Origin of the sequence: Mesorhizobium sp. M1169, from assembly GCF_040318345.1 — a bacterium.
GTDB lineage: Bacteria > Pseudomonadota > Alphaproteobacteria > Rhizobiales > Rhizobiaceae > Mesorhizobium.
In genome coordinates this window covers 279557-332434 of the sequence record NZ_JAMYME010000003.1, presented here as the reverse complement: position 1 = coordinate 332434, position 52878 = coordinate 279557, and the positions used below count along the sequence as shown (strand labels likewise).

Annotated in this window: 48 protein-coding genes (1 of these 48 running past the window's edge); 30 read left to right on the top strand and 18 right to left on the bottom strand. The window is 62.7% G+C overall.

The features are described from left to right. From NKH41_RS05185 to NKH41_RS05170, 4 genes are all read left to right on the top strand, one after another. Nucleotides 1-428: acyl-CoA dehydrogenase family protein (locus tag NKH41_RS05185; protein WP_352932207.1), on the top strand; the 428-nt coding region annotated here is incomplete at its 5' end. Nucleotides 429-461: 33 nt separating this feature from the next. Beyond that, nucleotides 462-1637 (top strand): FMNH2-dependent alkanesulfonate monooxygenase, encoded by a 1176-nt coding sequence (ssuD, locus tag NKH41_RS05180; protein WP_352452602.1) that lies wholly within the window; start codon nucleotides 462-464, stop codon nucleotides 1635-1637. Then, entirely contained in the window at nucleotides 1634-3052 is a 1419-nt protein-coding gene (locus tag NKH41_RS05175; RefSeq protein WP_352772554.1) for an FAD/NAD(P)-binding protein, read from the top strand. Before ssuD ends, NKH41_RS05175 begins: the two co-directional genes overlap by 4 nt. A gap of 27 nt (nucleotides 3053-3079) precedes the next feature. Continuing rightward, complete coding sequence (locus NKH41_RS05170; RefSeq protein WP_352772551.1) at nucleotides 3080-3598, top strand: flavin reductase family protein; 519 nt, start codon at nucleotides 3080-3082, stop codon at nucleotides 3596-3598. Nucleotides 3599-3931: 333 nt separating this feature from the next. On the opposite strand, the gene NKH41_RS05165 is transcribed toward NKH41_RS05170, so the two are convergent. Continuing rightward, nucleotides 3932-4549: a cupin domain-containing protein gene (locus tag NKH41_RS05165; protein WP_352453637.1), complete on the bottom strand. Its 618-nt coding sequence runs from the start codon at nucleotides 4547-4549 to the stop codon at nucleotides 3932-3934. A 508-nt stretch (nucleotides 4550-5057) separates the two neighbouring features. On the opposite strand from NKH41_RS05165, the gene NKH41_RS05160 reads away from it, so the two are divergent. Beyond that, nucleotides 5058-5381: a hypothetical protein gene (locus NKH41_RS05160; RefSeq protein ID WP_352453636.1), complete on the top strand. Its 324-nt coding sequence runs from the start codon at nucleotides 5058-5060 to the stop codon at nucleotides 5379-5381. 665 nt (nucleotides 5382-6046) lie between these two features. Then, nucleotides 6047-6592, top strand: coding sequence for a group I truncated hemoglobin (locus tag NKH41_RS05155; protein WP_352768066.1), 546 nt, complete (start codon nucleotides 6047-6049; stop codon nucleotides 6590-6592). Nucleotides 6593-6691: 99 nt separating this feature from the next. Here the strand turns inward: NKH41_RS05155 and NKH41_RS05150 are convergent, their stop codons facing one another. Both NKH41_RS05150 and NKH41_RS05145 read right to left on the bottom strand, forming a co-directional pair. Continuing rightward, nucleotides 6692-7285, bottom strand: coding sequence for an SOS response-associated peptidase (locus tag NKH41_RS05150; RefSeq protein ID WP_352768069.1), 594 nt, complete (start codon nucleotides 7283-7285; stop codon nucleotides 6692-6694). An 84-nt stretch (nucleotides 7286-7369) separates the two neighbouring features. Next, nucleotides 7370-7627, bottom strand: coding sequence for a hypothetical protein (locus tag NKH41_RS05145; protein WP_352589232.1), 258 nt, complete (start codon nucleotides 7625-7627; stop codon nucleotides 7370-7372). A gap of 364 nt (nucleotides 7628-7991) precedes the next feature. Here NKH41_RS05145 and NKH41_RS05140 point away from each other — a divergent pair, with 364 nt between their 5' ends. Further along, nucleotides 7992-8573 carry a hypothetical protein gene (locus NKH41_RS05140; RefSeq protein ID WP_352768071.1) on the top strand — a complete coding sequence of 194 codons (582 nt, stop codon included), beginning with the start codon at nucleotides 7992-7994 and terminating at the stop codon, nucleotides 8571-8573. Between the two features lie 370 nt (nucleotides 8574-8943). On the opposite strand, the gene NKH41_RS05135 is transcribed toward NKH41_RS05140, so the two are convergent. Continuing rightward, nucleotides 8944-9144 (bottom strand): CsbD family protein, encoded by a 201-nt coding sequence (locus tag NKH41_RS05135; protein ID WP_023719429.1) that lies wholly within the window; start codon nucleotides 9142-9144, stop codon nucleotides 8944-8946. 192 nt (nucleotides 9145-9336) lie between these two features. After that, nucleotides 9337-10620 (bottom strand): ROK family transcriptional regulator, encoded by a 1284-nt coding sequence (locus NKH41_RS05130; protein WP_023677417.1) that lies wholly within the window; start codon nucleotides 10618-10620, stop codon nucleotides 9337-9339. Between the two features lie 196 nt (nucleotides 10621-10816). Between NKH41_RS05130 and NKH41_RS05125 the strand changes: the two genes are divergently transcribed. From NKH41_RS05125 to NKH41_RS05110, 4 genes are all read left to right on the top strand, one after another. Then, the gene (locus tag NKH41_RS05125) at nucleotides 10817-13372 is read left to right on the top strand and encodes an ATP-binding cassette domain-containing protein (protein WP_352768073.1); all 2556 of its coding nucleotides are present in this window, start codon (nucleotides 10817-10819) and stop codon (nucleotides 13370-13372) included. Beyond that, nucleotides 13369-14358: an ABC transporter permease gene (locus tag NKH41_RS05120; RefSeq protein WP_352768076.1), complete on the top strand. Its 990-nt coding sequence runs from the start codon at nucleotides 13369-13371 to the stop codon at nucleotides 14356-14358. Before NKH41_RS05125 ends, NKH41_RS05120 begins: the two co-directional genes overlap by 4 nt. 46 nt (nucleotides 14359-14404) lie before the next feature. Continuing rightward, complete coding sequence (locus tag NKH41_RS05115; protein ID WP_352686514.1) at nucleotides 14405-15406, top strand: rhamnose ABC transporter substrate-binding protein; 1002 nt, start codon at nucleotides 14405-14407, stop codon at nucleotides 15404-15406. A gap of 85 nt (nucleotides 15407-15491) precedes the next feature. After that, the gene (locus NKH41_RS05110; protein WP_352768079.1) at nucleotides 15492-16253 is read left to right on the top strand and encodes a glutamine amidotransferase; all 762 of its coding nucleotides are present in this window, start codon (nucleotides 15492-15494) and stop codon (nucleotides 16251-16253) included. 112 nt (nucleotides 16254-16365) lie between these two features. Here NKH41_RS05110 and NKH41_RS05105 read toward each other — a convergent pair whose 3' ends face one another. Then, entirely contained in the window at nucleotides 16366-17247 is an 882-nt protein-coding gene (locus NKH41_RS05105) for a YihY/virulence factor BrkB family protein (RefSeq protein WP_352768081.1), read from the bottom strand. Between the two features lie 135 nt (nucleotides 17248-17382). Here NKH41_RS05105 and NKH41_RS05100 point away from each other — a divergent pair, with 135 nt between their 5' ends. From NKH41_RS05100 to NKH41_RS05090, 3 genes are all read left to right on the top strand, one after another. Then, nucleotides 17383-21333: a caspase family protein gene (locus tag NKH41_RS05100; RefSeq protein ID WP_352932199.1), complete on the top strand. Its 3951-nt coding sequence runs from the start codon at nucleotides 17383-17385 to the stop codon at nucleotides 21331-21333. Between the two features lie 156 nt (nucleotides 21334-21489). Continuing rightward, the gene (locus NKH41_RS05095; protein WP_352768086.1) at nucleotides 21490-22815 is read left to right on the top strand and encodes an NAD(P)H-dependent oxidoreductase; all 1326 of its coding nucleotides are present in this window, start codon (nucleotides 21490-21492) and stop codon (nucleotides 22813-22815) included. After that, nucleotides 22808-22966: a hypothetical protein gene (locus NKH41_RS05090; RefSeq protein WP_352686524.1), complete on the top strand. Its 159-nt coding sequence runs from the start codon at nucleotides 22808-22810 to the stop codon at nucleotides 22964-22966. The genes NKH41_RS05095 and NKH41_RS05090 overlap by 8 nt, the downstream gene beginning before the upstream one ends. Before the next feature lie 146 nt (nucleotides 22967-23112). Here NKH41_RS05090 and proC read toward each other — a convergent pair whose 3' ends face one another. Beyond that, the gene (gene proC / locus NKH41_RS05085) at nucleotides 23113-23928 is read right to left on the bottom strand and encodes a pyrroline-5-carboxylate reductase (RefSeq protein ID WP_352686527.1); all 816 of its coding nucleotides are present in this window, start codon (nucleotides 23926-23928) and stop codon (nucleotides 23113-23115) included. Between the two features lie 226 nt (nucleotides 23929-24154). Between proC and NKH41_RS05080 the strand changes: the two genes are divergently transcribed. The 5 genes from NKH41_RS05080 to NKH41_RS05060 all read left to right on the top strand — a co-directional run bounded on the left by NKH41_RS05080 (nucleotide 24155) and on the right by NKH41_RS05060 (nucleotide 28792). Continuing rightward, nucleotides 24155-24892 carry a hypothetical protein gene (locus NKH41_RS05080; protein ID WP_352768089.1) on the top strand — a complete coding sequence of 246 codons (738 nt, stop codon included), beginning with the start codon at nucleotides 24155-24157 and terminating at the stop codon, nucleotides 24890-24892. A 36-nt stretch (nucleotides 24893-24928) separates the two neighbouring features. Then, the gene (locus NKH41_RS05075; protein ID WP_352768092.1) at nucleotides 24929-25063 is read left to right on the top strand and encodes a hypothetical protein; all 135 of its coding nucleotides are present in this window, start codon (nucleotides 24929-24931) and stop codon (nucleotides 25061-25063) included. Nucleotides 25064-25100: 37 nt separating this feature from the next. After that, nucleotides 25101-26000 (top strand): bifunctional methylenetetrahydrofolate dehydrogenase/methenyltetrahydrofolate cyclohydrolase FolD, encoded by a 900-nt coding sequence (gene folD / locus NKH41_RS05070; RefSeq protein ID WP_352686532.1) that lies wholly within the window; start codon nucleotides 25101-25103, stop codon nucleotides 25998-26000. A gap of 16 nt (nucleotides 26001-26016) precedes the next feature. Further along, complete coding sequence (locus NKH41_RS05065; protein ID WP_254820541.1) at nucleotides 26017-27015, top strand: GlxA family transcriptional regulator; 999 nt, start codon at nucleotides 26017-26019, stop codon at nucleotides 27013-27015. Nucleotides 27016-27124: 109 nt separating this feature from the next. Next, a complete protein-coding gene (locus tag NKH41_RS05060) occupies nucleotides 27125-28792 on the top strand; it encodes a vWA domain-containing protein (protein ID WP_352768095.1) in 1668 nt (555 codons plus the stop codon). Nucleotides 28793-28840: 48 nt separating this feature from the next. Here the strand turns inward: NKH41_RS05060 and edd are convergent, their stop codons facing one another. The 3 genes from edd to zwf form a co-directional block, all read right to left on the bottom strand. Then, entirely contained in the window at nucleotides 28841-30664 is a 1824-nt protein-coding gene (edd, locus tag NKH41_RS05055) for a phosphogluconate dehydratase (protein ID WP_352768098.1), read from the bottom strand. Between the two features lie 73 nt (nucleotides 30665-30737). Further along, nucleotides 30738-31451 carry a 6-phosphogluconolactonase gene (pgl, locus tag NKH41_RS05050; protein ID WP_352768101.1) on the bottom strand — a complete coding sequence of 238 codons (714 nt, stop codon included), beginning with the start codon at nucleotides 31449-31451 and terminating at the stop codon, nucleotides 30738-30740. Continuing rightward, entirely contained in the window at nucleotides 31433-32902 is a 1470-nt protein-coding gene (gene zwf, locus NKH41_RS05045) for a glucose-6-phosphate dehydrogenase (RefSeq protein WP_352472717.1), read from the bottom strand. Before zwf ends, pgl begins: the two co-directional genes overlap by 19 nt. A 272-nt stretch (nucleotides 32903-33174) precedes the next feature. Here zwf and NKH41_RS05040 point away from each other — a divergent pair, with 272 nt between their 5' ends. Next, nucleotides 33175-33921 (top strand): SDR family oxidoreductase, encoded by a 747-nt coding sequence (locus NKH41_RS05040; RefSeq protein WP_352541756.1) that lies wholly within the window; start codon nucleotides 33175-33177, stop codon nucleotides 33919-33921. Nucleotides 33922-33984: 63 nt separating this feature from the next. Here NKH41_RS05040 and NKH41_RS05035 read toward each other — a convergent pair whose 3' ends face one another. The 4 genes from NKH41_RS05035 to NKH41_RS05020 form a co-directional block, all read right to left on the bottom strand. Further along, complete coding sequence (locus NKH41_RS05035; protein WP_352472716.1) at nucleotides 33985-34785, bottom strand: SH3 domain-containing protein; 801 nt, start codon at nucleotides 34783-34785, stop codon at nucleotides 33985-33987. A gap of 259 nt (nucleotides 34786-35044) precedes the next feature. Further along, nucleotides 35045-36331 carry an NAD(P)/FAD-dependent oxidoreductase gene (locus NKH41_RS05030; protein ID WP_352768104.1) on the bottom strand — a complete coding sequence of 429 codons (1287 nt, stop codon included), beginning with the start codon at nucleotides 36329-36331 and terminating at the stop codon, nucleotides 35045-35047. Nucleotides 36332-36420: 89 nt separating this feature from the next. Further along, complete coding sequence (locus tag NKH41_RS05025) at nucleotides 36421-36789, bottom strand: four helix bundle protein (protein ID WP_352502066.1); 369 nt, start codon at nucleotides 36787-36789, stop codon at nucleotides 36421-36423. A gap of 82 nt (nucleotides 36790-36871) precedes the next feature. Further along, nucleotides 36872-38305 (bottom strand): glutamine synthetase family protein, encoded by a 1434-nt coding sequence (locus tag NKH41_RS05020; RefSeq protein ID WP_023677442.1) that lies wholly within the window; start codon nucleotides 38303-38305, stop codon nucleotides 36872-36874. 169 nt (nucleotides 38306-38474) lie between these two features. Here NKH41_RS05020 and NKH41_RS05015 point away from each other — a divergent pair, with 169 nt between their 5' ends. Continuing rightward, nucleotides 38475-39191, top strand: coding sequence for an HAD family hydrolase (locus NKH41_RS05015; protein ID WP_352932192.1), 717 nt, complete (start codon nucleotides 38475-38477; stop codon nucleotides 39189-39191). A gap of 32 nt (nucleotides 39192-39223) precedes the next feature. On the opposite strand, the gene NKH41_RS05010 is transcribed toward NKH41_RS05015, so the two are convergent. Beyond that, nucleotides 39224-39613, bottom strand: a complete 390-nt coding sequence (locus NKH41_RS05010) for an ANTAR domain-containing protein (protein ID WP_352577535.1) — start codon at nucleotides 39611-39613, stop codon at nucleotides 39224-39226. 425 nt (nucleotides 39614-40038) lie between these two features. Here NKH41_RS05010 and NKH41_RS05005 point away from each other — a divergent pair, with 425 nt between their 5' ends. Beyond that, on the top strand, nucleotides 40039-40506 hold the full coding sequence (locus NKH41_RS05005; protein WP_352932190.1) for a RidA family protein: 468 nt from the start codon (nucleotides 40039-40041) through the stop codon (nucleotides 40504-40506). A gap of 65 nt (nucleotides 40507-40571) precedes the next feature. Here the strand turns inward: NKH41_RS05005 and NKH41_RS05000 are convergent, their stop codons facing one another. Continuing rightward, complete coding sequence (locus NKH41_RS05000; RefSeq protein WP_023719402.1) at nucleotides 40572-40814, bottom strand: SMc00767 family acetate metabolism repressor; 243 nt, start codon at nucleotides 40812-40814, stop codon at nucleotides 40572-40574. A gap of 78 nt (nucleotides 40815-40892) precedes the next feature. Next, complete coding sequence (aceA, locus tag NKH41_RS04995) at nucleotides 40893-42182, bottom strand: isocitrate lyase (protein WP_352680808.1); 1290 nt, start codon at nucleotides 42180-42182, stop codon at nucleotides 40893-40895. Between the two features lie 238 nt (nucleotides 42183-42420). Between aceA and NKH41_RS04990 the strand changes: the two genes are divergently transcribed. The 7 genes from NKH41_RS04990 to NKH41_RS04960 all read left to right on the top strand — a co-directional run bounded on the left by NKH41_RS04990 (nucleotide 42421) and on the right by NKH41_RS04960 (nucleotide 50560). Beyond that, nucleotides 42421-43872, top strand: a complete 1452-nt coding sequence (locus NKH41_RS04990) for a helix-turn-helix domain-containing protein (RefSeq protein WP_352768109.1) — start codon at nucleotides 42421-42423, stop codon at nucleotides 43870-43872. A 196-nt stretch (nucleotides 43873-44068) separates the two neighbouring features. Then, entirely contained in the window at nucleotides 44069-44968 is a 900-nt protein-coding gene (locus tag NKH41_RS04985) for a DUF2167 domain-containing protein (protein WP_352932186.1), read from the top strand. 182 nt (nucleotides 44969-45150) lie between these two features. Further along, nucleotides 45151-46104: a DMT family transporter gene (locus NKH41_RS04980; protein WP_352680813.1), complete on the top strand. Its 954-nt coding sequence runs from the start codon at nucleotides 45151-45153 to the stop codon at nucleotides 46102-46104. Nucleotides 46105-46456: 352 nt separating this feature from the next. Beyond that, nucleotides 46457-47554 carry a polyamine ABC transporter substrate-binding protein gene (locus NKH41_RS04975; protein WP_352472707.1) on the top strand — a complete coding sequence of 366 codons (1098 nt, stop codon included), beginning with the start codon at nucleotides 46457-46459 and terminating at the stop codon, nucleotides 47552-47554. 73 nt (nucleotides 47555-47627) lie between these two features. Then, complete coding sequence (locus NKH41_RS04970) at nucleotides 47628-48767, top strand: ABC transporter ATP-binding protein (protein WP_352768115.1); 1140 nt, start codon at nucleotides 47628-47630, stop codon at nucleotides 48765-48767. 9 nt (nucleotides 48768-48776) lie between these two features. Then, on the top strand, nucleotides 48777-49745 hold the full coding sequence (locus tag NKH41_RS04965; RefSeq protein ID WP_352768117.1) for an ABC transporter permease subunit: 969 nt from the start codon (nucleotides 48777-48779) through the stop codon (nucleotides 49743-49745). Continuing rightward, the gene (locus tag NKH41_RS04960; protein ID WP_352768119.1) at nucleotides 49742-50560 is read left to right on the top strand and encodes an ABC transporter permease; all 819 of its coding nucleotides are present in this window, start codon (nucleotides 49742-49744) and stop codon (nucleotides 50558-50560) included. Before NKH41_RS04965 ends, NKH41_RS04960 begins: the two co-directional genes overlap by 4 nt. Before the next feature lie 9 nt (nucleotides 50561-50569). On the opposite strand, the gene NKH41_RS04955 is transcribed toward NKH41_RS04960, so the two are convergent. After that, complete coding sequence (locus tag NKH41_RS04955; protein WP_352768122.1) at nucleotides 50570-52420, bottom strand: AsmA family protein; 1851 nt, start codon at nucleotides 52418-52420, stop codon at nucleotides 50570-50572. 182 nt (nucleotides 52421-52602) lie between these two features. Here NKH41_RS04955 and NKH41_RS04950 point away from each other — a divergent pair, with 182 nt between their 5' ends. Beyond that, nucleotides 52603-52878: the start of an acetoacetate--CoA ligase gene (locus NKH41_RS04950; RefSeq protein WP_352768124.1), read on the top strand. Its footprint extends 1683 nt past the window's final position; 276 of the gene's 1959 nt are visible here — the first part of the coding sequence; the start codon lies at nucleotides 52603-52605; its stop codon lies off the right edge, out of view.

Below are 52878 nucleotides of genomic sequence, written 5' to 3'. Positions count from 1 at the left end.
CCGTCAGCTTCGTGCGCACCAAGTCGCGCGCGTGGATCGACAGCGGCGTCGATCATGCCTGGCAGGATCCCTACACGATCCAGGCCGTCGGTGACCTTCGCCTGCGGGCCAATGCGGCGCAGGCCGTTCTGGACAAGGCAGGGCTGGCGGTCGACCGCGCCGTGGCCGATCCGAACGATAAGACCGTCGCGGAAGCGCAGATCGCGGTTGCCGAATCCAAGATCCTCACCACCGAGATCGCCATCAACGCCACCAACAAACTGTTCGAACTCGCCGGCACGCGATCCACACTGGCCGAGCACAATCTCGACCGGCACTGGCGCAACGCCCGAACCCACACGCTGCACGATCCGGTGCGCTGGAAATACGCGATCCTCGGCAACTATTACCTGAACGACGTCAATCCGCCGCTACACGCCTGGAGCTGAGCGAGAACGCCGTAAAGTCATAGAGGACTGTTCATGAGCACTGCCATCCCCGACAGGATCAAGGTCCTGTGGTTTCTTCCGACCCATGGCGACAGCCGCTATCTCGGCACCTCCGAGGGGGGCAGGGCGGTCGACCTGCCCTATCTGACCCAGGTCGCCAAGGCCGCCGACGCCATCGGCTATTACGGCGCGCTGCTGCCGACCGGCCGAAGTTGCGAGGACAGCTGGGTCGTGGCGTCGGCGCTGGCGCCGTTGACGCAGCGGCTCCGCTTCCTCGTTGCCGTCCGTCCCGGGCTGCAGTCGCCGACGCTCGCGGCGCGGATGACCTCGACGCTCGACCGCATTTCGGGCGGGCGCCTGCTCATCAACGTCGTCACCGGCGGCGACCCGGTCGAGAACAAGGGCGACGGCATCTTCCTCAGCCATGACGAGCGCTATGAGGTGACGCGGGAATTCCTCGATATCTACAAGGCCGTGCTCAGCGGCGAGACCATTGCCTTCGAAGGCAAGCACTTCCGCATCGAGGACGGAAGGCTGCTGTTCCCGCCTGTGCAGACGCCGCATCCGCCGCTCTATTTCGGTGGTTCGTCGGAGGCGGCGAATGCAGTCGCCGCCGAGCAGATCGACAAATATCTGACCTGGGGCGAACCACCGGTCGATGTCGCCGCAAAGGTCGACCATGTGCGCGGCCTTGCCGAGAAGGCGGGACGCGCGGTGAGCTTTGGCATCCGATTGCATGTCATCGTCCGTGAAACCAATGACGAAGCCTGGGCCGATGCCGATCGGCTGATCAGCCGTCTGGACGACAAGACGATCGCCGAGGCGCAGAAGGTGTTCGCGCGCATGGACTCGGTTGGCCAGTCGCGTATGAGCCGGTTGCATGGCGGCCGCCGCGACAAGCTGGAAATCAGCCCGAACCTGTGGGCTGGCGTCGGCCTGGTGCGCGGCGGTGCGGGCACCGCACTGGTCGGCGATGCGGCTACGGTGGCGGCACGGATCGATGAATACCGGCGCATAGGCATCGATACATTCATCCTGTCCGGTTACCCGCATCTGGAGGAAGCCTATCGCTTCGGCGAACTTGTGTTGCCGCAGTTGCCACTCGATCACGAGATCTCAACGCGGCCGACGGCCGTCAACATGGGCCCCTTCGGCGAAACCGTGGCCGGCGACCATCGCCCGTCGGCGCTGCGCGCGAGCCAGTCTTGAGCGCCAGCGCACCGATCATAGCGATTGTCGGCGGCGGCTTTTCAGGTGCGGCGACTGCGTTTCATCTGGCGCGACTGCTCCCGGCCGGTGCATCCGATATCGTGGTCGTCGAGCCCCGCGAGGGGCTCGGCTATGGTCTGGCTTATTCCACGGCCGATCCGGCACATCGCATCAATGTGCCGGCGTCGAGAATGACGCTGATCTCCGGGCAGGACAGCCACTTTGCCGACTGGCTGGAGCAGACCAGAGCCATTGTAGACGATGCCGAGGCTATTGCCGCCTACGGAGCACTCTACCCGCAGCGTCGCGTTTTCGGGCGCTATGTGGGATCTCATCTCCGGCCCTTCCTTCTCAGCAAAACGATCCGCCATGTCAGGTCCGCCGTCGCATCGGTCGAGCGCACCGGCGAGGGCTACCGTCTGATCCTCGCTGATGGCGGGACGCTCGCTGCCGACGCCGTGGTGATTGCGACGACGCATCCGCCGCCGGCCTTGCCGATGCCCCTGAAGTCCGTGGCTGGCACAGCCGGGCTGGTGGCCAATCCCTATGATCTCGAGAGGCTGGAAGCGATCGGCCGCGACGACCGTGTCCTGGTCGTGGGCACCGGACTGACGTCGGCGGACGTGATTGCAACGCTCGACCGCAAGGGGCATCGTGGCCACATCGTCGCGCTGTCACGCCACGGCTATCGCTCGCGCGGCCAAGCCGCGATGCTGGCCGATCCAATTGGCGATTTCACGACCCTTCCTTCACGCAGCGCAACGGCACTATTCAGGCGCATCCGGGTAACGATCCTTGATGCCAAGCGTCGGGGCGAAGACTGGCATCCGGTGCTCGATGCCGTCCGACGTCAGGGACAAACCATCTGGCAGGCCTTGCCGCTGGCCGAGCAGCGACGTGTGGCACGCCATCTTCGTGCGCTCTGGGACGTGCATCGCTTCCGCCTCGCGCCGCAAGTTGCGGACGTGCTCGATCGATGCGTCGCCGAGGGTAAGCTTGCCTATCGCGCCGCAACGATTGTCGGCGCCGAACAGGTCGACGGACGCATTCGCGTCAGGCAGCGGCTGCGTGGCCAACGCAGCCTCGTTGTCGAGGCTTTCGACAGTGTGGTCGTGACGACCGGACCGGCGCACGCCGATATCTTGCGGACCAACACGGCGATTGCGGCGCTCGAGCGGATGGGATTGGTCCGGCTCGACCCGATTGGTCTTGGTTTGGAGACCGACAGCCAAGGCCGTGCGGTCGGCACATCCGGGCGCCCGACCGACAGCGTTTTCGTCAGCGGGCCATTGGCGCGAGGCAGCGTCGGCGAACTGATGGGAATTCCCGAAGTCACCGCACATGCCGAGCGCATCGCCGCCGAAATTCACCAATGGTTGGGATACCAAACGGCGTTGCGTCGCAAGGCGTCGTGAAGCTGCAAACACGATGAGGCTATCCAGATGACACTGACCGAACGCGTTCCCCTAGTGGAAACCTTAGTGGAAACCCGGGTTCCCCTGAAATTTGCGATGCGACACCTGGCCGGAGCTGTCTCCGTGGTCACCGCAGGTGTTGGCGACGAACGGACGGGCGCAACCGTTACCACCGCCCATTCCCTATCGGTCGAACCAGAGGTGATGGTTGTCAGCATCAATCTGAACTCGTCTACCTGGGCAGCCATCAGCCGGCATCGGCATTTCTGCGTGAATGTGCTGCGTGCCGACCAGATCGCGATTGCCGACCGCTTTGCCGGGCGCGGTGGCCTGAAGGGGTGGGCGCGCTACGAGGGCGCTCGCTGGTCCAGCCTTGCAAGCGGCGCACTGGCACTCGACGAGGCGCTTGCCGCGGTCGACTGCGCGGTTGAGGATACTATTATTCGCCACAGCCACGCGCTGATCCTCGGCAGCGTCCGGCATGTGGTGAGCGGAGAGCCGGGCCCGGCGCTGATCTATCATCACGGCGCATACGGATCGTCGTAAACGTATTTCGGTTCCTGGTGCTTGGCGGCGCGGTGAAGGTCCAGGCATTCAAATGAAGGCTTGATCTAGAATGCCTTGGAGAGAAAACAGTAAAGGGGAGGCGGGTCTTTTGGCGTCCAGCCAGAACCGCAGGCTAGAAGTGATTCCCAGCCATTTTGTCGCCCGTCACAATGTTACAAAACTCATCGTAAGTAGTTGATTTTATTATAGGTACCTAGAGTTCAATCCTCTCTCGCAGCACCATCGAATTCAGCATGCACCTGTTAGCGTCAACTGGTCGCCGACTGTCTGCAACAGGTGGAGAGCGGAAGTATCATCCCGGGAAATGTCGCCTCAATCGAGGCTGGCCGGCGACGAGAACGGCTGATTGGCGTCGACCACGAAGATGGCCAGCTCATCGAGATCGGTTGTGCCGGCGCTGAACACCTCCATCGGCGTGTTGGCCCCGTGTCCGATCATTGCCGTGCCAGCTTCAGCATAGGTCACTCCGTGGGGCGTTCTCTGGCCGAGCTTGCCGGCCAGCACATAGAAGGCCTCCGGTCCCGGATGCGTATGGATCTTCGTCTTGACGCCGGGCGCTCCACCGGCGCGGTTGACACGCAGCAAATACTCGCTTGCGCTGATCGGAGGGATCGGTCCGATCTCGACGACCTTGGTTCCGCCGGTCGTAGAGCCATCCTTCGGTCCAAGCGTGAACAGCCAGACCTTGCCTGCGACCTCGGCCGCAAGCGAGGTCGGGCCCGCAACGCTTTGGGCTTGCGCCAGCGTTGGCAGATTATCCAGCCGCCAGTACAACGGTCCGGAGGGCAGTTCCTTCACCTTTTTCTCAACCACCGGCTCGACGGCGAATTTGCTGTCTGCGGGCATTGAGGCTGACGTCATCAGCCCGAAAGCACACACCGAGAATATAAGCAGGCCAATACGACGGGCGCTGAGGGAATGCGGCTTCATGGTTGGTCCTCCCTTTCATGGTCGTCCCCTTCGACCCAATATTAGCTATAGCATATGTACCGACTTACGGCACGGACCAAGTTTCGAGCGAGCTAAAGCGCCTGCCGCCAAAGAAGACTGTTCATGATGCCAAACCCTCTAGGGAGAGTTTTCAAGCGTTGGAACTAGGTGTCGCGGTGGCATTGGCTGCGATGACGAGTGCCAGCAGCGCAAGGCGTGGCTCCTCCGCGTCGTCAAATGGGTAGCCGACGGCCCCCGTTTAGAGTTCGAAGCAGTCTTGCCCCCAGGCTACTGTGTCTGACGTGAGTCCAACGGTCCAGCCGTCCAAGATCGGCCCGCGCATGGCGGCCAGCCCCGTTCGGGCGGGCGCCCGAAAATGCCTGAGGTGCCAAGCATCTCGCCATGCTAGGAAAATGCCAAGGTCGAGGCACAGCTCCGCTCGCACGCGCCATGATGCGCGCGGGGAAGGCGTTCCAGTCTGCCCTGCTGCAGGCGGCTTAACCAAAGCTTGCAGCCGGGAACAACCACTCAACGACTCGCGTTTCTTGCCAAGGCCCGCTTCTTTTGCAACGGGGCGGCGGGCGTCGAAGGCTCGCAAATGTCGCGCCGGCGTTTCAATCGCACTCGCCTCAGCCCTCACGATTTGGCTATTTGTGAACGCGTGTTTGATCAGGTTTGCGCAGATGAGCACATTGACCCTCTAAGCCTGGATGCCGAAGCCTTGGCGGTGATGATTGTCGCAATCTTCCGAAACGTGACTACCAATGAGCGCGAACTGCTGGAGGAAGTTAGGTCTCTTCGTCGCTCAAAAGGCGCAGAGAAGGCGCACTAGCTAGGCGGCGTTCCGAGGCGAATTGTTCTAGTCCCGCATTGGCACAATCGGATTGGCATCTGAATTGCTCATGGAGAATCGCCAGAGTGTAGCCACCGAGCTTGCGAAGGGGACGGAAATGGGCTTAGCCGAAGACTTATCGGATGTCGCGCTCACATTCGAATGTCCGGATTGCTTGCATCCGGCGGTAAGAAAGGGCTCTGCACTAAGAACAATCGCGCACTTCAGATGCGACGGGTGCAACGCCAAGGTGCGGATGACCTATCCGCAGAAGCTCGCGATCTTCGAAAAGCACAGGCTATTGGCCGCAAGCAGCCGGCAAAGCCGCGGGAAGCGATTGTACGCCCCCTACCGGGGCTGATTGCCGCCGACAACACGACACAGAAGGAAAATGCCCAAGGTCAGGGGCACAGATGCGGCCGAAGTGGCTTCGCGACCTCTGCCGCGTGCAGCGACGCGTGCTTAACACTTCCTCATCCGCGCGGCCTTCGCCCCTTTTGACGCATGTTGACCACGGCAATGCCGCCCAATCGGAATAATTCGGGCGAAGGGCTCGTTAGTTCTTTAGGCGGTGCTAAAATACGGCAAAGTGTCCGAATGTCATTTCATGAAGCCCGCCAGACAGGCTGCGGCTCGCTCTGGCCTAACCTCGAAGGGAACCAGGGATGAAAATTTCGACTTCTCTCACAAGACGAAGTGTTGTCGCCGCGCTGGCGCTGGCCGCCGCATCGACGTCGGTATTGCCTGTCGACAAAGCGCTCGCGCAGACGAAGAAAACCACATCCGAGAAAAGTCTGTATGAGCGGCTGGGCGGCGTGTTTGCCATCGCAGCGGTGATCGATCATTTCAGCGACGCCGTCGTGAGGAACCCGATCGTCGGCCAAAGGTCCAAGAATCCGCAGCTGCGCAAATGGCACACCAAGAACCTGGAAAGGTTGCCCGGCCTTAAGTTCATGCGCACGCTGTGGGTCTGCGACGTTTCTGGCGGGCCCTTCAAGTTCGTCGCCACCAAGCCCGGCACGACGCCGCTCGGTCTCGAGGAGGCGCATCGCGACCTGCGGATTTCCCCCGCGGAATTCGATGAGGTCGCAGCCGAACTCGGGCGGACGTTGGATCATTTCAAAATTCCGAAGCCTGAGAAAACCGAAGTCCTGGAAGCTTTCGCGGCCCACAAAGACGAGGTCACCGCCGGCTACGTCAAGCCGGGCTGAAGCGCTTATATCGCGCGGGCATTCGTTCTGAGCATGGCGCGCATCGCCGTGACGATGCGGCGCGGCCGTAGCTCAGCGCGCGCAGTCTTCCGATGGATCCTACTCGGAACCTGCGCGAACTGTTTCCGCGCTGAGCGACCCTTCCGGCAGTGGCAGCATGAGTTCAGCCTCGGACTTCGTCAGATGGATCCATGCCGCCCAGTCCGATGGCCGCAGCACAACCACTTGCCGATTGTGATATGGCGCGACATCCGGCCCCGGATCGGTCGTCAGCATCGTGAACGTCGGCGGCTTGTTGCCGACACCCTCGCGCCACAGCCCGGCAATCGCCATGAACGAATGGCCATTCAGCGTCAACCTGTGCTTGGTTTTTGGATATTTCGCTCCCGTGAATTCGAAGAATGCCGACGCCGGAACGAGACAGCGCTTGCTGTTGCTGAACTGCCGGCCCTCCGAGCGAAAGTTGAATACAGGTCCGCCTTTTGGCCCGGCCGGGGGAAAGCCGAACGTCATCGACGCCAGTTCGATTGCGTCGCCGGCGGCGCGCATTACCGGCGCGGGGTCGTTGATGTGGATGTCATCCGCCTGCGGCAGATCCAATTCGGTTTGATGGCTGGGGATTTTGAGCGCCAGCGATTCCATCATCCGGCAGTATTCGGCCCAGGCGATGTGCTGCTCGTAGTCATTGCACATGGAAAGGCTCCGTACGCTCGACCGAGATCAGTTCAACATAGCGTTTATCGGTTGGCGCCGATTGCTGGCGGATTTGATATAAGCCTATTTGGGCCGGCGTGCGGCAGCGATGGCCTGCAACAGATTGATGCTGTTCACGTCGGGTTCGCTGGATGCGGCAACGGCAAGTGCGGCGGCTTCGGCGATTTTCGCGACGTCGTCGCTGCTGATCGTTCCGCGCTTTTCCAGCAGATTTACAAGTTCGACAACGAGAAGAAAGGCGTTCACGCCATATCGTTCGGCTTTGAGCTCGAACTCGCCTCGAGCCAATTTCTCCGCGTCTCCTTCAGCCCGTTTGTCCACGTTGGCGTCCTCTCCTATGGCTACACGCTATCAACGCTTAGCACGAATGGTTTAATCCTTCGAACTGGCCACAACCTTCGCCAATTGCCCGGCATAGTGTCGCCGGTGGCAGGGGCATGGGTTCAGCCAAGGATGAGACCAACCAACAGAACGGTAATAATAAAGGACAACACGACGGCAAGTAGCCCGCATGCTTCCAAAGTGTTGGTTTGCCAAGCTTTCGTCGGGCGCCTCCGGTTTGAATTGCCGTTTCGCGAAACAAACTTCATCGGGCACCAGATCGGACGCGGAGCCGGCTTGAACTTGGCAAAGCGCTCCTCTTCATCGGCCCGGAAGGCATCTCCGCGAAACTCCGGAGCACCGTATGCGCGGCGCCGGCCTGCCTTTCATCGACGCGGGCCATCACCAGTACGACACCCTCAGCGATCTTCGGCTTGCGCGGCTTCTGGGCAAAATTGGCGAAAGTTCCGAGAAGCACGCCGGCAAAGCCGCCCCACGCCGCACCGACCAGGGCCATGCCGGTCATCCCCGCAGGATCAACGTCTTGAGCTCCAAAAGCGCTGAAGCCGGCCAACAGACCAGCGGTGGCGCCAAGTGCGGCACCAGCAACGGCACCCCGCCAGAGAGCGCTCATCTCATCGTCGTAATATCCAGCAACGCTGATCGGTTCATCATTGTCGTTGTAAGATCCGACGACGCTGATTTGCCGGCGACGAATCCCGGCAGCCTGAAGCCTGGCAACGGCACGTGCTGCCTGGGCATGGGAATTGAACAGCCTGCTGATCGTTTGCATTTACGTCCAGGCCCGCCGCCCGTTCGGAGCGTCGGGGCCTCTCCTCCCTGGCTTGAACTCATCCGCCCGGACGCATCTTCGTCGCGCCAAAGCTCACCACAACGTGAGCCAGCCGGCTACGTTCCTCAGCCGGGGCTTCGGTCCAATCCTTGAGTATCTTGCTTGGGACCTAAGTCTGACCTGCTTGAATGCAACGGGCAGTGAGGCCACGCCGAGAGGGAGCCGTTGCCGAATCGAAGAGGTCGAGGAGAGGGCTAAGGCCTATCGCAGACCCAAAAAGCTCAAAATGGCGATTACGATCACGATGGCGCCGACCAGCCAGATAATGTTGTTCATGATTACGCTCCTTCGCCTCCGGGCGGGGCGCACGCCGGGCGAAGCCCGCCACGCAAGTAGAATATTAGATACGGCTAAAGGTTCCTCGCGGGGCCTCGCTGTCGAAAGAGCCCACCGCACCAGTCGGCACGGCGGGCGACGCAGAGTTTCACCCCGGTGGGGGCAGAAGACGGAGTTGCGTCCAGGCTCAGCTGATGCTCCTGGACCAGTTATCAACCTGACGCTCTGCCTCTTCCTTGGCGATGCCATATCGCTCCTGGATACGCCCCAAGAGCTGGTCCCGGTTGCCCTCGATCCGATCAAGATCGTCGTCGGTGAGGTCACCCCACTGCTCCTTCGCCTTGCCTTTGAACTGCGTCCATTTTCCCTTGATTTGATCCCAGTTCATATGTTCCTCCTTGCTTCCTGGGCCCGCACTGAAGCGGAGCGCGGACCGATCGGCATTTCAATGTTGGTGACGAATGAAGATTAGCAGCCGCTAAAAGTTCCAGTGCCGGCGCAAAAAGCCCGTCGTGCCCGTGCCGGACTGCGAGCTGATGTTGATGATGCCTGGAGCTTGATGCTCTTTCGCGGCACTGTCTTATGCCGTTGAAGGCGCTGAGCTTCTTGCTGGTTGGCCTTGGCTGGCAAGCCTCGAAAGGCTGCCCGGCAGCATTGTTCTGTCCTTGCCGATCATGAGCACGCCGCTGTCGGGCGCCAACAGCGCCGAGAACGGCAGCATCGCCGCGCCGATCGGCGAGGCCTCGGGGCCGAATTGTCCCGAGACGATTTCCGGCGCCACGATGCCGATGGCGCTGATCCTGTTGAACTGGGTCTGCACCTTTGCCAGCAGCTCGAGATGGATCGGCCGCGGCAGGATGCTGTCGAGAACGATCGCCTCGATGTCGATGACGGAGGTGATGGCGATGATCGCCTCGACCAGCGCATTGGCACAATCGTCGATCCATTCGGACAGCGGCTCGCGCGCCCCCGGCGGCAAGGGATCGAGTTCGCGCACACGGTTGATCTCGATGCCGCGCGATTTGAGATGATTGACCAGCACATAGATCGAAGCGCGATGCAGCAGGCTCTGGTAGCGCGCCGGCTTGGCCGCCACCGAATCGAGGCTTGAAGGCGAGACCGGCAAAGGACCGAGCGCGGCGCTGTTGCCGTGCGGCCCGGTATGGACCTTGCCGCCTTGCACCAGTCCGCCGCCGACAAAGGTGTCGATCGAGATATGCATGAAGTCGCGGAACCGCGCGCCGGTCCCCTGGATGAGTTCGGCGAGTGCGGCCGATGATGCGTCGTTTTCCACGAAGACCGGGGTCTTCGGCTTTGTGGCGAAGAACGTCGTCAGATCAATTGCTTCCCAGCGGCTGCCGAGATCGTCGGGAAAGCCGAGCTCTTCGCTCCAGCCGCCGAGGAAATATGGCGAGGCGATGCCGACGCCGACGATGCTGGCATCGCCAAGCCCCTCGACCAGCTTGTCGAAATTGGCCAGCGACATGTTGCCTGCCTTGAGCACCATGTCGGGATCCGGAAAGCGATATTCGTGCGACTCGCGCGAGCGGACCTCGCCGGCAAAGTCGACGAGCACGGCTTCCAGCGCGCGCCGGCCGATCTTGATGCCGACGCTGTAGATACGCTCAGGTGCAAGTCGGTAGAGAGTGGATGGCGATCCGCGTTGCCCGAACCTTTTTCCCACTTGCTTTACGAATCCGGACGATTCCAGCCCGTCGACAATGGTGGCGACCGCAGCCGGCGTCAGATTTGCGGCGCGCGCCAGATCGGACTTGGATGCCTCCTTCAGGCGGCGAATGGCATCAAGCACGAAGCGCTCGTTATAATGCCGAACCTTGACCGAATTGCTGCCTTTTCCGGACAAAACCGGCGCCTCCCCATTCATTCCCGCAGAGCCACTCCAGCCGCTTGCAGCTTTGAGGCTGCCGCGGGGTCGAGCACTCCAATCGCACCCGTGCGCGACGCGACAGTGCCCTTCGCGGCCATGGAAGTCAATTTTCCAGTTGCGGCATTCGGCCATTTAATATAGCAAATTGAAAAAACAGGACCAGGGAGGAAAGGTGCTGCACTTGGGCGCATTAGGCGAAGCCGACGCCATGGTGAAGAGCGACGCGGCTGTCCCCGTTGCCCTGGTTCAGGCGACAAAAGCCTTCGGCGGCACGATCGCCCTCAAGGACGCGTCCTTCGAATTGCGCTCAGGCGAGGTGCTGGCTCTGCTTGGCGAAAACGGCGCCGGCAAGAGCACTTGCGTAAAGCTGCTGGCCGGCGTGTATCTCCCGACCGGCGGCCATGTCGAAGTCGATGGCAAGCCTGTGGTCTTCCATTCGCCGCACGACGCCCAGGCTGCCGGCATCTCGGTCATGCACCAGCACCCCGGTCTTTTCCCTGATCTTTCGGTGGCGGAGAACATCTATCTCGGCCATATGCCGCGCGACCGCTTCGGCGGCATCGACAACGCCGCCATGCTTGCCGGCGCGCGCAGGGTGCTGGCGACAGTCGGCCTCGACGTGCCGGCCGAAACCCGGCTCGGAATGTTGCGCACCTCCGAACAGCAACTGGTCGAGATCGCCCGCGCCCTGTCGCTCGACGCGCGGGTGCTGATCATGGACGAGCCGACGGCCGCCCTGTCGCAGCGCGAGGTCGAGCGGCTGTTCACTGTCGTCGCCGACCTGCGGCTGCACGGCGTGGCGATGATGTTCGTCGGCCACCGCATGGACGAGATCTTCCGCATCGCCGACCGCATCGCGGTGCTGCGCGACGGGCGTCTCATTGGCGTCAAGCCGAAGGCCGAGCTTGGCCGCGCCGCTGCCATCGGCATGATGGTCGGCCGTGAGGTCACCGACCTCTATCCGCAACGAAGCCACGCCACCGGCGCACTGGTGCTGGAGGCGAGGGGGCTTTCGCACGCCGGTGGCTTTTCCAATATCGACCTCAAGCTCCATGCCGGCGAGGTGCTCGGGCTCGGCGGCCTGGTCGGCAGCGGGCGGACCGAGATCGCGCGCGTGCTGTTCGGAATCGACCAGCCCGATGCCGGCGAAATCCTGATCGACGGCGAAGCAGTGCGCTTCGCGTCGGCACGCGACGCCATGGATGCGCGTATCGCCTATGTCTCTGAAGACCGCATGGGCCAGAGCCTGGTGATGGATTTTTCCATCCTCGACAACGCGGTGCTGCCAGTCCTCGACAAGGCAGCCCGCTCCGGTTTCTACGGCACGAACCGCGCGATCAATCTGGTTTCGGACTGGCTGAAGCGCATGAAGCTTCGCTTTTCCGGCTACGCGCAGCCGGTAAAGGAACTGTCCGGCGGCAACCAGCAGAAGGTGGTGTTGGCCAAATGGCTGCGCACCGAACCGCGCGTCCTCATCCTCGACGAGCCGACGCAAGGCATCGACGTCGGCACCAAGGCGGAAGTGCATGCGATGGTCGCCGACCTTGCCGCCCAGGGCATGGCAATCATCCTGATCTCCTCCGAAATGCCCGAGCTCATCGGCATGTGCGACCGCATCATCGTCCTGCGCGAAGGCCATCGGACGGCCGAATTTGCCAGGGGCGAAGCCACTCAGGAAAAGGTGCTGGAAGCAGCGACCAAGGCCGGCGAAAGCGCCGATGCGGCACAGGCCACCGGCGAGGAGAAGAGAAAAGGACCGCTCGACATACTGAAGCGGCGGGAGTTCGGTCTGCTCGCCGCGATGCTGGCGGTCGCCATCCCGGTCACCATCATCAACCCGCGCATGGTGAGCGCTGCAAACCTGACCGCCGTGTCGATGGATGCCGCCCTGCTCGTCGTTGCGGCACTCGCGCAGATGCTGGTGCTGATCACCCGCAACATCGACCTTTCGATCGCTGCGGTGATCGGCCTGTCGGCTTACATGGCGGCCAGCATGGTCCAGGCCTATCCAGGGCTCGACATCGGCATTGGCCTGATAACCGCATGCGCCGTCGGTGGCGTCGCCGGCCTGATCAACGGCCTCGTCGTCACCAGGGGAAAGATCCCGGCGATCGTCGTCACGCTGGCCTCGATGTCGATCTTCCGCGGCTTCAACTCGATCTGGGCAGCCGGTGACCAGATCAGCGCCGACGAAGTAACGCAAGCTTGGCTCGACATGACCGGCCTGAAGATCGCCGGCGTGCCGCTGATCGTCGTCATCGCGATCGTTATCCTGTGCCTGGGCTACGTGCTGCTCTATCGTACAGCCATCGGGCGCGAACTGTTCGCCGCCGGCTCCAATCCCGACGGCGCGCGTCTTATCGGCATCCCCGTCGACCGCCGCATCCTGCTGGCCTTTGGCATGGCCGGCCTGCTCGGCGGCCTGTGCGGCGCGCTGTGGGCATCCCGCTATGCGACCATCGATGCCCGCGTCGCGCTCGGTTTCGAACTCACCGTGATCGCGTCGGCGGTGGTCGGCGGCGTCGCCATCCGCGGTGGTTCGGGCACGCTGCTCGGCATCATCCTCGGCGCGCTCACGCTGCTCGTCATCAAGAACGGGCTGACGCTGGTGCGCGTCGACCCGCTGTGGCTGCAGGGCGTCTACGGCCTCGTGATCCTGGTCGCCATCGGCATCGACACCTTCATCGTGCGGCGGGCCGAGCAGGCAAGACAGGCGAGGGCGCGGTGAAAAAGTTCCTCCGTTCGATCGACTTCTGGGATCTGCTGCTGGCGACCTCTTGCGTGGCCATCTTCCTCTACGCGGCGATCTTCGTGCCGAATTTCGTTTCCGGCTTCAATCTCTCGCAACTGGCCGCCAGCGCCTCGGAAAAGGCATTGCTGATCCTGCCGATGGCGCTGCTCATCATCACCCGCGAGATCGACCTGTCGATCGCCTCGGTGCTGGCGCTGACGTCCGTCGTCTTTGGCTTGCTGGTCCAGGCCGGTGTGCCGACACTTGCCGCAATCCCGCTGACGCTCGTCATCGGCGGCCTGCTCGGCGCCTTCAACGGCTATCTGGTCTCGGGCCTTGGACTGCAGTCGTTGGTTGTGACGCTCGGCACCATGGCGCTCTATCGAGGCATTGGCTACATCCTGCTCGGCACCGGCTCGGTCAACATCCTGCCGCCCGCGGTCGTCGATTTCGGCATCAACAACCTGCCTGGCACCGAGATACCGTGGACCATCGTGCCCTTCCTGGTGCTGGCGCCGGTGTTTGCGGTCGTGCTGCAGAAGACGCCGACCGGCAAGCGCATCTACGCGCTCGGCGGCAGCCCCGAAGTGGCGCGCTATTCCGGCATAAACACGCGCCGGATGGTGCTGAACCTGTTCGTCGTCTCGGGCGTCGTCGCGGCGATAGCCGGCATCGTCTATACCGCGCGCCTTTCCAACGCCCGCGCCAACAATGCGCTCGGCATGGAGCTCGACGTCATCACCATCGTGCTGCTCGGCGGCGTCAGCGTCTTTGGCGGCAAGGGCCGCCTGACCGGCGTCATGCTGGCACTGGCCCTGATCGCCATCATCCGCAACGTGCTGGCGCTGAACCAGATCGGTGGCGACGCGCAGGGCATGATCATCGGCCTGCTTTTGATCGGCTCGCTGCTGGTCGGCAATTACTGGCGCTCCACACAGGAGATGCTCAGCAGATCCCGCGCAATGCGCGAGACAAAGGGGTGATCTCGGGCCCCTTCCTTCAAGCCCGAATTTTGACGGAGGAGTCACAATGAAAGCGTTTAGATTAGCCCTGCTCGCATCCGCGGTTCTGCTTGCGCAAAGCTCGCTGGCCTTCAGCCAGGAGTGCGCCAAGGAACCCGTAACGGTCGGTTTCCTGCCCAAGCTCGACACGGATCCCTACTTCAAAGTGGCCTTTGGAGGCGCACAAGAGGCAGCCAAGGAAATTGGCGGCACCGCTACCCAGGTCGCCCCATCGCAGGCGACCGCCGAGGCGCAGATCGAATTCATCAACAGCCTTGTCTCGCAGAAGGTCGGAGTCATCGCAATTGCCGGCAACGACGCCAACGCCGTCGCGCCTGCGCTGAAGCGCGCCGTTCAGCAGGGCGTCAGGGTGATTTCGTATGACTCCGATGTGGCCGCCGATGCGCGTGCGGTGTTCGTCAATCAGGTGAAGGGCGACAGCCTCGCCGAGATGATGCTCGAAAGTGCATTCGCCCTCAGCGGCGGTGAAGGCGAATTCGCGATCCTGTCGTCGACGCCGACGGCGACCAACCAGAATGCCTGGATCGACTTCATGAAGGCGAAAATGGCGGCCGAGCCGAAGTTCTCCAAAATGAAGCTGGTGCAGGTGGCCTATGGCGAAGAAAGCGAACAGATCAACCAGCAGCAGGCATTGGCGCTGGTCCAGGCGTTTCCCGATCTCAAGGTGATCATCGTCCCGGCAGGCATCGGCCTTCCGGCGGCCGCGCGTGCACTCGAGGAAGCGGGCATGATCGGCAAGGTCAAGCTGACCGGCCTCGCGCCGGCCACTCTGATCTCGAAATACATCAAGGACGAAGCGGCTCAGGATATCTGGTGGAACGTCACCGATCTTGGCTATCTTACTTATCAGACGGCCCAGGCGTTTGCGCAATGCAAGATCACCGGCAAGGAGGGTGAGAAGTTCACGGCAGGCAGGCTCGGCGAATACACGATTGGCGCCGGCGGCGAACTGATCCTTGGTCCGGCCAAGATCGTGACTCCCGAAAATCTGGCCGAGTTCAAATTCTGATCCTGTAGAGCTTGAGTTCTAGGGGGCGCCGGTCCATCCGGCGCCCTTCCCAAAAACCTCTCGAATGAAACAGTGCGGGGCGGCAATGAAGATATTGCTTGCGGGCGAAACCTTTGCGGCGACGACGTCGATCGCCATCGGCAGCGACGTGCTTACAAGTGCGGCCTCGACAAATGGCGCGACGGCCTTCAATGCCGCGCTGGCCACTGAAGGCATCGCGGTCACGCAGATCGGCGGCGAGCGTTGCAGCGCGGAGTTTCCCTATGACCTCGATGGGCTCGCCCAATATCAGGCGGTGGTGATCTCCGATGTCGGCGCCCTGACATTGCTGGTGACGCCGGATGCCCGCGCCGGGCGTGTCGGCGTCAACCGCCTCGATGTGCTCAAGGCCTATGTCGAAGGTGGCGGCGGGCTGATGCTGGCCGGCGGTTATATGGGCTTTCAGGGCATGTTCGGGACGGCGCGTTTCCACGACACCCCGGTCGAGGACGTTCTGCCGGTCCATTGCCTACCCTACTGCGACGGCATGGAGGTGCCGCAAGGCCTGCAGGCCTCCATCCTGCAGTCGTCACATCCGATTTTTTCCGGGGTGGAGGGGCCTTTGCCGCCGATTCTCGGCATGAACAAGCTGGAATTCAGGCGCGACGGTTCGTCCCGGCTTCTGGCGACCTGCCACCATCGCGGCACCGACTGGCCGCTCCTTGCCGTCGATAGCCATGGCCGCGGCCGCACGATTGCCTGGGCAACCGATATCGGCCCGCATTGGCTCTCGCAGGATTTCCTCGCGTGGCCGTTCTACGGAAGACTGATGGCGAATATGGTCCGTTGGCTTGCCGGCAATGAATGAGGAAGCCGGACACTAGGTTTGACCCAGTGCGGTTGTCCTGGCGCGGCCGATGCCGCGCGAGGCGCCGGTGACCACCACCACCTCGTCGGCTAGGTCGAATTTCGGCGTGAACTCATTTGCCATGCAATTCCACCTTGTTCTTCAAATCGGACCGGCTGCCATGTCGAACCGAATAGGCTCGCGTGAATTCGGCGCCCAGCAGAAATATCTCCGCTGAATAATAGACCCATAACAGCACGACGAGCAGGGCGCCGGCCGCGCCGTATGATGATGAGATGGCGCTGGTTCCGATATACCAGCCAATCAGCGACTTGCCGATGGTGAACAGAAACCCGGTGACCGCGGCGCCGATGCCGACATCGCGCCATTGCAGGCTGCGGTCCGGCAGCACCTTGTAGATTGCGGCAAACAGCAGTGTGATCAGGGCAAACGAGACGATCCCGTTGATGGCGCTCAGGATGATGGTGCCGAACGGCAGGTCGGCGTTGATGACCTCTCCGAGCGCCGAAATTGCAGCGCTTACGACCAGCGACACCAGCAGCAGGAAACCAAGCGCGGCGACCAGGCCCAGGCTTGCAATGCGTGCCCGCACCATTCGTGAAATCGTTGCCCCGCTCGGTTTGACTTTCCAGATTTCGTTCAGCGCCAGCTGCATTTCGCCGAACACGCCGGATGCGGCGACGAACAGCGTGACCAGCCCCAGAATGCTGGCAAGGGTTCCCGCTTCCTTCTGCGAGGCGCTCTCGATCGTCGCCTGCAGCAGCTCGGCACTTTGCGGCCCCATCAGGCCAGCGATCTGTGCCGAAAGGGCGAGTTGCGCCGCCTCGTGCCCGAAGGCCATGCCGGCAATAGCGACGACGATGAGCAGGATCGGCGCAAGCGAGGTCGTGGCATAAAACGCTATCGCCGCCCCATGGCTCAGCGCATTGTCGTCGATGAAGCCGATGACGCTCTGCTTGAGGAGCCTCCAGCCCTCTGCTGCCAAATTCCACATGTAGGCCTCGCATGCCTGTCAACAAACAAGTAGCGGCCGCGCAGCGCTGGGCGAGGGGCGAGAGGCCGGCGGGACAGGAGGGGGCGCGGAGCAGCATGACATTCCTGCCTCCCTTCCCCACGACAAGAACACCTCTTGCCCGAACACTTGCCACGCGCCGGCCATCATGATGCCATGCCGTTGCGGAAGATGGCGCGCTGGGTTTGGGGTGGGACGACGATGCTGTTTTCAGGGGCAACAGGGCGCATAGGCGTGGCGTTTGCCGCGCTGCTTGCACTTTTGTGCGCGCTGGTTCCTGCGCGGGCTGAAGAGCCGAAGGCGCTTAAGGGCGTCGCGCTCGTCATCGGGCAGTCCGATTATGAGCATGTCGGCAAGCTGCCCAATCCGGAAAACGACGCCCGCGCCATCGAGGATATGTTCGACAGGCTCGGCTTCGAAACCGATGTCGCGACCAATCGCGACGCGCGCAAATTGCGACGCGACCTCGAAGGCTTCGTCGACGATGCCGAGGGTGCCGACGTCGCCATTATCTACTATTCCGGCCACGGCATCGAAGCCGGCGGCGAGAATTTCCTGGTGCCGGTCGATACCGACATTACAGCGCTCGACGATGCCGGCGAGAAGCTGGTGCCGCTGTCATCGATCGTGGCCGAGCTGAAGGCCAAGGTGCCGGTCACCATCGTGCTGCTCGATGCCTGCCGCAACGATCCGTTTCCACCGGGCACGCTGCTCAAACTGACGCCGGGCGAAGCGGGCAAGCCGATCGGCGCCGGCGGCCTTGGCGAAACCCGCAGCGTCGTGGCGCTGAACGGCAGAGCGCCGGCCAAGGGTGCGGCGGATGACAGCCTGGGCCAGGTCATCGGCTTTGCCGCCGAGCCCGGCAAGGTGGCGCTCGACGGTCCCGCAGACGGCAACAGCCCCTATGCGGCAGCCATATTACGTCACATCGACATGATGGGCGGCGAGGAATTCGGCACCGTGCTGCGCATGATCGGCGAGGAGGTCTATCTCAAGACCGGCGGCCGGCAGCGGCCGTGGGTCAATGAGAGCCTGCGCCGGCTGCTCTATTTCGGTACGCCCGCCGAGGTGCCGAAAGGCGAAGAGGGCGAGATACTCAGCGAGCGTCGCCGGCTGCTGGTGACGATCTCGACGCTGCCCGACCCGCAACGCCGCCAGATCGAGACGATCGCCCGCGACGGCGGCGTACCGATGGATGCGCTCTACGCCATGCTGAAGACGCTGGGCACCGAGAAACCCAGGGATGCGGCCGAGCTCGATAAATTGCTGCGCGGCCAGACCGAGCGGCTGAAACAGGGACTAGCCGAGCAGGCGACGCTGAAGAGCCAGGATCCGGAAATCGTGCGGCTTTCAAGACTGGCCGAGCAGGCGGTGCAAGAAGGCGCACTCGAAGCAGCGCAGAAAATCCATGAACAGGCCAAGGCCCGCGTTGGCGAACTGTCGAAGACCGTCGACCAGGCCGAAGCCGACCTCAAGGCGCGTCGGTTCGAGTTTGCCGAGGTTTTCGGCGACAGCGCCAAAACCTACGAAATTTCCTTCCGCTATCAGGCGGCAGCACAGGACTACGCCAAGGCCTATGAGCAGGTCGAGAAATGGGACGACCATGAAGCCTGGTTCTACAAGGCAGCCGAGGCCCAGGCGCTCTCCGCGCATGGTTCTTTCTCTGGCGACAATGCCTTTCTGGTGCAGGCGGTCGCTGCCTATGAAAAGGCGCTGACCTATGTGTCGCGCGAAAACAGCCCGCGGCAATGGGCTGCCACGCAAAACAATCTCGCCACCACACTGTCGACGCTGGGCGAACGCGAGGCCGGTCGCGAAAACCTCGACAAGGCGGCTGCCGCCTTCGACCAGGCGCTGACCGTCTACACACGCGACGCCGATCCGGACGACTGGGCCTCGACGCTTGGCAATCTCGGCACCGTCTACTGGCGGCTCGGCCAGCGCGAGAATGGTATCGCGCTGCTCGACAAGGCCGTCGCCTCCTTCCGCGCGGCGCTCGCGGTGCAAGGGGCGAAAAAAATGCCGCTCGAGTGGGCGGCGACTGAGAATAATCTCGGCATCGTGCTGTCCGAGATCGGTGAGCGCCAGGCCACGACCGACAGTTTCCGCGCTTCGATCGAAGCGCATCGCGCCGCGCTGACCGAATACCGCAGGGAGCGCGTCCCTCTCGACTGGGCGTTGAGCCAGGTCAATCTCGGCGCGGCCTTGTTTCGCCTTGGCGAGCGTGAAAAAGACGTGCCGACGCTTGAGCAGGCGGTGGCCGCCTATCAGGCTGCGACCGAGGAGATGACGCGCGAGCGCGCCCCGGCGCAATGGGCGACGATCCAGAATAATTTGAGCTCGGCGCTGGAATCTATCGGCCAGATCAATGGTGACATCGCCACGCTTCAGCGTGCTCGAGAGGCGGCAGAGGCCGCACTGACGGTATGGACGCGCGAGCATGCGCCGGCGAGCTGGGCGAACGGCCAGTTGACGCTTGGCAATGCCTTGCAGCGTCTCGGCGCCAGGCAGGAAGGCAACGACGTGCTGCTCGAGGCGATCGCTGCCTATGAGGCCGCACTTTCTGAATATCCGCGCGAAAAGCTGCCGCTCGACTGGGCTTCGTTGAAGCAGAATCTAGGCTCGGTCTATGCGACGCTTGGCGATCGGGACACCGGCATCGACTATCTCCGGAAGTCGGCGTCCGCCTATCGCGAGGCCTCGCAGATCTATACCGCCGCCGCTGCTCCAATCGAGTTTGCTTCGATCGAGCACAGTCTCGGCAACACTTTGTCGACCTGGGGCGACCGCGCCAGCGACAAAGCGGTGCTGGAACAAGCGGTCGCCGCCTATGGTGCAGCGCTCACCGTGCGAAGCAAGGACAGCGCCCCGAAGGACTGGGCGAAGACGCAGTACCGGCTGGGTGCAGCACTTTCCATGCTCGGCAAGGCCAATGGCGGTCCGGACGAGGCGCTCCAGCGCTCGGCGGCGGCCTATCGTGCGGCGCTCGAGGTGCAGAGCCGTGACAGCGATCCTGACGCCTGGGCGGCAACGCAATGGGGCCTGGGCCACGTGCTCCTGGTGTTGGGCGACCGCACGCAGGACGGCGAAGCGTTCCGCCAGTCGGCGACGGCGCTAGAAGCGGCGCTGCCCTTCTACGACCTCGCCACGGTGCCGGAAGATCACGCCCAGCTGCAGAACGAACTAGGCACTGCCTATTACTACCTTGCCGGCAGCGCCAATGACCCATCGCTCCACCAGAAGGCGACGGCCGCGCATGAAAAGGCACTGGCCGTCTATGCCACGTTGCCCGACCGCTCGCTCTGGGCCTCGGTCGAAGGCGACCTCGGCAATGCCCGCATGATGCAGGCAAACGCCAGTTCCGACCCGGATGCCATGGCCAAGTCTGTCCAGGCCTATGAGGCGGCACTGACGGTGATGACCCGCGACAGGGATGCCGACGAATGGCTGCGCAACCAGGCAAACTTGGCCAGCGCGCTGTCGACGCTGGGCTACTGGCGCGGTGACGTCCCCCTGCTGAAGCGCTCGGCCGGCATCTATCGCTCGATCCAGAGCGTGCGCACGCGCGACCGCGCCCCCGAACCCTGGGCCAGCACGCAGGCAAGCCTGGCCAATGTGCTTGGCATGATCGGCGCGAAAGAGCCTTCGCCGGCTTTGTTCGCCGAGGCGGTCGCCGTCAACCGGGCGTTGGCAGACCAGGTCGGCCGCGACCGCGACCCCGACCGCTGGGCGAGCCTGCAAAACGAGATCGGCTATCAGCTGACGCTCGCCGGCCGCGCCGAAAACAACGTCGCCAGATTCGAGGAGGCAGTGCCGATCCTGCGCGAGGCGATCGCTGTGCAGAAGAAGATCGGTTCGGTGCAGGGCGTCGCCTTCACCGAGGACAGCCTGTGCGATGTGCTTACCGATCTGGGTGCTGCCCGCAAGCAGAAGGCAATGGTCGAGGAAGCGATAGGCGCCTGCGAGCATGCGCTCGTCATCTTCAGTGAGCGCAAGATGGACGACCTTGCCGCCGGCTCCGCCAAGAACCTTGCCGAGGCAAAAGCCTTGCTGGCCGAATTGCAATAGCGCACAGGAAAAGGTGGCCGCGGCCGGTTTCGATTGGCAATGGGTTGCCGTTCCCTGCTATTCCCGCTTCATAATGCATGTCGCCCAAAAGTGTGCCGCGGTTTTGGGACAACGACATGCATAAAAACAAAGACTTAAAGCAGTGGACGTTCCAGTATGACCAATGTCGCCTTGACCGGGCTTGCCCGCGATCTTGCCAAGCGCGCCGCGGAAGGCCGCCCGGTGCGCATCGGCGTTATCGGTTCGGGCGAGATGGGCACCGACCTGGTGACGCAAGGCATGCTGATGCCGGGCATTTCGGTTTGCGCGATCTCGACGCGCCGCCCGCATACGGCGCGTGACGCCATCCGCATTGCTTATGGCGATCAGGCGATGGCAGCCGAAGCGGACAGCGCTTCGAAGGTCAGCCAGGCGATCGAAAGCGGCAAGATCGCCGTCACCTCGAACGAAATGCTGGTCACCAATCCGCTTATCGATGTCGTCATCGATGCCACCGGCAAGCCCGGGGTCGCCGCCGATTTCGACCTGATGGCGATGCAGCACGGCAAGCACCTGGTGATGATGAATGTCGAGGCCGACGTTACCATCGGCTGCTATCTGAAGCAGCAGGCCGACCGGCTCGGCGTCGTCTATTCGGTCGGCGCCGGCGACGAGCCGTCGAGCTGCATGGAGCTGATCGAGTTCGCCTCGGCGCTCGGCTACACCATCGTCTCCGCCGGCAAGGGCAAGAACAACCCTCTCAACCACGACGCCGTTCCCGACGACTACCGCGAGGAAGCGCTGCGCCGCAACATGAATCCGCGCATGCTGGTCGAGTTCGTCGACGGCTCGAAAACCATGGTCGAGATGTGCGCCATTGCCAACGCCACCGGGCTGGTGCCCGACGTTCCCGGCATGCACGGCCCCAAGGCCGATCGCGACGAGCTGGTCAAGGTGCTGATCCCGCGCGAGCAGGGCGGCATTCTGTCGAAGAAGGGCGTCGTCGACTACACCGTCGGCAAGGGCGTGGCGCCCGGTGTCTTCGTCATCGTCGAGGCGACGCATCCGCGCATCATCGAGCGCATGGACGATCTGCATATCGGCCACGGTCCCTATTACAGCTTCTTCAGGCCCTACCATCTGACCTCGCTGGAAGTGCCGCTGACGGCCGCTCGCATCGCGCTTTACGGCAAGCCCGACATGGTGCCGCTGCCGCGGCCGGTGGCCGAGGTCTGCGCGGTGGCCAAGCGGGATCTTGCGGCAGGCGAGGTTTTCGATGCGATCGGCGAGACCTGCTACCGCTCCTGGACCATGACCGTCGAACAGGCCCGCGCCCATCGCGCCGTGCCGGTCGGTCTGCTCGAAGGCGGCAAGGTGCTGAAACCGGTGAGGAAAGGCGAATTGCTCACCGCCGACAGTGCCGCGCCCGACCCGACGACCAGGCTGTTCGCCTTGCGCCGGCTGCAGGACGAGATGCTGTATGGGAATCTTGGCGATGGCTGAGGTTCGTGAATCCGAGTTGAAGCGGGAAAATGGACGCCTTTCTCTGGCAGAGCGGCTCGCGGCCATTGTCGATGATCTCAAAGCCAAAGCCGGCAAAGACGGGCGGCCCCTGAACAAGGACGAGATCGACGACTTGTGGGGACATCGCTGATATCTGTCGACATTCTAGGCTATCGCGATTTTGATGTCGGCAGGACAGTGGAGGGCGCGAAGGAACGCCGCGTAACGGCTTTCTACCGGTAGCTAATGCCGAAAGGAACGATCGATCGTCACCGCCGACCGGCTCCCCCAGAAGCCCTACCTCCCCAGCTCGATAGACCGCAGCCGCGCCGCTTCCACCGCCTCGGTGAGCAGGCGCGTCAGCCGGTCCTCGCCCATCAGTACTGCAAGGGCCGCAGCCGTGGTGCCGTTGGGGCTGGTCACCTGCTGTCTGAGCACGCCCGGCTCCTCGCCGCTTTCGGCGGCCAGCGAGGCGGCGCCGTAGACCGTCTGCATTGCCAAGAGCTTGGCAGTCCCGGTCGGCAGGCCGGCTTTCTCGGCGGCCACGGTCAGCGCTTCGATGAAATGGAAGATATAGGCCGGCCCCGACCCGGAGACTGCCGTCACCGCATCCATCAGGGCCTCGTCGTCGATATCGGCCACTTGCCCGCTTGCCGAAAGCAGGTCGGCGACGAAGCGTTTGGTTTCATCGGAAACCAGCCTGTTGGAAAACACCACCATCATGCCCTTGCCGATCGCCGCCGGCGTGTTGGGCATGCAGCGCACGATCGGCGCGCGGTCGCCGAGAATACCTTCAAACGTGGCCACCGGCGTTCCGGCGGCGATGCTGAGGAAGGTGGTCCGGCCATCGTTGAAGCGGATGTAGCCAGCCGTGACGTCGCGGATCACCTGTGGCTTGACCGCAAGGACGACGAGGGCCGGCACGGCGTCCGCCGGTATGGCGCCAGCATCCGCGCCGGCAGCGCAGCCCAGTGCTTCGGCACGCTTGCGCAACTCGGCATTGGGCTCGACCACGAACACCGCAGCCGGAGCGAGCTTGCCGGCTTTCAGCCAGCCCGAGAGCATGGCGTAGCCCATATTGCCGCAACCGGCGAGAACAAGCCTGATCGTCATCGAAAGCCTCCCATAGAGATGGCTTCCCAATAGACGTTCGCGGCAGGACGGGGAAGCCCTGTTGGGACCGTGATCAGGCGGAAACCCCGACCTTGCGGTTGGGATGCGCATGTAGTCGCGCAGTCGCGCGGCGACCAAATTAACCTTTTATTTCCTATGCCTGTTTAGCATCGCTTAACCAGTGGCGGTCGCTACGTCCCAGCCCGAGGGGAAGGCTCCAGAAACCATGGCTTATAGGAAAAATCGTGAACACTGGAGGAACGAGCAGTCCTTGCTGTCGCTCGTCGAGGCGGTGCGCGGCGAGGACGAAGCATCGCTGGTTTCGCTAGAAGACCGCGCAGGCCCGTCATGGCGCGAGGATGCCGCCACACGCCATCGTCTTGCCCGCTCGCGCCGCGAAGCGCGTGCCAGTCCGATCCTGTTGTTAGCCGCCGGCATAAGCCAGCCCGATCCTGATGAGCCAAAGGCCGGCACCATACTGATGGAAGAGGCTGCAGCTGCCGATGGGTTTTTCGGCCTCGCTGGCTCCCTTGGCGGCCCCGATGCCGGTTCCGCCGATCACGCAGCATACCGGGCAGCGCCGCCTCCCGCTCAGCCGGTCGAGGTCGCGCGTACCAAACGTCCTGGTCCGATCGGTGCCGTGTTGTCGGCGCTGAGCCGGCTCATGCCTGGCAGAGCGCCGGAGGAGATGGCGTCCGGTGAGACTTCCGCCGCGACAAATTCCATCGCAGCGATGCCGCCCGCCTTCCCTCCGCAGCCGCTCTATGCCGGTCTGGCACCTTATCCGCAGCAACCCGCGCCGCCGCATTCGGCCCATACTCAGGCCTGGTCGAGGAAGGCAAATCAGGCCTCGGAAGCCGCCGATCAGCAAAGCCAGATCGAGGAAATCCGCGCCAGCCTGCGCGAATTCCGGGAGGCGGTTCGCGAGCTCACCGAAAACCGCACGCATCGCCGCTATTTCTGAGCGTCGAATAAAACATGCCGGTTTCGAGTTAACGGCATGCGACGGCGCATTGACGGGATTGCCCGGCTCGATTTTCGTGAAAATGCCGCGCTGCATGTCCGCCCGCAGCGCATGGTTCTGGGCAACGGCCTGCATAAAAGATATCTGGAGCGCGCCGCATGGATGTTTTAACGCGGCAGGCTTACGCGATAGGCGTCGAGGGTGGTTCATGGCTGAGTTGATTGACGGAAAAAGCGTCGCCGAAGACGTGGTGCGGCGGGTCAAGGCCCTGACCGCCGAGCTGGCGGAAAAGGGCGGACGGCAGCCCGGTCTCGCCGTGGTCATCGTCGGCGAGGATCCGGCGAGCCAGGTCTATGTCGCCTCCAAATCCCGCACCGCCAAGGAATGCGGCTTCCATTCGGTTCAGCACACGCTGCCGGCCGAAACCTCCGAGCCGGACCTGTTGAAGATCATCGGCCAGCTCAACGCCGATCCGGCCATCAACGGCATCCTCGTGCAGCTTCCGCTTCCCGGCCATATCGATTCCGGCAAGATCATCCAGACCATCGCGCCGGAGAAGGATGTCGACGGCTTCCACTTCATCAATGTCGGCAAGCTCGGCACCGGCGAACTCGAGACCGCCTTCGTGCCTTGCACGCCGGCCGGCTCGATGCTGCTGATCGAACGCGTGCGCGGCAAGGACCTGTCCGGTCTCAATGCGGTCGTCGTCGGGCGTTCGAACATCGTCGGCAAACCGATGGCCAATCTTCTGCTTGCCGCCAACTGCACCGTCACCATCGCACACAGCCGGACCAGGGACCTGCCGGCGCTTGCCCGCACCGCCGATATTCTGGTTGCAGCCGTCGGCCGGCCTGAAATGGTCCGCGGCGACTGGGTCAAGCCTGGCGCCACCGTTATCGATGTCGGCATCAACCGCGTCGCCGCACCTGAAAAGGGCGAAGGCAAGACGCGCCTCGTCGGCGACGTCGCCTTTGCCGAAGCAGCGAAGGCGGCCGGCGCCATCACGCCGGTGCCTGGCGGCGTCGGGCCGATGACCATTGCCATGCTGATGGCCAACACGCTAGCTTCCGCCTATCTCGCAGCCGGATTGAAACGGCCTTCCTTCTGACCAGAAAGCAGCGTCCTTGCCGAACCTCACTGTTCCCTTAGAACGGCCGGTCACCAATGATCCCGTTCAGGGCGGGCGGCAGTTCGGGTTTCTGTTGGTCGACAAGTTCTCCATGTTCTCGCTGGCCGCGGCAATCGACACGTTCCGGTCGGCGAACCGGCTGCTCGGCCGCGATTTCTATGGCTGGACTACGGTGTCGGCCGACGGCGACGCCGTCATGGCGTCCAACGGCCTGCCGCTCAAGATCGACTACGCGGTTGCCGATCTGCCGCCGGTCGATATCCTGTTCGTCTCGGTCGGGCTGACGACGGAATTTCCCGGCAAGAGCAAGGTGCTGGCGGCGCTGCGCAGCTGGGGCCGGCGCGGCAATGCGCTCGGCGCGCTTTCGGTTGGCTCTTACCTGCTTGCCGAAGCAGGCCAGCTCGATGGTTATCGCTGCACCATTCATTGGGAAAACCGCGCCGGCTTCCTCGAACGCTTTCCGGACATCAACTGCACCGGCAACGTCTTCGAGATCGACCGAAAGCGCTACACCTGCGCCGGCGGCACCACATCGATCGACCTGATGCTGGAGATCGTGCGCGGTGATTTCGGCTCGAGCCTCGCCAATGGCGTCGCCAACCAGTTCCAGCATGAGCGCATCCGCTCGGCCGGGGACCGCCAGCGCGTCGGCCCGGAACGCGACCTGACCGGCAAGTCGGAGAAGCTGCGCCGCATCGTCGAGCTGATGGCCGACCATCTCGACGAGCCGCTGTCGGCGGTGCAGCTCGCCAAGTCGGCGGGCCTGTCGGTGCGCCAGGTCGAGCGCCTGTTCCTGCGCCATCTCAGCGTGACGCCCGGGCGCTACTATATGCGGCTTAGACTCGAGCGGGCGCGCGAACTGCTGCGCCAGACCAACATGCCGATCCTCGACGTGGCGATCGCCACCGGCTTCACCTCGCATTCCTATTTTGCCCAGAGCTATCGGCTCCAATTCGGCCGGCCGCCTTCCGAGGAACGCCGCACGACCTATTGAGGGTTGCACAGAGGTGGCGCAGCTTCGTACTCCGTCCGGGCTTGTGTCGCGACGCAGCGTCAAATAGCTTTCCGGCGCCGAGCGGCGGCGACTGACGGGGGGATTTTTGATGACGGGATTTGTGCAGAGCGTCGCTGCGGCGGCCCTGTTGCTGTGGACGACGGGGTTCGGCTTCGCCGCCGATCGCGTCATCGTCATTCTCGATGCCTCCGGCTCGATGTGGGCGCAGATCGACGGCAAGCCCAAGCTCGAAATCGCCCGTCAATCGCTGCGGAACGTGCTGCAATCGGTCCCGGCCGAGGAGGAAATAGGCTTCATGGCCTATGGCCATCGCGAGAAGGCCAATTGCGACGACATCGAACTCATCGTGCCACCGCAGGCAGGCTCGGCAAGTGCGATCTCAGCCGCGGCCGACAGCTTGAAATTTCAGGGCAAGACGCCGTTGACCGCCGCGGTCAAGCAAGCGGCGGAAGCATTGAAATACACCGAGGACAAGGCGACGGTCGTGCTCATCACCGATGGCATCGAGACATGCAACGGCGATCCCTGTGCGCTCGGCAAGGAACTGGAGGCTGCTGGCGTCGACTTCACCGTCAATGTCGTCGGCTTCGGCCTGACGGCGGCCGAAGGCAAGCAGATCGGTTGCCTCGCCGACAATACCGGCGGCAAATATATCGAAGCGTCGGATGAAAAGGCATTGCAGGACGCCCTCGTCGAGACCGTCGCGCCTCCGCCACCCGCCCCTGAACCGACTCCCGCCCCGCAGCCTGCTCCCCAGCCGGCGCCCGCTCAGCCGGCGGAGTCCAATTTCGTGCCCACCGTCGTGCTTGCCGAGGGTGGCGATCCCGTCACCGACGGCAATGCCTGGGAGATCTACAAGGCGAATTCCGACGGCACGCGCGGCGATCCCGTCACCACCGAATATGGCACCTACAAAGGCAATCTGGAGCCGGGCGACTATATCGTCGTCGCGCGTGCCGGCGAGGCCAGGGCCGAACAGAAGATCACAATAGAGCCTGGCCAGGTCGCCAAACCGCACTTCAACTTGAATGCCGGCACGCTGGTCATCCACCCCAGGCCGAGCGAAGGAGCGGACGTTGATGACGGCGCGGCTGTCGTAATCGGCTATCCCGGCGTCGACACCCCGGCGACCTATTACGGTGATACGAAAGTCGTGCTGCCGGCCGGTGACCAGAAGGTGACGGTCACGATCGGCCAGGGCATGGTTATCGAGACGATCCCGCTTGCCGCCGGCAGGGTCATCGACAAGGACATCATCGTCGGCGTCGGGCGTGTCGTCGCCAACGCCTATTATGCTGCCGGCGGCGACAAGGCCGAGGGTTCGGGCATCGGCTTCAAAGTGCTCCAGGCGAAAAAGAACGTCGACGGAACCAGGCAGGAGGTGACTTATGCCTACGGTCCGGACAGCAAGTTCGATCTGCCGCCCGACGATTATGTAATGGTCGCGACGGTCGACCTTGCGGTGGCCGAGCAGCCGTTCAGCGTCAAGGTTGGCGACCATCAGGATCTGAAGATCGCGATGAACGCCGGCATGCTGACGATAACCGCGCCAGGAGCCTCGAAGATCGAGATATTCGAGGCCAGGAAGGCCATCGACGGAACCCGCAAGTCGGTCGGCTACGCCTATGATCAGAAGTATCAAGCCACCCTGTCGGCCGGTGACTACGCGGTGGTTTCGGAGAAATCGGACAACAGCTCGAAGGAAGGCACGGTAACGGTCAGGGCCGGCGCGCGAGCCGAACTGACGGTTCAATAGATCCAGTGGAGAGCAGCCACTAGCCGCTCTTCCCTATTGCCGAAAAAATCATGCCGTACCGAAGGCGCTGGCGCCATGGTCGGCGCGTCCCACCAACTGCCGGAACCCGGCGAAAAGCTCGCGGCCGAAGCCGAATTCATTGCCTATGAGGTCGCTGTCCGCGGGGCGGCGCAGTGCGAAATCGCCGGCTGGCACCAGTACCTCCAGCGTCCCGGCCTCGGCGTCGAGCCTGATGATATCGCCGTCATGGATCCTGGCGATAGGCCCGTCCTCCGCCGCTTCCGGCGTCACGTGGATCGCCGCCGGCACCTTGCCTGAAGCGCCCGACATGCGGCCGTCGGTGACCAGCGCCACATGCTGGCCGCGGTCCTGCAGGATGCCGAGCACGGTGGTCAGCCTGTGCAATTCCGGCATGCCGTTGGCCTTCGGACCCTGGAACCGAATGACGGCGATGAAGTCGCCGGTCAGCGACCCCGCCGTGAACGCCTCGTTCAGGCCTTGCTGGCTGTCGAACACCTTGGCCGGCGCCTCGATGATGCGCCGCTCCGGCTTGACCGCCGATGTCTTGATGACGGCGTGGCCGAGATTGCCCGAAAGCACTTTCAGACCGCCGCTCGGCTGGAACGCCTTCTTGAACGGCGCCAGCACCTTCTCGTCCCCGCTCTCGCGCGGCGAAGCCTCGCGCACGACGCCGCCGTCGGCGCCGAGCCTGGCCTCGACCGCGTAGGGGCGCAGCCCTTCGCCCCACACCGTCTGCACATCCTCATGCAGGATGCCCGCGTCGAGCAGTTCGCGGATCAGGAAGCCGAGCCCGCCGGCGGCATGGAAGTGGTTCACATCGGCAAGGCCGTTCGGATAGACTCGCGCCAGCAGAGGCACGGCTTCCGAGATGTCGGAAATATCCTGCCAGGTAATGGCGATGCCGGCCGCCGCTGCCATGGCGATCAGGTGGATGGTGTGGTTGGTCGAACCGCCGGTGGCGTGCAGGCCGACGATACCGTTGACGATCGAGCGCTCGTCGATCATCCGCCCGACCGGCGTGTAGGCGTTGCCGAGCGCGGTGATCGCCAGCGCCCGCTTCGTCGCCTCCCTGGTCAGTGCGTCGCGCAACGGCGTGCCGGGATTGACGAAGGAAGCGCCAGGCGTGTGCAGGCCCATGATCTCCATCAGCATCTGGTTGGAATTGGCGGTACCGTAGAAAGTGCAGGTTCCCGGCCCGTGATAGGATTTTGATTCCGCTTCGAGCAGTTCGGCCCGTCCCGCCTTGCCCTCGGCATAGAGCTGGCGGATCTTGGCTTTTTCGTCGTTCGGAATGCCGGTCGTCATCGGCCCGGCCGGGATGAAGACCGCCGGCAGATGGCCGAAGGTCAGCGCCGCGATCACCAGCCCCGGCACGATCTTGTCGCAGACGCCGAGATAGACGGCGGCATCGAACATGTTGTGCGACAGGCCGATTGCCGCGGCCATGGCGATCACGTCGCGCGAGAACAGCGACAGCTCCATTCCGGGCTGGCCCTGGGTGACGCCGTCGCACATCGCCGGCACGCCGCCGGCCACCTGGGCGATGCCGCCGGCCTCGCGCGCCGCATCCTTGATCAGCGCCGGAAAGGTCTCGAAAGGCTGATGCGCCGACAGCATGTCGTTATAGGAGGTGATGATACCGAGGTTCGGCACCCGGTCGCCGCCAAGTGCCACCTTTTCGGAAGGGCTGCAGACGGCAAAGCCGTGGGCCAGGTTGCCGCAGGACAGCACGGCCCGGTTGGCGGTGCGGTTCGAGGCTTCGGCGATGCGGCCGAGATAGGCCTCGCGACCGGGCTTGGAGCGCTCACGGATGCGCTGGGTGATGGCTTCGATATCGCGTCTTGCGGTCATGGCGGTCGGTCCTTTCAGGCGAGGTCCCGCAAACACCTTCCGGCTGTTGCCGGGACCTGCAGCCAAGTTGAGATCAGGGTGCCCAGAAAACCTCTACGGGCTTTTGAGTGGCATCGAGCACGGCGCGAATGGGCTTTCGTGTTCCAGGTCCAAGCGCGGCCTCGAATGCGCTGCGTTTTTCCGCGCCCTCGATATGCAGCGCGATGAAGGCGGCATTGATGATCCGCGCCAGTGACAGCGTCAGCCGTGGCTCGCCGGCGCTTGCCGCATGAACCGGAAGCACGATCCTTTGCGACGACGGATCGAGCAATCGTGCCAGGTTGTCGGCATCCGGAAAGAACGAGGCGGTGTGGCCATCAGTTCCCATGCCGAGCACAACGACGTCGAGTGGCCAGGGCAGCAATTGCAGCGCCTCACTGTCGGAGACCGCTGCACCCTCGATACTTGCCGCGGCGTAGTAGAGCGGCACGAAATTCGCGGCGGCGGCCGCGTTCTGCAGCAGGTTGGCGGCAACCAGGCCGGCATTGGAGCGCGGCGATGAGGGCGGCACGAAGCGCTCGTCGACCAATGTTATCGTCACCTTTTCCCAGGCGATCGGAACGGTCGAAAGCGCCGCGAAGAATTTCGCCGGCGTCGTGCCGCCCGAGACCGCAAGCAGCGCCGTGCCGCGCTCGGCGATCGCCTTTGACAGACGGCCGGCGACGTGGCCGGCAAGCGCTGTCGCCAACTCCTGACGTCCGGCAAATTCGTGCCAGTTGTAGGCGCCGCCTAATTGCTCTCGTGCCATGTCCGCCCGTCGCGTTCGATCAGCGCAATCGAGGCCGAGGGACCCCATGTGCCGGCGGTGTAGCCTTGCGCCTCTTGCCTGCCGCTCTCCCAGGCGTCCTGGATCGGGTCGATCCATTTCCACGCCGCCTCGACCTCGTCGCGGCGCATGAACAGCGTCTGGTTGCCACGGATGACGTCCATGATCAGCCGCTCATAGGCATCGGGGGCGCGGCCGTCGAAGGATTGCGCAAAACTCATGTCGAGCGGAATCTGGCGCAGCCGCATGCCGCCCGGCCCCGGATCCTTGATCATGATGAACTGCTTGACGCCCTCGTCGGGCTGCAGCCTGATGACTAGCTGGTTGGCGGAAATCGGCCCGGCGCTCTCGCCGAAGATCGAATGCGGGATCGGCTTGAATTCGATGACGATCTCCGAAACGCGGGTCGCCAGCCGCTTGCCGGTTCGGAGGTAGAACGGCACGCCCGCCCAGCGCCAGTTGCCGATCTCGGCCTTGAGCGCAACGAAAGTCTCGGTGTTGCTGTTCTTGCCGAGTTCCTCGACATAGCCTTTCACCGGCCCGCCGGCCGAGGCGCCGGCACGATACTGACCGCGCACCGTGTGCTTCGGCGCTTCGTTGCCGTTGATGCGCTTCAGCGCCCGCAGCACCTTGAGCTTTTCGTCACGGACGGCATCGGCGTCCATCGACGACGGCGCCTCCATCGCGACCAGGCAGAGCAGCTGCAGCATGTGGTTCTGCACCATGTCGCGCAATGCGCCGGCCTTGTCGTAATAGGTGACGCGGTCTTCCAGGCCGACAGTCTCGGCCACGGTGATCTGCACATGATCGACATTGGCGGAATTCCAAAGCGGCTCGTAGAGCGCGTTGGCAAAGCGCAGCGCCATCAAATTCTGGACCGTCTCCTTGCCGAGATAGTGGTCGATGCGGAAAATCTGGCTTTCATGGAAGTCGTCGCCGACCAGGTCGTTGAGCGCGCGCGCCGAAGCGAGATCGCGGCCAATCGGCTTTTCCAGCACAATGCGCGAATTCGGCGTGATCAGCCCGTGCTCCTTCAGCTTGTGCGAGATGTCGCCGAACAGCGCCGGTGCCACAGCCAGATAGAAAGCGCGGATGTGTTCGCTGTCGCCGATCGCCTTCTTCAGCCTGTCGAAGCCGGCACCTGTGGTTGCATCTGCCGGGATATAGGAGAGCCGCGCGAGGAACGTCTTCAGTTCCGTGGCGTCGATATCCTCCGGTTTTACATGATCGGCAATCGCCTGCCTGGCGAACGACTGGAATTCCTCGTCGGTCATCTTCGAACGCGATGTGCCGATGATGCGCGTCGGCTCGGAAAACTGGTGGTCGCGCTGCCGGTGGTACAGCGACGGCAGAAGCTTACGTTCCGACAGGTCGCCGGTGCCGCCGAAAATGATGAAGTCGAAAGGGTCGACGGGAATGATCTGGCTGGTCATGGTCTGTCCGCTGTGACGCCGGTCGCGATAACGCGGCTGATATAATCTAATCGATTTAAACTTGCCAGTGCCATTGCGTCACATCCGCGTGTGCTCTTGACACCGGCGCTGGCCGGAGGCTTGTCGGCAAGCGATGCTTCCGGAGCCTTCGCAGTTGCAGCATAGAGCCGGATGGCAGCGAAAGCCAAAGGAGAAATCGTCAATGGACGCACATCTTTCGATGGCCTGGCCAAACGCGTCATCGATCGCTTTCAACGATGAGTGAGAAAAGCATGCGCCTCAAAAATAAGGTCGCAATCATCACTGGCGCTGCCTCGGGCTTTGGCGAGGGCATGGCCAGGCGCTTTGCCGAGGAGGGCGCGCGGGTAGTCGTCGCCGATCTGAACGCCAAGGGCGCAGAGCGCGTTGCCGGCGAGATCGGCGAAAAGGCGATCTGGACCCAGACCGACGTCTCGCTGCGGTCCGAATTCGACGACATGGTCAATGCCGCAATGAGCGCCTTCGGCCGCATCGACATCATGGTCAACAACGCCGGTTACACCCATCGCAACGGTGACATGCTGGAAGTCGACGAAGCGACCTTCGACCTGATCACATCAGTCAACATGAAGGCGATCTACCACGCAGCGCTTGCAGTGGTGCCGGTCATGGAACGGCAAGGCGGTGGCGTCATCCTGACGACGGCCTCCACGGCCGGTATCAGGCCGCGGCCTGGCCTCACCTGGTACAATGCATCGAAGGGCTGGGCGATCACCGCGACCAAATCGATGGCGGTGGAACTCGCGCCGAAGAACATCCGCGTCAACTGCCTCTGCCCAGTTGCCGGCGAGACCGGCATGCTCGCGAAATTCATGGGCGCCGACACACCCGAGATCCGCGAGAAGTTCCGCGCGTCGATCCCGCTCGGCCGGCTTTCGACGCCGCTCGACATAGCCAATGCCGCGCTTTGGCTTGCTTCGGACGAAGCGGCTTTCATCACTGGCGTGGCGCTGGAAGTCGACGGCGGACGTTGTATTTGAACGGCCGGGGCCTCCGGCGGAGGACTGGCTGACGGCGAGCGACCCGCAATCGCTCTGCCGGCCCTACGCCCCGGTTTTGACGTAGCTCTTGTAAATCCAGCCGCGCTTGCCGTTGTAGACGATCTGGCACCATTGCTTGCAGCTCATCACTTGCACCGAGGTCTTGGCCGGCACGGTGAGAATGGCGGCCGCATTCTTTTTTGGGCCGGTGCGCATGGTGACGGATCTCAGGATGCGTCCGGTACCGGCAGTATTGGCTCTTCCGGAATTTGCCTTGGTGCTGTTGTCGTCTTCGCTCGCGGTCTGCGTCGGCAGTTGCGGCTTGGGCGTGGGGATGGCGGCGGTCTGCGCGCCATCGGGCCCGCTGTTTTTCGTTGAGCTGCCGGGAGCCGCGACCTTGGCAAACAATGCCGCAGCGTCGGGTTTTGCTGCCGGGTCGGCGAATGCCACCGAAGCAGACGATTTATCGGTCGCCTGCTCGGTCTGGCTTGCCAGCTGGTCGGACGCTGCCGTGGCGGCGGCCGATGCCGTCTTTGGCCCTGTCCAGCGCGGATCGTTGGGAGCCAGCGCTGGTATCTCGGCTTCCGCCGCGGCCACCGCTGGGGAAACCGCATCTGCCTTGCCCGTCGTCCGCGGCGCCGCAGCAACCTTGGCAGGCATGATCTTCGTCGTCTTGACCGGGATGGTCGGAACGATCTGCTCAGGACTTGCGGCCGCTTGTCGCTCATTTGCCGGCAATGCCAGCCACAGTGCCACCGCGGCAACGCCGAGCAGTGCGACCGTGCCAAGCGCGGCTATCACCAGATGCGCGTTCGACCGGACCCCGTGCCAGAACGTCGGCCGCATATCGTAACCGAATTGCATCGCAAGGCGCCGTCGTTCCGGCGCGCCGAAACTGAAGGGCTCTCTCACACTTGCCACCTCCATTTGCGGGCCGATGTTCTTACGACCCATGCCGGAGAGCCGGCATTTCGATCGGCATCGGTCCCAAACCAAAAGCGGGCAGGCCCGCAAAAATTCCCCGTTCAGCTGCCCACGAGCATCATCTTTCGCCCGCGATTGTGGCATCACTGCGCCCTTGGCGGGAATTCTGCGCCCCGGTTAAGGATTCTGCAACGTCTGGTTAGATCCTGTCCCGCAACGCGTACCAGTTGAGCGCAAGGAAGAGCAGTGGCGCGCGCAAACGCCGGCCGCCGGGGAAGGGTGGAATTTTCAGGTCCTCGATCAGCTTCAGCCGGTCGCGGTTGCCGGCGACCGTCTCGGCATAAAGCTTGCCGAAAAAGTTCGACAGCATGACGCCGTGGCCGGAATAACCGCCGATCGAGGTCACATTGGGCATCACTTCGCGCACGAACGGCTTTCTCGGCACGGTGATGCCGACGTAGCCGCCCCAGCCATGAGTGATCTCGACGTCCTTCAGTGCCGGATAGATCTCGGCAATCTGCCGGCGGATGTGGATGTGGATGTCCTTGGGATCGTTGACCGCATAGATCTCGCGCCCGCCAAACAGCAGCCGCCCATCCTTCGATTTGCGGAAATAGCGCACGACGAAGCGCGAATCGTCGACCGCCTCGCCACCCGGCAGTATTTTGGAATCGGCTCCCAGCGGTACCGTCGCGCCGATGAAGGAGCCGATCGGCATAATATGCGCGGCACTCACCGGTTCGAGCGTGCCGCCATAGGCGTTGACCCCGATCAGGCATTTAGCGGCGGTGATCGTGCCCTTCGGCGTCACAACCCTGACCTTGCCGCCGCCGGAGGTGATGCCGGTCGACGGCGTCTGCTCGAAAAGCTTTGCGCCGGCCTCTGCCGCCACCTTTGCGGTGCCGATGACCAGTTTCAGCGGATGGATGTGGCCGGTGCCGGTGTCGCGGGTGCCGCCGAAATAATGCGTCGAGCCCAGCCGCTCGGCTGTCTCCGCGGCATCCATGAATGAGATGTGCGGATAGCCGAAACGGCTCGCCATGATCTCGGCATGCGCCTTGTAGTCGTCGACATAGCGCTTCTTGTGCGCCACCGACATCTGGCCGGGCATATAGTCGATCTCGATCTGGTGCATCGCGGCAAAGTCGAGCAGATGCGCCTTAGCCTCTTCGGCAAGGTCGAACAGCGCCTTGGCGCGGGAAAAGCCGTATTCCGCTTCCAGTTCCTCTGCCCAGGCCCGTTGTCCGGTGCCGAGCTGGCCACCATTGCGGCCCGATGCGCCGTCACCGAAACGATGCGTTTCGATAAGCACGACATCCGCGCCTGTCTTGGCGAGATGAGCCGCCGCCGACAGACCGGTAAAGCCGCCGCCGACAATCACCACATCGCATGTCCGGTCGCCGTCGAGCGCCGGATATTCGGGCCTTGGCCTGGCCGTGTCTTCGTACCAGGAGCGGCCGGGGGAGATTGGGGATTGGTAGGTCATGATGCTCGGCTAGGGCAGTAGGGCAGTAGGGCAGTAGGGCAGTAGGGCAGTAGGGCAGTAGGGCAGTAGGGCAGTAGGGCAGTAGGTGTCTATTCAGCCGACAGCTTGCGGATCAGAAGCCGCAAGAGCTTTCCTACGCTCTCGCTGTGGGGCATCAATGACTCGACCGCCTCGCGAGAGGTAATTCCAACCCTTTGCGCGATTAAAAGGTGTGTCTCCAGTTCCTTGAGTGATCCCTGGGCGATCCTGAGAAACTGCTGGTAGGAAGCTCGGCTTTCTCGGCCGTAACCCTCGGCGATGTTGGCGGGCACCGACGTTGCTGCCCGACGCACCTGACCCGTCAGCCCGTAGATCTCGTCTTTCGGCCAAGTCCTTGTCACCTGGTAGATTGCAACTGTTAGGTCCATGGCTTGCTGCCAAACGATCAGATCCCTGTACGATGCGATCTTGTCCGTCATCCTTGCCCTACTGCCATATTGCCCTACTCCCCTACTCCCCTACTCCCCTAATCCCCTACTCCCCTACTCCCCTACTCCCCTACTACACATTCAGCAGCAAATACTCCCTCTCCCACGGGCTGATCACTTCCATGAAGGTCTCGAATTCCGCTCGCTTGATCGCCGCATACGTGGCGGCAAATGACTTGCCGAGCAGCGCGCCGAGTTCTTCGTCAGCCTCGAACAGGTCGACGGCTTCGAGCAGGCTGCGCGGCAGGTCGATCTGGTCCTCGTTGGCGGTCGTCAGAACCGGCGGCTCGGCCTTGATCTTGTTGGTCATGCCGATCAGTCCGCAGGCAAGCGATGCCGCCAGCGCCAGATAGGGATTGGCGTCGGAGGAGGGGATGCGGTTTTCGACGCGCCGCGCCGCCGGGTCGGAGCGGGGCACGCGGAAGGCCGTGGTGCGGTTGTCGTAGCCCCATTTGTTGTTGACCGGCGCCGAGGCCGACTGCGTCAGCCGCCGGTAGGAATTGACATAGGGCGCAAACATCACCAGCGCGTTGGGCACATGTTTCTGCATGCCGCCGATGAAGTGGAAGAAGGCGTCGGTCTCCGAGCCGTCCTCCGCCGAAAAGACGTTCTTGCCGGTCTTCTTGTCGATGATCGACTGATGGATATGCATGGCCGAACCGGGCTGCCCTTGGATCGGCTTGGCCATAAACGTGGCGTAGATCTCGTGCTTGAGCGCCGCCTCGCGGATGGTTCGCTTGAACATGAACACCTGGTCGGCGAGCTCGATCGGATCGCCGTGACGCAGATTGATTTCGAGCTGGCCGGCGCCCTCCTCGTGGATCAGCGTGTCGATCTCCAGGCCCTGGCTTTCGGAGAAATGGTAGATGTCGTCGATCAATTCGTCGAATTCGTTAACCCCGGCGATCGAATAGCCGGCGCCGCCGCCGATCGGCCGCCCCGATCGACCTACCGGCGGGGTCAGCGGATAGTCCGGATCGGGGTTCTTGCGCACCAGGTAGAACTCGATCTCGGGTGCCACGACCGGCCTCAGTCCACGCTTGTCATAGGCGGCAAGCACGCGCTTCAGCACGTTGCGCGGCGTGAACTCGACCGAGCGGCCGTCCTGATGGACGAGGTCGCAGATAACCGCCGCAGTAGGGTCCTCCTCCCACGGCACCACCGTCAGCGTCGAGAGGTCAGGCATCAGCTTGAGGTCGCCGTCGTCCTCCGGATAGTGGAAGCCGTTGCCGTCCTCCGGATAGCCGCCGGAAATCGTTGTCATGAACACCGCCGAAGGCAGCGCCAGCGAGGTGTTGGAGGTGAACTTCTTCGATGGCATCATCTTGCCGCGCGCAACCCCGGCCTGGTCGGGTGTGATGCATTCGATATCTTCGATGCCGCGCCATTCCAGCCAGGCGCTGACTTCCTTCCAGTTCTTGACGCCACGTTGGTTTTTCACGAAGGCAGGCGTGCGGGCGCGTCCTCCGCGGCTCGACGGACGGACTTCCTTTTTTGCAGGCGGCATCAATCACCAGATTTGTTGCAGATTGTGGAGTATAGCCGTTGCCGGCGACGAAAGGGAAGGGGAGCCGGCTGGCGTCCGCCTCGACTAGCCGGGGAAACACAACGACTTCCGGATAAAAACATCCTGGTCTAGGGTCGGCGTCCCGCAACGCCGCAATTGAAGACGTCGAATGCAACACAGCCGCAAACTGACAACGATCGGCTTCGATGCCGACGACACGCTGTGGCAGAACGAACAGTTCTTCCGCATGACCGAGCAGCGCCTCTCCGCGCTGCTCGCCGACCACGCCGAGGAGGATCGGATTTCGGCAAGATTGCTGGAGGCCGAGAAGCGCAGCCTCGCGGTCTACGGCTTCGGCATCAAGGGATTTACGCTGTCGATGATCGAGACGGCGATCGAGGTCACCGAAGGCCAGGTGCCTGCCTCAACCATTGCTGAAATTCTCGCCGCGGGCCGCGAGATGCTCAGCCATCCGATCGAGCCGCTTCCCCATGCGCGCGAGACCGTGGAAAAGTTGGGCGGCGCTTACCGCCTGGTGCTGATCACCAAGGGCGACCTGTTCGACCAGGAACGCAAGCTCGCGCAATCCGGCCTGGGCGAGCTGTTCCATGCGGTCGAAATCGTCAGCGACAAGAGCGCGGCCACGTATACCCGCATCTTCAGCCGCCACGGCGACGGCCCGGAAAAGGGTATGATGGTCGGCAACTCGCTCAAGTCGGACGTCGTGCCGGCCATCGAAGCCGGCAGTTGGGGCATCCACGTTCCGCATGAGCTCACCTGGGTGCTGGAACATGTCGAGCCGCCGGTCTCGGCACCACGCTTTCGCCAGATAGCCAATCTCGGTGAACTGCCGGGCTTGATCGAGCATATCGGCGAGATTGATTGATCAGGTCTGCAGCCGAGGCATCGCGGCAGGCGTCAGTTGCGGCTAATTCCGATCAACCGGTCGATCACCGGCTGCAGCCGTTCGGTGGTGATCGGCTTGACGACCACTGCGTCGATGACGCTGGACAGGCCCAGGCTCTCCGGCGTGCCGGTCTTGACTGAAAGCAGGATCACCGACGGAAGCGATCTGCCTGACGCCCTTCGCAGTGCATCGATACCCGACAGCAAGGCGTCGCAGTCCCCGTTCTCCGCACCGCCGTCGAGAACGACAGTGCCGGGAATCAGCGCGTGCAAGGCCTTTGCCGCGGTTTCGGGAGTTTCCGAGATCGGTTTGAGGCCGGACCGCTCGACGATCTTTGAAACCACGACCCGGTTGATCGGTGATTTTCCGACCACCAGCACCCGCGAGAAATCCGGGAGCATCCGCGTCTCCATGTCCCGGCTGACGAAAGGCAGCTGTTTTGCAGTCTCGATGTCGCGATTCGCAGGGCACATGGCGGGGCAGGCCGTTGTTCAATGTTTCAATGCAGGGTTGAAACTCGAGAGGTAATTGGCGTGAGATCACTGCTCATGTCAAGCTCAAATGGCGTATCAGGAGAATATCGCAAGAAACATTAAAATTAAAATTAAATGCTTTTCTTTGCCGCCGCTCGAAAGGAGAAGTCGCCACCACAACCGGGCAGGCTCAGCTAAGTTTGGCTGTGCAGCGCGAACGCGTCAACTAGCAGCTATAGCCAGATTGACGAAAGGTTGGATGAAGTCGAGGCAAGTCTGTCGCGAGCTTGTCGCATCGCCTCGCCGGACTACCCTTCCTCGTTGGCTACACACGTCTCTTTGATCGACGGGAGATGACAATGGAACTCGTGACTCACAAGAAATTCAAAAATGGCCGGTTGATGCCATGGGGAAAGGGTACGGTCGTTACCGGCGCAAAGGGGTTTGTCTACCTTTCTGGAAACACCGCGACGGCCGAGGACTACGATCCGATCGGCAAAAGCGGCGGCGGCGCGGTCGGCGGTGCGGCCGCGCAGTGGCGCGCAATTCTCACCAACATCAAATCAGATCTGGAAGAGCTTGGCACTGCGCTCGAGCATCTCATCCGGCTGACCTTCTTTGTTAAGGGGCCATTTCCCGATGGCGGCGTTCTGAGCTCTCCCAATTTTCGCCTGGACGTCTTGGACGAATTCTTTGCCGAGCACTGCCCGAAGCACTGCAGCTACAACAACCCGCCGCCCTCGGAAGTTATCGGCGTTGCAGCACTTGCGCAGCCTGATCTTGTCATTGAAATCGTTGCACTAGCGGCTCTGCCGAACTAGGCAGAGCCGCGGCGTGCGGGGTGCGATAACATGCGCTCAAAAAAGGCGCGGTGCGGTAGAATTCATCAGTCGTGGCTCCGTTGCGTGACGATGACCGGGATCAGCAGATCGCCCCAGTTGCCATCGCCGCCATGGTGCCGTGCCGAGCGCACCAGTTCGACCGAGACGCCGGCCTCGACCGCCTTCATTACCGACTGATTGAGCCTGTGCAGATCGTTCGCCAGCATGCGGATGGTCGCCTGCTGGTCGACATTCATGCTGGTGGCCTGCTCTTCGGCCCGTTCCTTGACGCGGCTTATCGATGCCATTGGTCTTCTCCCTGTGTTGCCTTGCCTGTTGTGTTGCCATGCCCGCTTGGGCGTTCCCTCTGTTTGTCTGCTGTTCCGCTATTCCGCCGCCGGCCTGAATTGGGCGTGCTCGGTCGATCCATGCATGGCCGTGGTCGAGGACTGGCCACCGGTGATCGCCATTGAGACGGCGTCGAAATAGCCGGTGCCGACCTCGCGCTGGTGCTTGGTGGCGGTGTAGCCATTGGCTTCCGCGGCGAATTCCGCCTCCTGCAGTTCCGAATAGGCTGCCATCTGCCGCTCCTTGTAGCCGCGGGCGAGCTCGAACATGCCGAAATTGAGCTGGTGGAAACCGGCCAGCGTAATGAACTGGAACTTGTAACCCATGGCGCCGAGTTCCTTCTGGAATTTCGCAATCGTCGCGTCATCGAGATTCTTCTTCCAGTTGAAAGACGGCGAGCAATTATAGGCAAGCAGCTTGCCCGGATGATGCTTGCGCACGCCCTCGGCAAACGTCCTGGCCTGCGCCAGATCGGGCTTGGAAGTCTCACACCAGATCAGGTCCGCATAGGGCGCATAGGCGACGGCGCGAGCGATGCAGGGCTCGATGCCGTTGCTGACATGGTAGAAGCCCTCCGCCGTGCGGCCGGCGCCATAATCGACGAAGGGCCGGTCGCGTTCGTCGATGTCGGAGGTCAAGAGCTTTGCCGCTTCAGCGTCGGTGCGCGCCACGACCAGCGTCGGCGTGCCCATGACGTCGGCGGCAAGCCGCGCCGCGTTGAGGTTGCGGATGTGTGCGGCGGTCGGGATCAGTACTTTGCCGCCGAGATGGCCGCATTTCTTCTCCGAAGCCAGCTGGTCCTCGTAATGGACACCGGCCGCACCCGCCTCGATGAACGCCTTCATGATCTCGAAGGCGTTGAGCGGCCCGCCGAAGCCGGCTTCGGCATCGGCGACGATCGGCGCGAACCAGGTGTCGACCGACAGCCCCTTGCCTTCCGAAGTCTCGATCTGGTCGGCGCGCTGTAAGGTGCGGTTGATGCGCTTGACCAGCTCGGGCGCCGCATTGGCGGGATAGAGCGACTGGTCCGGGTACATGGCGGAAGCGGTGTTGGCATCTGCGGCGACCTGCCATCCCGACAGATAGATCGCTTTCAGCCCCGCCCGCACCTGCTGCATCGCCTGGTTGCCCGACATGGCACCCAGCGCGTTGACGAAATCCTCTTCATGGATGAGCTGCCACAGCCGGTTTGCCCCCATTTCGGCGAGGCTCTGCCGGATCTGCACCGAGCCGCGCAGCCGCTTCACCTCCTCCGGCGAATAGGGCCGTTCGATGCCATCAAAGCGGCCTTGCGGCGCCGACGGGACAAGGTTGTAAAAGTCGGTCATTGGTCACTCCAGGCGGTTTTGATGCCGGTTTTCGGAAGGCGTCGCAGAGGAAAAATGCGTGCGCCATGTGTGACATCATTTACATGCCGGCACGATGCAAGCGAGGTAAACCTCCAGGTTAGCCAGAAAATAAGAGAAAACCTGTGTTGTGTTTGACTGATGAGAGCTGTAAATTTGTCATGATTGTAAAACGCCGCCATGCCATCAGCGGATGTAAATTTCTGTCAAGGGCAGTCGATTGGCCGACCACAAAATCTTTGCCGGGCCGCGCATTCGTCGCATCCGCAACGCCAAGGGGCTGACCCAGACGGCGATGGCCGAAGGGCTCGGCATCTCGCCGTCCTATCTCAATCTCATCGAGCGCAACCAGCGGCCGCTGACGGTGCAACTGATCCTGAGACTGGCAACTGTCTACAAGGTCAACCCGCACGAATTGCAAGGCGAGGCGAGGGGGTCGGTTGCCGACTTGAAGGAAGTGTTTTCAGATCCGTTGCTGGCCGGCGAACTGCCGGGCGACCAGGAACTCATCGAGCTTGCCGAGGCGGCGCCCAACGCCTCCGCTGCCGTCATAAAGCTGTTTCGCGCCTATCGCGAGCAGGCCGAGCGATTGTCGGATATCAACGAGCTGCTCGCGCGTGAGGGCAAGGCCACCGCCCTCTCCGGTGCCAGGCTGCCGATCGACGAGGTGCATGAGATTTTCGAACGCCGGCCGAACCATTTTGCCGCGCTCGAAGAGGAAGCCGAGGCATTCACGTCGGTGCTCGATCCCGGCGACGATCTGTTCAGTGCGTTGAAGGCTTGGCTGCGGCGTGAATTCGGCATCGTCGTCAAGGTACTGCCGGTCGCCACCATGCCCAACTGGCGGCGTCGCTATGACCGTCACTCGCAGCGCCTGTTCCTGTCCGAGCGGCTGTCGCCATTCGATCAACTGCGCGAGGTGGCGATGGAGGCCTGCCTGATCCGCATGAGCGTCGCTGTCGCCGCCGAGATCCAGGTGCTGAAGCTGACCACCGACGAAGCCCGCCGGCTGGCGCGTTTCGAGCTCGGCCGCTATGCCGCGCACGCGCTGATGATGCCCTATCAGCCTTTTCACGCGGCGGCGGTCCGCGCCCGCTATGACATCGACATGTTGCGGTCGCGCTTCGGCGTTTCGTTCGAGCAGGCGGCCAACCGGCTGACCACCCTGCAGCGGCCGGGTGCGCTGGCTGTGCCGTTCTTCATGCTCGAGGTCGACAATGCCGGCAATCGCTTCCGCAAGGCGGGCAGCCACGGCTTTCCGCAAAGCCGCTTCGGCGGCGGCTGTCCGAAGCTGCCGGTCCATGCCGCCTTCGCTCAGCCCGGCCAGATCCTGGTCGAGGCAGTGGAAATGCCAGATGGCGCAGCGTTTCTCTGCATTGCCCGCACGCTCGAGGGGCCGCAGGGCTCGTTTGCCGAGCGCCCGCGGCGCACGGCGCTGTTGCTCGGCTGCGACATCGGTTTTCGCGACGAGGTCGTCTATGGAGCGGCATTGCCGGGGCCGGCCGCCATCGGCAAGACCGGACAGAGCGCCGCTGCGCTGGCTACGCCGGTCGGCCCTGCCTGCCGGCTGTGCGAACGCATCGGCTGCCTCGCCCGCGCCGAGCCACCCGTTACACGTCCGCTCGGCCTCGACGAGATGGTCACGGGACTGTCGGCGTTCGATTTCCAGTGATTCGGCTCCAGCAATATTGCGGCTGAATCTTCGACCAAAGGACCTCATCTGTTCCTGCGGCGGCAACCAGTAAGCTGGTTCGCGGTTGCCGGCCAAAATATTGGTTCGGCCAAAATATTGATTCAGCCGAATATTGATTCAGCATTGACGGTACGGTATCAAAAAAAAGAACTGCGCAACGGTCGGGGGATCAATGATGGGCAGGACAGTTTTTTGGCTTGGCTTGGCGCTCGCGTTTTCCACCGATCCCGCATTGGCTGAAAAGTCCTCGGATTTCTTCAAGTCCTATCAACAGTATAATGATGCCGGCAAGGCGTTCCTGGACAAGATCGATCCGAAGACCGGCGCGATAAATCTTGCCGAAGGCATCCATCTCGACCTCAAGGACAAGTTCTATTTTCTGGACAAGAAGGACACGCTCTCCGTCCTCACCGAAGCCTGGGGCAATCCGCCCGACTCTGGTTCCGATGCCCTCGGCATGATCTTTCCAGTCTCCCATGATCCCATTGCCGACAACAATTGGGGGATAGAGCTGCGCTGGGAAAAGATCGGTTACGTCGACGACAGCGACGCCGCGTCCATCGATTACAATGAACTGCTGCGCAACATGCAGTCAGACACTCTGTCCGGCAACGATCAGAGGGTAAAGGATGGCTATGCGCCCATTACGCTGATCGGCTGGGCGTCGCCGCCGGTTTATGACGCGGCCCACAAGCGCCTGCACTGGGCCAAGGAGCTGCAATTTGGCAACGATGCCGCCCATACGCTCAACTACGACGTCCGTTTCCTTGGCAGGGAGGGCGTCTTCGTGATGAGCTATATCGCGACGGTGGAACAATTGCCGGAGATAAGGCAAAGCCTGGATGAAGTGCTTGGCCTCGCGGACTTCAATACCGGCAAGACATACGCTGATTTCGTGCCGGGCGTCGATACTGTTGCGGCGATTGGCGTCGGTGGCCTGATTGCCGGCAAGCTGGCGGCGAAAGCAGGTTTTCTGGTCGTGGCGCTGATCGCGCTGAAAAAGTTTGGCCTGCTCCTGCTGGTTCCGCTGGCCGGTCTCTGGCGCTTTATCCGCGGCAATAGGGGCACGTCGTAAAGCCATCGTCGACCGGTCGCCTCGGATCATCGCCGGGCGAGGGCGATGCGCCCTCATCAGTGCGCCAAACGGAACATCGAACTGGATCACGCCCGGCCTTCTGCTTTGCGTTACGCGAATGAGGCACGTCTCTGTCGTCCATTGCACATCGTGCTGCTCCGAATTCGCCGACAGTCATACCCATGACCGATACCGCATCATCTCCGGTTGCCGCTTCGCCGATCGTGTCGCCGCAAGGCGAACGCGTCGGCTTCCTGCTGGTATTCCTGTCGGCGTTGATGTGGAGCTTCGGCGGCAGCATTGCGCGCTTCATCGACAACGCCGACAGCTGGACGGTGGTGTTCTGGCGCTCGGTCTGGGCCGCCGCCTTCCTGCTCTGCTTCATGGTCTGGCGCGATGGCTGGCGTGGCACGCTGAAGCTGTTTCGCGGCATGGGCCTGGCCGGCCTTGCGGTGGCGTTCTGCTTCGCCACGGCGTCGACCTCTTTCGTCGTGGCGCTTGCCTATACCACCGTCGCCAACATCCTGTTGATGCAGGCCGGCGTGCCGCTTCTGGCGGCGCTGTTTGCCTGGGCGCTGTTTCGCGAACGGGTGGCGGTGGCGACCTGGGTGGCGATCGCCGCCGTTATTGTCGGCGTCGCCATCATGGTGTCGGAATCGCTCGATGGCGCGGTGTCGCCAATCGGCGACGGGCTGGCGCTGCTCATCGCTGTCATGTTCTCGATCGCCACCGTCATCACGCGCCGCTTTGCCCATGTGCGCATGACGCCGGCGACCTGCCTCGGCACGATGCTGGCGGCCGCCTTTGCGGCATCGCAGGCGTCGGCGCTGGGCGTCTCCAGCCACGATATGGGCTTCCTCTTTGCCTTTGGCGTGATCAATCTGGGACTCGGTCTCGCCTTCTTCGCCACCGGTGCCCGGCTTGTTCCGGCCGCTGTGGCGGCGCTGCTCGGCACGTTCGAACCGATCCTTGGCCCGATCTGGGTCTGGCTCATTCATTCCGAGGTGCCGTCGGCGCGTACCATCGTCGGCGGTGCCGTCGTCGTCACCGCGCTCCTCGTCCATATCGGGCTCGAGTTCAAGCGCCAGACGCGGCCCGCGCGAGCGGGCGTCATCGGTGTGCCGTCACCTAATTGATGCAGTGCGCGCGTCAAAGCGAGATGAACCATTGACAACGTCGCAGCCGCGCGGGCAGGCTGCGATCACGGCAACAACAAGACAGGCGTATCTTGCCAAGTCTCCATGCCGGCCGCATTGAGGCCGGACAATATCGTCGTCTCCCTGCCCGCGCCGTAGCGAAAGCTTCCGACGGCGTCGGAACACCACCAACGCCACGCCAGGTCTTCGCTGTCGGCTCGCCGCCGAACCATAATGGCGCCGGCAATTCGCACTTGTCGCCTGCCTGCAAGCCCAATACCTTGAAGCAAATGCCCAGCCGCGCGGACGCCGCGACGAGCTGGCGACGGAACACTCATCAAAGGAGAATAGCATGACCCGCAAAGCGCTCTGGCTTTCGGCGACTTCGGCGTTTCTGGCAGTTTTTACCTTTGGCGCGCATGCCGAGGATCGCGTCGTCAACGTCTTCAACTGGTCGGACTATATCGACAGTTCGATCATCGACGACTTCACCAAGGAAACCGGCATCAAGGTCGTCTACGACACTTTCGATTCCAACGAGATCCTGGAAACGAAACTGCTCGCCGGCGGCAGCGGCTACGATGTCGTCGTGCCCAGCGGCAATTTCCTTGCACGCCAGATCCAGGCGGGTGTGTTCCAGAAGCTCGACAAGTCGAAACTGCCGAACATTTCAAATATGTGGGACACGGTCATGGAACGGACCGCCAAATATGATCCCGGCAACGAATATTCGATCAACTACATGTGGGGTACGGTCGGCATCGGCTACAACATCAAGAAGGTGCAGGCAGCGCTCGGCACCGACAAGATCGACAGCTGGGACGTGTTCTTCAATCCCGAAAGCCTGGCCAAATTGAAGGACTGCGGCGTCTATGTACTGGATTCGCCGGCCGACATCATACCGGCGGCACTGAAATATCTGGGCCTCGATCCGAACAGCACGTCGCCCGATGAGATTGCCAAGGCCGAAGAAACCTTGCTGAAGGTCCGGCCCTATATCCGCAAGTTCCACTCCTCCGAATACATCAACGCCCTGGCCAATGGCGACATCTGCCTGGCGGTCGGCTGGTCGGGTGACGTCTTCCAGGCCCGCAACCGCGCGGACGAAGCCAAGCAGGGTGTCGAGATCGGCTACTCCGTGCCGAAGGAAGGTGCCCAGATGTGGTTCGACCAGATGGCGATCCCGGCCGGTGCAGCGCATGTCGCCGAAGCGCATGAGTTCCTGAACTACATGATGAAGCCCGAAGTGATCGCCAAATCGTCGAACTATGTGCTCTATGCCAACGGCAACAAGGCTTCGCAGCAGTTCATCGACAAGGCGATCCTGGAAGATCCGGCGATCTATCCGGATGCAGCCACCTTGCAGAAGCTCTACACCGTATCGCCTTACGATCCCAAGACCCAGCGCATCATCACCCGCACCTGGACCAAGATCGTCACCGGCCAATAGCAATCTGACCAGGCTCCGGCAGCCGTTGCCGGAGCCGCTTTCTCATGGGGCAAGCAGCAGGACGGAGTGGGACATGAAATCGCTTGGCAGCATCCGCAGGGATTTTGCGCCATGGAACGATCCGAACGCCAAGCCATACATCCAGTTCGACAACGTCACCAAGAAATTCGGTGAGTTCACAGCGGTCAACAACCTGTCGCTGACCATTTTCGAACGCGAATTCTTTGCCTTGCTGGGGGCCTCAGGCTGCGGGAAATCGACACTGCTCAGGATGCTTGCGGGCTTCGAGGAGCCGACCGCCGGCCGCATCCTGCTCGACGGCCAGGATCTGCGCGGCATTCCGCCCTACCGGCGGCCGGTCAACATGATGTTCCAGTCCTACGCCTTGTTTCCGCACATGACGGTCGAGAACAATATCGCCTTCGGCCTCAAGCAGGAAGGCATGGCCAAGGCCGACATCGACAAGCGCGTCGCCGAGATGCTGAAGCTGGTCAAGCTCGAGCAGTTCGCCAAGCGCAAACCGCACCAATTGTCGGGCGGCCAGCGCCAGCGCGTCGCACTCGCGCGCTCGGTGGCAAAGCGGCCGAAAGTCCTGCTGCTCGACGAGCCGCTTGGCGCGCTGGACAAGAAGCTGCGCGAGGAGACCCAGTTCGAGCTGATGGACCTGCAGCAGAACCTCGGCCTCACCTTCGTCGTCGTCACCCATGATCAGGAAGAGGCGATGACGATGGCCGACCGCATCGCCATCATCGACAAGGGCGAGGTGATGCAGGTGGCGACGCCGGCCGAGGTCTACGAAGCGCCGGGTTCCCGCTTCGTCGCCGGCTTCGTCGGCAATGTGAATATGTTCGACGGCAAGATCGCGGCTGGCGGGGCCGGCAGCGCGAGCATCGATGCCGGCAACGGCATCACCATCCGGACCGAAAATGCCGGCAGTGCCGCCGCCGGAACATCGGTTACCTTCGCCATCAGGCCGGAGAAGATAAAGGTGTCCTCCACGAAACCGGCCGGTGCCGTCAACGCCATCGAGGGCGAGGTCTACGATATAGCCTATCTCGGCGACATGACCGTCTATCACGTCAGGCTGGACGACGGTCAGGTGGTGCGGGCGAGCACCATGAACGCGGCACGCCTCACCGAGGACCCATTGACCTGGAACGACCGCGCCTGGGTTTCTTTCCGCCCCGACGCCGGCGTCGTCCTGACACGGTAGAGACTGATCATGTCCGCTGTCACCGCCGCAACAAGCTCTCCGGCAAGCGCTGCCGGCAAATCCGCCTTGGTCAGGCTGGGAGCGGCGTTCGTTAGCCGGCTCGTCATCATCATCCCCTACCTCTGGCTGCTGTTCTTCTTTCTCGTCCCTTTCATCATCGTCTTCAAGATTTCGCTGTCGCAGACGGCGATCGCCATGCCTCCCTACACGCCGGTGCTCGATTTCCGCGGCGGCATTTCCGGGGTTATCGCGTGGTTTGGCACCCTCAATTTCGACAACTACATCTTGCTGACGCAGGATGCGCTCTACTTCAACGCCTATGTGACGAGCGTCATCGTCGCCGCCATTTCGACCGTCCTGACATTGCTGATCGGCTATCCCATAGCCTATGGCATGGCACGCGCCCCGGCGACGATCCGTCCGACCTTGCTGATGCTGGTGATCCTGCCGTTCTGGACCTCGTTCCTGATTCGTGTCTATGCCTGGATCGGCATTCTCAAGCCCGAGGGCCTGCTCAACGAGCTGCTGCTCGCCACCGGCATCATCAGCCATCGGCTGATCATCCTCAACACCTACACGGCGATCTTCATCGGCATCGTCTACTCCTATCTGCCGTTCATGGTGCTGCCGCTCTATTCGGCCTTGGAGAAGATGGACAATTCGCTGATCGAGGCCGCCAAGGATCTCGGCTGTCCGCCGACCAGCGCCTTCTGGAAGATCACCTTCCCGCTGTCGCTGCCCGGCGTCATCGCCGGCTGCCTTCTGGTGTTCATTCCCGCCGTCGGCGAGTTCGTCATTCCCGATCTGCTCGGCGGCTCGCAGACGCTGATGATCGGCAGGACGCTGTGGAACGAGTTCTTCGGCAACCGCGACTGGCCGGTGTCGTCCGCCGTCGCCGTCATCTTGCTGCTGCTGCTGATCGTGCCGATCATGCTCTTCCAGCGAGCCCAGGCGCGCGCCCAGGAGCAGGACCAATGAACGCGACCTGGAGCCGCTTCAACATCATTTCGATCGTGCTCGGCTTTGCCTTTCTTTACCTGCCGATCGTCCTGCTCGTCGTGTTCTCTTTCAACGAATCGAAGCTGGTCACCGTCTGGGGTGGCTTCTCGACGAAATGGTACGTGTCGCTGTTCCACAACCGGGGTCTGATGGACGCCACCTGGGTGACGGCCCGCGTCGGCGTCATCTCGGCAAGCGTGGCGACCGTGCTCGGCACGCTGGCGGCGCTCACCTTGACACGCTACACGCGCTTTCGCGGCCGGCTGCTGTTTTCCGGCATGGTGTTTGCGCCGCTGGTCATGCCGGAAGTCATCACCGGCCTGTCGCTGCTGCTGCTCTTCGTCGCCGTCGGCCTCGACCGCGGCTTTCTGACGGTGACGCTTGCCCACACCACGCTGACCATGTGCTTCGTCGCGGTGGTGGTTCAGTCGCGCCTGATCACTTTCGATCGTTCGCTGGAAGAGGCCGCGATGGACCTCGGTGCGCCACCGGTGAAGACCTTCTTCCAGATCACGCTGCCGGTCATCATGCCGGCTATCGTCTCCGGCTGGATGCTGGCCTTCACGCTGTCGCTCGATGATTTGGTTATTGCCAGCTTCACCTCGGGACCCGGCGCCACGACGCTGCCGATGAAGATCTACAGCCAGGTCCGCCTTGGCGTGACGCCGGAAATCAACGCAGCCTGCACCATCTTGATCGCGGTCGTCGCAGTTGGCGTGATCATCGCTTCGCTCGCAAACAAACGCCGCGAGGTGCAGCGCCAACGCGACGAGCAGGCCCCGCAGCGCGGTTGAAGCTGCTGCTTACTCTCCCGAAACGCCGCGGCTTATCGGCGAGATGAACGGCGTGCTCCAGGTGCCGCCGACGAAGAAGGACGACTGATTGGGTCCCTGGCCGTTCGTCTGCGTGGCAGCCTGGCTCGGCTGGACGATGCCGCCGGACAGCGCCAACCCGCGTCCGGCATAGGATGCGATGCCGGAAAGCCAGATCTTGTATTGCGCGGAATTCACCTCGGCCTTGTCGATGCGCGCCACGCCGTTCGAAACGCTCGCCTTGAGTTCGGCCCCGTCGATCGGCAGCGTTCCGTCCGAGACGTCGTCCAGTGCGAAGAATCCGCCCTGTTCGGTGTGCTTGAGGAACGCCGGCAGGTTAAGCCGGCTCAGCGCACCCGCGCCGAACGTCGCCGACAGCGAGCCATTGGCGTTTTCGAAAATCGAGTCCCAGGTTCTGCCAGGCCCCTTGAGGATGACCGAAACGGTTCCAGTGCCGATCGGCACCAGCCGCGTCATCCCGGCCGCGGTGCCGAAAGCGCCGCCGTCGATATCGGAAGCAAGCAGCCGGATCTCGACTTCCGTGCCGGCGGGCTTGCGGTCGAAACGGACGCTGCTCTGGACGTTGCCGCCAAAGGCGGATGCATCCGAGATGTCGAAGACGGCAAGGCCGTTCTTGACCTGGGCAGTGGCAGCGACGTCGGCAAGCTGGATGGCGCCGGCGGTGGCATGCGCCGCCGACAGCCTGAGATCGAGATTGATCCGGTCGGCGAAGCTCGTATCGATTTCGCCCGGGCCGGTGCCGCCGGCGGATGGTACCGGCGTAAAGGCGGAGAGAAATGATCTGAGGTCGAGCGTATCGAAGGCAAGTGTGCCGGAGATCACCGGCAGTGCCTCACCATAGGTGAAGTCCAGCGCACCCATTCCCGGGTTGTTGTCGAGGGTCAGGGCCGTGTTTTCAAATTTGACGCGCCCGGCCGTCGCCGTGATCTTGCTTGAAACCGAGATCGAGCCGATTGCGGCACCGGGCGCGATGCCGGCCTGCGACCATTCGAGCACGCGTCGCAGCGAAGGTGCGGCGAATTTCGCCTGGCCGTCGAAATAGCCGTTCTCCGACATGCTGGCGCGGCCGTCGAACGAAAAACTGGCCGGTGCCGCCTTGAAGGAAAATGTGGCCGGTGCTGTGCCGCCACCAAACAGCACGAGCGGGTTCGGCGATGCTGCGTCGATGGCAACACTTTCGCCGCGCCATATCCCGGTCGCCGACAGCGTCGCATTGCTATTCATCGCGGCCCAATTCGCCTGGCCGCTCAGGCTGCTCAATATCTCTTGGTCCTTGCCGCCGATGGCAGCCACTACGCGGCCGTCCCTGAACTCGACTGTGCCGAACGGATCTGTCGGCAGCTTGCCGAGATCCGGCTTGGCGGGATTTGTGTTGATCACCGCGCGGGCAGCATCGATCGAACGCGTAATGCGCCCACCGCTGGGAATCGCAGGCAGGAAAAACCCGCTCGCGGTACGCTGAACCCGGATCGTCGGTCTTACCAGCCGCGCCGTCGAAAACACCACATCGCCACGCAGCGCCGCCATCGCTGAGAGGTCGACCTCGACCCGTTCGGCCTCGACCACGGGCGGCGCATCCGTCTCTGTCCATTGCGACAGCGTCACGTCGCTCAGGATCGCCCGGAAATTCGGCCAGACCTCGATACGCGGCGCGCCGTCGATGGTGACCCGGAAACCGCTCCACGCGCTCATTTCCCACGCGATACGGTCGCGTACGATGCGGGTCGAGGCGATCAACGGCAAGGCTGCGACAACCAGCGCGATGACGATGACGGCTGCGCCGATCGCCCATATTCCGCGTCGGATCAAAGGTGATGGCATATCGCCCCGTATGCTTCCATTCCGACAAAATCGCCCGACGGGTGTAACCGACGGCTGACGCATTTCAAGTCTTTATGGCCCGGCGATGGCATTTGCGCACACCCTGACCGGCGCGGTCCAACAAAATCTTGCTCTGCTGCATCGCGATATGCATAAGCGATGCAGCCTACGGAGAAACAATGATGGCTGACGACGCACCGCTCTGGATCCCGACGCAAGAGCAGATCGACGCGGCGCCGATGACCGCCTTCATGAACGCCGCGGCGAACATGGCCGGCAAGGTTTTCTCCTCCTATGCCGACCTGCATCGCTGGTCGATCGATGATCGCGAGACCTTCTGGAGCCTGGTCTGGGACTTTTGTGGCATCGTCGGCGACAAGGGCGAACGCGTGCTGGTCGATGGCGACAAGATGCCCGGCGCGACCTTCTTTCCTGAGGCAAAGCTGAACTTCGCCGAG

What these genes read in the sequence shown, in the direction of transcription:
- NKH41_RS05015 (WP_352932192.1), top strand. Translation starts at nt 38,475, where the DNA reads ATGCAACACAGCCGCAAACTGACAACGATCGGCTTCGATGCCGACGAC.
- NKH41_RS05110 (WP_352768079.1), top strand. Translation starts at nt 15,492, where the DNA reads ATGAAGATATTGCTTGCGGGCGAAACCTTTGCGGCGACGACGTCGATC.
- NKH41_RS05075 (WP_352768092.1), top strand. Translation starts at nt 24,929, where the DNA reads ATGCGACGGCGCATTGACGGGATTGCCCGGCTCGATTTTCGTGAAAAT.
- NKH41_RS05150 (WP_352768069.1), bottom strand. Translation starts at nt 7,285, where the DNA reads ATGTGCAATGACTACGAGCAGCACATCGCCTGGGCCGAATACTGCCGG.
- NKH41_RS05135 (WP_023719429.1), bottom strand. Translation starts at nt 9,144, where the DNA reads ATGAACTGGGATCAAATCAAGGGAAAATGGACGCAGTTCAAAGGCAAG.
- NKH41_RS05060 (WP_352768095.1), top strand. Translation starts at nt 27,125, where the DNA reads ATGACGGGATTTGTGCAGAGCGTCGCTGCGGCGGCCCTGTTGCTGTGG.
- edd (WP_352768098.1), bottom strand. Translation starts at nt 30,664, where the DNA reads ATGACCGCAAGACGCGATATCGAAGCCATCACCCAGCGCATCCGTGAG.
- NKH41_RS05115 (WP_352686514.1), top strand. Translation starts at nt 14,405, where the DNA reads ATGAAAGCGTTTAGATTAGCCCTGCTCGCATCCGCGGTTCTGCTTGCG.
- aceA (WP_352680808.1), bottom strand. Translation starts at nt 42,182, where the DNA reads ATGACCGACTTTTACAACCTTGTCCCGTCGGCGCCGCAAGGCCGCTTT.
- NKH41_RS04965 (WP_352768117.1), top strand. Translation starts at nt 48,777, where the DNA reads ATGTCCGCTGTCACCGCCGCAACAAGCTCTCCGGCAAGCGCTGCCGGC.
- NKH41_RS05090 (WP_352686524.1), top strand. Translation starts at nt 22,808, where the DNA reads ATGGCTGAGGTTCGTGAATCCGAGTTGAAGCGGGAAAATGGACGCCTT.
- NKH41_RS05080 (WP_352768089.1), top strand. Translation starts at nt 24,155, where the DNA reads ATGGCTTATAGGAAAAATCGTGAACACTGGAGGAACGAGCAGTCCTTG.
- NKH41_RS05105 (WP_352768081.1), bottom strand. Translation starts at nt 17,247, where the DNA reads ATGTGGAATTTGGCAGCAGAGGGCTGGAGGCTCCTCAAGCAGAGCGTC.
- NKH41_RS04975 (WP_352472707.1), top strand. Translation starts at nt 46,457, where the DNA reads ATGACCCGCAAAGCGCTCTGGCTTTCGGCGACTTCGGCGTTTCTGGCA.
- NKH41_RS04960 (WP_352768119.1), top strand. Translation starts at nt 49,742, where the DNA reads ATGAACGCGACCTGGAGCCGCTTCAACATCATTTCGATCGTGCTCGGC.
- ssuD (WP_352452602.1), top strand. Translation starts at nt 462, where the DNA reads ATGAGCACTGCCATCCCCGACAGGATCAAGGTCCTGTGGTTTCTTCCG.
- NKH41_RS04980 (WP_352680813.1), top strand. Translation starts at nt 45,151, where the DNA reads ATGACCGATACCGCATCATCTCCGGTTGCCGCTTCGCCGATCGTGTCG.
- proC (WP_352686527.1), bottom strand. Translation starts at nt 23,928, where the DNA reads ATGACGATCAGGCTTGTTCTCGCCGGTTGCGGCAATATGGGCTACGCC.
- zwf (WP_352472717.1), bottom strand. Translation starts at nt 32,902, where the DNA reads ATGACCAGCCAGATCATTCCCGTCGACCCTTTCGACTTCATCATTTTC.
- NKH41_RS05165 (WP_352453637.1), bottom strand. Translation starts at nt 4,549, where the DNA reads ATGAAGCCGCATTCCCTCAGCGCCCGTCGTATTGGCCTGCTTATATTC.
- NKH41_RS04955 (WP_352768122.1), bottom strand. Translation starts at nt 52,420, where the DNA reads ATGCCATCACCTTTGATCCGACGCGGAATATGGGCGATCGGCGCAGCC.
- NKH41_RS05035 (WP_352472716.1), bottom strand. Translation starts at nt 34,785, where the DNA reads ATGCAATTCGGTTACGATATGCGGCCGACGTTCTGGCACGGGGTCCGG.
- pgl (WP_352768101.1), bottom strand. Translation starts at nt 31,451, where the DNA reads ATGGCACGAGAGCAATTAGGCGGCGCCTACAACTGGCACGAATTTGCC.
- NKH41_RS05140 (WP_352768071.1), top strand. Translation starts at nt 7,992, where the DNA reads ATGCGCGGCGCCGGCCTGCCTTTCATCGACGCGGGCCATCACCAGTAC.
- NKH41_RS05000 (WP_023719402.1), bottom strand. Translation starts at nt 40,814, where the DNA reads ATGGCATCGATAAGCCGCGTCAAGGAACGGGCCGAAGAGCAGGCCACC.
- NKH41_RS04970 (WP_352768115.1), top strand. Translation starts at nt 47,628, where the DNA reads ATGAAATCGCTTGGCAGCATCCGCAGGGATTTTGCGCCATGGAACGAT.
- NKH41_RS05005 (WP_352932190.1), top strand. Translation starts at nt 40,039, where the DNA reads ATGACAATGGAACTCGTGACTCACAAGAAATTCAAAAATGGCCGGTTG.
- NKH41_RS04985 (WP_352932186.1), top strand. Translation starts at nt 44,069, where the DNA reads ATGGGCAGGACAGTTTTTTGGCTTGGCTTGGCGCTCGCGTTTTCCACC.
- NKH41_RS05020 (WP_023677442.1), bottom strand. Translation starts at nt 38,305, where the DNA reads ATGCCGCCTGCAAAAAAGGAAGTCCGTCCGTCGAGCCGCGGAGGACGC.
- folD (WP_352686532.1), top strand. Translation starts at nt 25,101, where the DNA reads ATGGCTGAGTTGATTGACGGAAAAAGCGTCGCCGAAGACGTGGTGCGG.
- NKH41_RS05025 (WP_352502066.1), bottom strand. Translation starts at nt 36,789, where the DNA reads ATGACGGACAAGATCGCATCGTACAGGGATCTGATCGTTTGGCAGCAA.
- NKH41_RS05170 (WP_352772551.1), top strand. Translation starts at nt 3,080, where the DNA reads ATGACACTGACCGAACGCGTTCCCCTAGTGGAAACCTTAGTGGAAACC.
- NKH41_RS05030 (WP_352768104.1), bottom strand. Translation starts at nt 36,331, where the DNA reads ATGACCTACCAATCCCCAATCTCCCCCGGCCGCTCCTGGTACGAAGAC.
- NKH41_RS05040 (WP_352541756.1), top strand. Translation starts at nt 33,175, where the DNA reads ATGCGCCTCAAAAATAAGGTCGCAATCATCACTGGCGCTGCCTCGGGC.
- NKH41_RS05010 (WP_352577535.1), bottom strand. Translation starts at nt 39,613, where the DNA reads ATGCTCCCGGATTTCTCGCGGGTGCTGGTGGTCGGAAAATCACCGATC.
- NKH41_RS05155 (WP_352768066.1), top strand. Translation starts at nt 6,047, where the DNA reads ATGAAAATTTCGACTTCTCTCACAAGACGAAGTGTTGTCGCCGCGCTG.
- NKH41_RS05095 (WP_352768086.1), top strand. Translation starts at nt 21,490, where the DNA reads ATGACCAATGTCGCCTTGACCGGGCTTGCCCGCGATCTTGCCAAGCGC.